The sequence below is a fragment of the Pseudomonas sp. D3-27 genome (assembly GCF_051132165.1).
In the GTDB taxonomy this organism is placed as follows: Bacteria; Pseudomonadota; Gammaproteobacteria; order Pseudomonadales; family Pseudomonadaceae; genus Aquipseudomonas.
Map to the genome: position 1 here is coordinate 966,832 of NZ_CP071667.1, position 57,507 is coordinate 1,024,338.

General features: G+C 59.8%; 46 protein-coding genes, 2 tRNA genes, 3 rRNA genes and 2 pseudogenes (1 of these 53 only partly in view). 29 read left to right on the forward strand and 24 right to left on the reverse strand.

Annotation, left to right across the window (positions count from 1 at the left end):
- Positions 1-212 precede the first annotated feature (212 nt).
- The 12 genes from acs to dksA all read right to left on the reverse strand — a co-directional run bounded on the left by acs (position 213) and on the right by dksA (position 15,675).
- A complete protein-coding gene (gene acs / locus J3P92_RS04510) occupies positions 213-2,150 on the reverse strand; it encodes an acetate--CoA ligase (protein ID WP_434609514.1) in 1,938 nt (645 codons plus the stop codon).
- A gap of 191 nt (positions 2,151-2,341) precedes the next feature.
- A complete protein-coding gene (gene pgi, locus J3P92_RS04515; RefSeq protein WP_420767612.1) occupies positions 2,342-4,006 on the reverse strand; it encodes a glucose-6-phosphate isomerase in 1,665 nt (554 codons plus the stop codon).
- 284 nt (positions 4,007-4,290) lie between these two features.
- Positions 4,291-4,671: an aspartate 1-decarboxylase gene (gene panD, locus J3P92_RS04520; RefSeq protein ID WP_003228271.1), complete on the reverse strand. Its 381-nt coding sequence runs from the start codon at positions 4,669-4,671 to the stop codon at positions 4,291-4,293.
- Between the two features lie 214 nt (positions 4,672-4,885).
- Positions 4,886-5,746 (reverse strand): pantoate--beta-alanine ligase, encoded by an 861-nt coding sequence (panC, locus tag J3P92_RS04525; RefSeq protein WP_434562266.1) that lies wholly within the window; start codon positions 5,744-5,746, stop codon positions 4,886-4,888.
- Positions 5,743-6,543: a 3-methyl-2-oxobutanoate hydroxymethyltransferase gene (panB, locus tag J3P92_RS04530; RefSeq protein WP_420767610.1), complete on the reverse strand. Its 801-nt coding sequence runs from the start codon at positions 6,541-6,543 to the stop codon at positions 5,743-5,745. Before panB ends, panC begins: the two co-directional genes overlap by 4 nt.
- A gap of 328 nt (positions 6,544-6,871) precedes the next feature.
- Positions 6,872-7,357 carry a 2-amino-4-hydroxy-6-hydroxymethyldihydropteridine diphosphokinase gene (gene folK, locus J3P92_RS04535; RefSeq protein ID WP_420767609.1) on the reverse strand — a complete coding sequence of 162 codons (486 nt, stop codon included), beginning with the start codon at positions 7,355-7,357 and terminating at the stop codon, positions 6,872-6,874.
- Positions 7,358-7,360: 3 nt separating this feature from the next.
- A complete protein-coding gene (locus J3P92_RS04540) occupies positions 7,361-8,758 on the reverse strand; it encodes a polynucleotide adenylyltransferase PcnB (protein WP_420767608.1) in 1,398 nt (465 codons plus the stop codon).
- Positions 8,759-9,473: 715 nt separating this feature from the next.
- The gene (locus tag J3P92_RS04545; RefSeq protein ID WP_420767606.1) at positions 9,474-10,907 is read right to left on the reverse strand and encodes a sigma-54-dependent transcriptional regulator; all 1,434 of its coding nucleotides are present in this window, start codon (positions 10,905-10,907) and stop codon (positions 9,474-9,476) included.
- Positions 10,908-10,929: 22 nt separating this feature from the next.
- Complete coding sequence (locus J3P92_RS04550; RefSeq protein ID WP_420767605.1) at positions 10,930-13,884, reverse strand: sensor histidine kinase; 2,955 nt, start codon at positions 13,882-13,884, stop codon at positions 10,930-10,932.
- Positions 13,868-14,044 (reverse strand): hypothetical protein, encoded by a 177-nt coding sequence (locus J3P92_RS04555; protein WP_003176118.1) that lies wholly within the window; start codon positions 14,042-14,044, stop codon positions 13,868-13,870. Before J3P92_RS04555 ends, J3P92_RS04550 begins: the two co-directional genes overlap by 17 nt.
- 77 nt (positions 14,045-14,121) lie before the next feature.
- On the reverse strand, positions 14,122-15,003 hold the full coding sequence (gluQRS, locus tag J3P92_RS04560; protein ID WP_434649998.1) for a tRNA glutamyl-Q(34) synthetase GluQRS: 882 nt from the start codon (positions 15,001-15,003) through the stop codon (positions 14,122-14,124).
- Between the two features lie 228 nt (positions 15,004-15,231).
- The gene (gene dksA, locus J3P92_RS04565) at positions 15,232-15,675 is read right to left on the reverse strand and encodes an RNA polymerase-binding protein DksA (RefSeq protein WP_420767603.1); all 444 of its coding nucleotides are present in this window, start codon (positions 15,673-15,675) and stop codon (positions 15,232-15,234) included.
- A gap of 333 nt (positions 15,676-16,008) precedes the next feature.
- Between dksA and J3P92_RS04570 the strand changes: the two genes are divergently transcribed.
- Both J3P92_RS04570 and sfsA read left to right on the forward strand, forming a co-directional pair.
- The gene (locus J3P92_RS04570; RefSeq protein ID WP_434562272.1) at positions 16,009-17,181 is read left to right on the forward strand and encodes a pyridoxal phosphate-dependent aminotransferase; all 1,173 of its coding nucleotides are present in this window, start codon (positions 16,009-16,011) and stop codon (positions 17,179-17,181) included.
- The gene (gene sfsA, locus J3P92_RS04575) at positions 17,181-17,939 is read left to right on the forward strand and encodes a DNA/RNA nuclease SfsA (RefSeq protein WP_434649999.1); all 759 of its coding nucleotides are present in this window, start codon (positions 17,181-17,183) and stop codon (positions 17,937-17,939) included. Before J3P92_RS04570 ends, sfsA begins: the two co-directional genes overlap by 1 nt.
- Here sfsA and J3P92_RS04580 read toward each other — a convergent pair.
- Entirely contained in the window at positions 17,895-18,212 is a 318-nt protein-coding gene (locus J3P92_RS04580) for a Rieske (2Fe-2S) protein (protein WP_434650001.1), read from the reverse strand. The genes sfsA and J3P92_RS04580 overlap by 45 nt on opposite strands.
- A 169-nt stretch (positions 18,213-18,381) precedes the next feature.
- On the opposite strand from J3P92_RS04580, the gene J3P92_RS04585 reads away from it, so the two are divergent.
- From J3P92_RS04585 to J3P92_RS04600, 4 genes are read left to right on the forward strand one after another with little or no spacing between them, the layout of a single operon-like run.
- The gene (locus J3P92_RS04585) at positions 18,382-19,251 is read left to right on the forward strand and encodes a heme/hemin ABC transporter substrate-binding protein (RefSeq protein WP_434650002.1); all 870 of its coding nucleotides are present in this window, start codon (positions 18,382-18,384) and stop codon (positions 19,249-19,251) included.
- Positions 19,252-19,301: 50 nt separating this feature from the next.
- Complete coding sequence (locus J3P92_RS04590) at positions 19,302-20,285, forward strand: FecCD family ABC transporter permease (RefSeq protein WP_420767662.1); 984 nt, start codon at positions 19,302-19,304, stop codon at positions 20,283-20,285.
- On the forward strand, positions 20,285-21,052 hold the full coding sequence (locus J3P92_RS04595; protein ID WP_434562280.1) for a heme ABC transporter ATP-binding protein: 768 nt from the start codon (positions 20,285-20,287) through the stop codon (positions 21,050-21,052). The genes J3P92_RS04590 and J3P92_RS04595 overlap by 1 nt, the downstream gene beginning before the upstream one ends.
- A 21-nt stretch (positions 21,053-21,073) precedes the next feature.
- Positions 21,074-21,922, forward strand: a complete 849-nt coding sequence (locus J3P92_RS04600) for a ChaN family lipoprotein (RefSeq protein WP_434650003.1) — start codon at positions 21,074-21,076, stop codon at positions 21,920-21,922.
- Between the two features lie 220 nt (positions 21,923-22,142).
- On the opposite strand, the gene J3P92_RS04605 is transcribed toward J3P92_RS04600, so the two are convergent.
- The 3 genes from J3P92_RS04605 to J3P92_RS04615 form a co-directional block, all read right to left on the reverse strand.
- Positions 22,143-22,415, reverse strand: coding sequence for a TfoX/Sxy family protein (locus J3P92_RS04605; protein WP_420767596.1), 273 nt, complete (start codon positions 22,413-22,415; stop codon positions 22,143-22,145).
- Positions 22,416-22,625: 210 nt separating this feature from the next.
- Positions 22,626-22,967, reverse strand: coding sequence for a pentapeptide repeat-containing protein (locus J3P92_RS04610; RefSeq protein WP_420767595.1), 342 nt, complete (start codon positions 22,965-22,967; stop codon positions 22,626-22,628).
- Between the two features lie 90 nt (positions 22,968-23,057).
- A complete protein-coding gene (locus J3P92_RS04615) occupies positions 23,058-24,614 on the reverse strand; it encodes an AAA family ATPase (RefSeq protein ID WP_434650004.1) in 1,557 nt (518 codons plus the stop codon).
- 116 nt (positions 24,615-24,730) lie between these two features.
- On the opposite strand from J3P92_RS04615, the gene mrcB reads away from it, so the two are divergent.
- Genes mrcB through J3P92_RS04630 form a run of 3 tightly spaced genes read left to right on the forward strand, consistent with a single transcriptional unit; the run spans position 24,731 to position 28,114 of the window.
- Positions 24,731-27,049, forward strand: a complete 2,319-nt coding sequence (gene mrcB / locus J3P92_RS04620; RefSeq protein WP_420767593.1) for a penicillin-binding protein 1B — start codon at positions 24,731-24,733, stop codon at positions 27,047-27,049.
- A 16-nt stretch (positions 27,050-27,065) separates the two neighbouring features.
- Complete coding sequence (locus J3P92_RS04625; RefSeq protein WP_420767592.1) at positions 27,066-27,785, forward strand: tetratricopeptide repeat protein; 720 nt, start codon at positions 27,066-27,068, stop codon at positions 27,783-27,785.
- Entirely contained in the window at positions 27,785-28,114 is a 330-nt protein-coding gene (locus J3P92_RS04630; protein WP_420767591.1) for a YqcC family protein, read from the forward strand. Before J3P92_RS04625 ends, J3P92_RS04630 begins: the two co-directional genes overlap by 1 nt.
- Before the next feature lie 6 nt (positions 28,115-28,120).
- On the opposite strand, the gene J3P92_RS04635 is transcribed toward J3P92_RS04630, so the two are convergent.
- Positions 28,121-28,543: a DUF4124 domain-containing protein gene (locus J3P92_RS04635; RefSeq protein WP_420767590.1), complete on the reverse strand. Its 423-nt coding sequence runs from the start codon at positions 28,541-28,543 to the stop codon at positions 28,121-28,123.
- 400 nt (positions 28,544-28,943) lie between these two features.
- Here J3P92_RS04635 and J3P92_RS04640 point away from each other — a divergent pair, with 400 nt between their 5' ends.
- The 14 genes from J3P92_RS04640 to J3P92_RS04705 all read left to right on the forward strand — a co-directional run bounded on the left by J3P92_RS04640 (position 28,944) and on the right by J3P92_RS04705 (position 44,388).
- The gene (locus J3P92_RS04640) at positions 28,944-30,668 is read left to right on the forward strand and encodes an acetolactate synthase 3 large subunit (RefSeq protein ID WP_420767589.1); all 1,725 of its coding nucleotides are present in this window, start codon (positions 28,944-28,946) and stop codon (positions 30,666-30,668) included.
- Between the two features lie 2 nt (positions 30,669-30,670).
- The gene (ilvN, locus tag J3P92_RS04645; protein ID WP_434650005.1) at positions 30,671-31,162 is read left to right on the forward strand and encodes an acetolactate synthase small subunit; all 492 of its coding nucleotides are present in this window, start codon (positions 30,671-30,673) and stop codon (positions 31,160-31,162) included.
- Between the two features lie 45 nt (positions 31,163-31,207).
- The gene (gene ilvC / locus J3P92_RS04650; protein WP_003228216.1) at positions 31,208-32,224 is read left to right on the forward strand and encodes a ketol-acid reductoisomerase; all 1,017 of its coding nucleotides are present in this window, start codon (positions 31,208-31,210) and stop codon (positions 32,222-32,224) included.
- Between the two features lie 145 nt (positions 32,225-32,369).
- Positions 32,370-33,215: a CDP-diacylglycerol--serine O-phosphatidyltransferase gene (gene pssA / locus J3P92_RS04655; RefSeq protein WP_420767588.1), complete on the forward strand. Its 846-nt coding sequence runs from the start codon at positions 32,370-32,372 to the stop codon at positions 33,213-33,215.
- A gap of 74 nt (positions 33,216-33,289) precedes the next feature.
- Complete coding sequence (gene msrP, locus J3P92_RS04660) at positions 33,290-34,303, forward strand: protein-methionine-sulfoxide reductase catalytic subunit MsrP (protein ID WP_434650006.1); 1,014 nt, start codon at positions 33,290-33,292, stop codon at positions 34,301-34,303.
- Positions 34,303-34,926: a protein-methionine-sulfoxide reductase heme-binding subunit MsrQ gene (gene msrQ, locus J3P92_RS04665; RefSeq protein WP_434650007.1), complete on the forward strand. Its 624-nt coding sequence runs from the start codon at positions 34,303-34,305 to the stop codon at positions 34,924-34,926. The genes msrP and msrQ overlap by 1 nt, the downstream gene beginning before the upstream one ends.
- A gap of 550 nt (positions 34,927-35,476) precedes the next feature.
- Positions 35,477-37,015: ribosomal RNA gene (locus J3P92_RS04670) — 16S ribosomal RNA — on the forward strand.
- A 65-nt stretch (positions 37,016-37,080) separates the two neighbouring features.
- Positions 37,081-37,157, forward strand: a tRNA-Ile gene (locus J3P92_RS04675).
- 27 nt (positions 37,158-37,184) lie between these two features.
- A tRNA-Ala gene (locus tag J3P92_RS04680) sits at positions 37,185-37,260 on the forward strand.
- Between the two features lie 250 nt (positions 37,261-37,510).
- Positions 37,511-40,402, forward strand: a 23S ribosomal RNA gene (locus J3P92_RS04685).
- Between the two features lie 154 nt (positions 40,403-40,556).
- Positions 40,557-40,672, forward strand: a 5S ribosomal RNA gene (gene rrf / locus J3P92_RS04690).
- Together the 16S, 23S and 5S rRNA genes with 2 tRNA genes alongside form the textbook arrangement of a ribosomal RNA operon.
- 150 nt (positions 40,673-40,822) lie before the next feature.
- Complete coding sequence (locus tag J3P92_RS04695) at positions 40,823-41,482, forward strand: paraquat-inducible protein A (protein WP_434609550.1); 660 nt, start codon at positions 40,823-40,825, stop codon at positions 41,480-41,482.
- Entirely contained in the window at positions 41,469-42,092 is a 624-nt protein-coding gene (locus J3P92_RS04700) for a paraquat-inducible protein A (protein WP_434650008.1), read from the forward strand. The genes J3P92_RS04695 and J3P92_RS04700 overlap by 14 nt, the downstream gene beginning before the upstream one ends.
- Positions 42,085-44,388 carry an MlaD family protein gene (locus J3P92_RS04705; protein ID WP_434562298.1) on the forward strand — a complete coding sequence of 768 codons (2,304 nt, stop codon included), beginning with the start codon at positions 42,085-42,087 and terminating at the stop codon, positions 44,386-44,388. Before J3P92_RS04700 ends, J3P92_RS04705 begins: the two co-directional genes overlap by 8 nt.
- A 117-nt stretch (positions 44,389-44,505) precedes the next feature.
- On the opposite strand, the gene mksF is transcribed toward J3P92_RS04705, so the two are convergent.
- Genes mksF through mksB form a run of 3 tightly spaced genes read right to left on the reverse strand, consistent with a single transcriptional unit; the run spans position 44,506 to position 49,320 of the window.
- Complete coding sequence (gene mksF / locus J3P92_RS04710; RefSeq protein WP_434650009.1) at positions 44,506-47,346, reverse strand: Mks condensin complex protein MksF; 2,841 nt, start codon at positions 47,344-47,346, stop codon at positions 44,506-44,508.
- Positions 47,343-48,050 carry an Mks condensin complex protein MksE gene (gene mksE / locus J3P92_RS04715; protein ID WP_181289764.1) on the reverse strand — a complete coding sequence of 236 codons (708 nt, stop codon included), beginning with the start codon at positions 48,048-48,050 and terminating at the stop codon, positions 47,343-47,345. Before mksE ends, mksF begins: the two co-directional genes overlap by 4 nt.
- Positions 48,040-49,320, reverse strand: a complete 1,281-nt coding sequence (mksB, locus tag J3P92_RS04720; RefSeq protein WP_434562302.1) for an Mks condensin complex protein MksB — start codon at positions 49,318-49,320, stop codon at positions 48,040-48,042. The genes mksE and mksB overlap by 11 nt, the downstream gene beginning before the upstream one ends.
- A gap of 181 nt (positions 49,321-49,501) precedes the next feature.
- Between mksB and J3P92_RS04725 the strand changes: the two genes are divergently transcribed.
- Complete coding sequence (locus J3P92_RS04725; protein ID WP_434609561.1) at positions 49,502-50,287, forward strand: energy transducer TonB; 786 nt, start codon at positions 49,502-49,504, stop codon at positions 50,285-50,287.
- On the forward strand, positions 50,280-50,732 hold the full coding sequence (rimI, locus tag J3P92_RS04730; RefSeq protein ID WP_420764047.1) for a ribosomal protein S18-alanine N-acetyltransferase: 453 nt from the start codon (positions 50,280-50,282) through the stop codon (positions 50,730-50,732). The genes J3P92_RS04725 and rimI overlap by 8 nt, the downstream gene beginning before the upstream one ends.
- 106 nt (positions 50,733-50,838) lie before the next feature.
- Here the strand turns inward: rimI and J3P92_RS04735 are convergent, their stop codons facing one another.
- Positions 50,839-51,243: a serine kinase/phosphatase gene (locus J3P92_RS04735; protein WP_434650010.1), complete on the reverse strand. Its 405-nt coding sequence runs from the start codon at positions 51,241-51,243 to the stop codon at positions 50,839-50,841.
- A 133-nt stretch (positions 51,244-51,376) separates the two neighbouring features.
- Between J3P92_RS04735 and can the strand changes: the two genes are divergently transcribed.
- A complete protein-coding gene (can, locus tag J3P92_RS04740; RefSeq protein ID WP_039594546.1) occupies positions 51,377-52,021 on the forward strand; it encodes a carbonate dehydratase in 645 nt (214 codons plus the stop codon).
- A gap of 9 nt (positions 52,022-52,030) precedes the next feature.
- Here can and J3P92_RS04745 read toward each other — a convergent pair whose 3' ends face one another.
- The 3 genes from J3P92_RS04745 to J3P92_RS04755 form a co-directional block, all read right to left on the reverse strand.
- Positions 52,031-52,558 carry a lysine methyltransferase gene (locus J3P92_RS04745; RefSeq protein WP_434650011.1) on the reverse strand — a complete coding sequence of 176 codons (528 nt, stop codon included), beginning with the start codon at positions 52,556-52,558 and terminating at the stop codon, positions 52,031-52,033.
- 177 nt (positions 52,559-52,735) lie between these two features.
- Positions 52,736-53,896: a hypothetical protein gene (locus J3P92_RS04750; protein WP_434650012.1), complete on the reverse strand. Its 1,161-nt coding sequence runs from the start codon at positions 53,894-53,896 to the stop codon at positions 52,736-52,738.
- A 110-nt stretch (positions 53,897-54,006) separates the two neighbouring features.
- Positions 54,007-55,425 (reverse strand): short-chain fatty acid transporter, encoded by a 1,419-nt coding sequence (locus tag J3P92_RS04755; protein WP_420764051.1) that lies wholly within the window; start codon positions 55,423-55,425, stop codon positions 54,007-54,009.
- Between the two features lie 374 nt (positions 55,426-55,799).
- On the opposite strand from J3P92_RS04755, the pseudogene J3P92_RS04760 reads away from it, so the two are divergent.
- The 3 genes and pseudogenes from J3P92_RS04760 to J3P92_RS04770 form a co-directional block, all read left to right on the forward strand.
- Positions 55,800-56,372: pseudogene (locus J3P92_RS04760) on the forward strand (PAS domain-containing protein); the annotation flags it as partial.
- 156 nt (positions 56,373-56,528) lie between these two features.
- A pseudogene (locus J3P92_RS04765) lies at positions 56,529-56,960 on the forward strand (methyl-accepting chemotaxis protein); the annotation flags it as partial.
- Positions 56,961-57,090: 130 nt separating this feature from the next.
- A protein-coding gene (locus J3P92_RS04770; protein WP_420764052.1) for a DUF2975 domain-containing protein crosses the window boundary here: on the forward strand, positions 57,091-57,507 show its 5' portion. 102 nt of this gene lie beyond the right edge of the window; only the first 417 of its 519 coding nucleotides appear in the window; the start codon lies at positions 57,091-57,093; its stop codon lies beyond the right edge, outside the window.

Below are 57,507 nucleotides of genomic sequence, written 5' to 3' on the forward strand. Positions count from 1 at the left end.
GGCGCGCCTTAGAGAAATGAGGCGCGGGAGTTTACCAGTTATGGATACTCGGGTATTGTCTGCAGATTTGCGTCAGGCAGCGCTTTTTGTGGCGAGGGAGCTTGCTCCCGCTGGGGTGCGAAGCGCCCCCTTTTTTCAAAGGGGTGATAGCGACTGCGTCTGCTGCGCAGCCGAGCGGGAGCAAGCTCCCTCGTCACGGGGTTTATGTTGCCTCAGCGGTTCAGGCGTTTGTCGATCAAACCCTCCACCACGCTTGGGTCGGCCAGGGTCGAGGTGTCACCCAGGCTGTCGAGCTCGTTGCAGGCGATCTTGCGCAGGATCCTGCGCATGATCTTGCCTGACCGGGTCTTTGGCAGCGCCGGCGCCCACTGGATCAGCTCCGGCTTGGCGAAACTGCCGATTTCCTTGCTGACATGGGCCAGGAGCTCTTGCTTCAACGCGTCGTTGGCCTCGACGCCGTCCATTGGCGTGACAAACGCATAGATGCCCTGGCCCTTGAGGTCGTGGGGATAACCAACGACGGCCGCCTCGGCGATGTTGTCGTGCAACACCAGCGCGCTTTCCACTTCGGCGGTGCCGATGCGGTGGCCCGAGACGTTGATGACGTCGTCGATACGTCCGGTGATCCAGTAGTCGCCGTCTTCGTCGCGGCGGGCGCCGTCGCCGGTGAAGTAATAGCCGGGGTAGGGTTTGAAGTACGTATCGACCATGCGTTGATGGTCACCGTAGACGCTACGAATCTGTGCCGGCCAGCTGGATTTGATCGCCAGCACGCCACTGCCCGGCCCGCTGATCTCCTTGCCGGTCTCATCCAGCAGCACCGGCTGCACGCCGAACATCGGCCGAGTGGCGCAGCCCGGCTTGAGCCTTGGCGCGCTCACCAAGGGGCTGAGCATGATGCCGCCGGTTTCGGTCTGCCACCAGGTATCGACAATCGGGCAGCGCTGCTCGCCGACGACGTTGAAGTACCATTCCCACGCCTCGGGGTTGATTGGCTCACCGACGCTGCCGAGCAAACGCAGGCTCTTGCGAGACGTGTCCTGCAAGGGGGCGGCACCTTCGCGCATCAGGGCGCGCAGGGCGGTCGGCGCGGTGTAGAAGATATTGACCTGGTGTTTGTCGATTACCTGCCAGAACCGCGAACTGCTCGGGTAGCTCGGCACGCCTTCGAAGATCAGCGTGGTGGCGCCGTTGGCCAGCGGGCCGTAGACAATATAGCTGTGGCCGGTGACCCAGCCGACGTCGGCGGTGCACCAGAACACTTCGTTGTCGCGGTAGTCCAGCACGTACTTGAAAGTCATCGCGGCTTGCAGCAGATAGCCGCCGGTGGTGTGCAGCACGCCCTTGGGCTTGCCGGTGCTGCCGGACGTATAGAGGATGAACAGAGGGTCTTCAGCGTCCATCGGCTCGGGCGGGCAATCGTCGCTCACTTCATGAGTGGCCTGGTGATACCAGAGATCACGGCCTTCGACCCAATCCACCTCGCCCTGGGTGCGCTCGACCACCAGCACGGTGCTGACGTTCGGGCAGCTTTGCAGCGCCTTGTCGACATTACGCTTGAGGGGTATGAAGCGCCCACCGCGTACGCCTTCGTCGGCGGTGATGACGGTGCGGCAGTCGGCGTCGAGGATCCGGTCGCGCAGTGAATCCGGCGAGAATCCACCGAACACCACCGAATGCACCGCACCGATGCGGGTGCAGGCGAGCATGGCGTACGCCGCCTCCGGGATCATCGGCATGTAGATACATACCCGGTCGCCTTTCTTCACCCCACGGCTTTTCAACACATTGGCCAGTCGGCAAACATGGTGATGAAGTTTGCTGTAGGTAATTTGTGCCGATTCGGCAGGGTTGTCGCCTTCCCAGATGATCGCTGTCTGATCGCCTCGGGCTTCCAGGTGACGGTCAATGCAGTTGGCGCTGACGTTCAGCTTGGCGCCGGTGAACCAACTGGCTTCGCCACTCCTGAGGTCGTAGCGCTGGACGGTCTGCCACGGCGTCATCCAGTCGAGAAAGCGCGTGGCCTGCTCGGCCCAGAAGGCGCTGGGGTGTTCGATGGATTCCTTGTAGAGCCGCTTGTACTCGTCTTGACTCAGTTGCGCAGCCCGGCGGACGGCATCGGCTTGGGGGTACTGGCTGATATCGAACATGACGGTTCCTTATTCTTGTTTTGCGACAAGATATAAAGATGCGCCCAGTGGCCGTAGGGTTCAAGTCACCCATAAACAACTGTGGGAGCGAGCCTGCTCGCGAATGCGGTGGGTCAGTCAACTTAGGTGTTAACTGATCAACCGCTATCGCGAGCAGGCTCGCTCCCACAAAGGCAATGCAAAACCTGGGATCAGCCGCGATGACGCCCGCGGAAATAATTGATCAGGCCTTGGGTCGAGGCGTCTTCGGCCGCGCTTTCCTCGCTGCCCACCAGACGGTTGTAGACGCCTTTGCCCAGTTCCTTGCCCAACTCCACGCCCCACTGGTCGAAGGCGTTGATGCCCCAGACCACGCTTTGTACGAAGACCTTGTGTTCATACAGCGCGACCAGTGCACCGAGACGGCGCGGGCTGATGCGTTCCACCACCAGGGTGTTGCTCGGACGGTTGCCCGGGATCACCTTGTGGGCGGCCAGTTTCTGTACGTCTGCTTCGCTGACGCCTTTCTCACGTAGCTCGGCCTCGGCTTCGGCGCGGGTCTTGCCGAGCATCAGCGCCTGGCTCTGGGACAAGCAGTTGGCGTACAGCCACTGGTGATGGTCGGAAACCGGGTTGAAGCTGACGATCGGCACGATGAAGTCGGCCGGGATGAATTGGGTGCCCTGGTGCAGCAACTGATGGTAAGCGTGCTGGCCGTTGGCGCCGACGCCGCCCCAGATCACCGGGCCAGTGTCGGTGGACACCGGCGTGCCGTCCTGGCGGACGCTCTTGCCGTTGGACTCCATGTCCAGCTGTTGCAAATGCTTGGTGATGTTGCGCAGGTAGTGGTCGTACGGCAGGATCGCGTGGCTCTGCGCACCCCAGAAGTTGCCGTACCACACGCCCAGCAATGCCAACAGCACCGGCATGTTCTGTTCGAACGGCGCACTCTGGAAATGCTGATCCATGGAATAGGCGCCGGACAGCAATTCCTTGAAGTTCGACATGCCGATGGCCAGGGCGATCGGCAGGCCGATGGCTGACCACAGCGAGTAACGCCCGCCGACCCAATCCCACATCGGGAAGATGTTTTCTTCGCGGATGCCGAAGGCCACGGCCGCGGCGTTGTTGCTCGACACCGCGATGAAGTGGCGATACAGCTCCGCTTCCGAACCGCCTTGGGCCAGGTACCAAGCACGTGCAGCTTGGGCGTTTTTCAGGGTTTCGAGGGTGTTGAAGGATTTCGACGAGACAATGAACAACGTGGTCTCGGCGCGCAGTTTCATCGTCAGCTCGTGGAACTCGCTGCCGTCGATGTTCGCCAGGTAATGGCAGCGAACGCCCTTATGCGTATAGGACAACAACGCTTCGGATACCAGCTGTGGGCCGAGGAAGGAGCCACCGATACCGATGTTCACCACGTCGGTGATCGGCTTCTCGGTGTAACCGCGCCACAGGCCGTCGTGAATGCGGCCCACCAGGTCGGTGATCTGGTTCAGCACTTTATGCACGTCTGGCATCACGTTGACGCCATTGACCAGCAACTTGTCGCCGACCGGGCGACGCAAGGCGGTGTGCAGGGCGGGGCGGTTTTCCGAGGCGTTGACGATTTCTCCTTCGAACAGCGCCTTGATCGCGCCCTGGAGGTCGACTTCGTTCGCCAGGCCCACCAGCAGGTCGCGGGTCTGGGCGTTGATCAGGTTCTTCGAATAGTCGAGAAACAGGCCGCAGCTCGACAAGGTGAATTGGTTGAAACGCTGCGGATCGGCATTGAACGCTTCGCGCATGCTGAAATCCTGCATGGCTTTGCGGTGGTCATTCAGCGCTTGCCAGGCGGGCAGAGCGGTCACGTCTTGAGGAGTTCGGTAATACGCCATCGCTGCGGGTTTCCTTTTTACTTGAACGACCTTTTGTACACGAAAAATTCCGGCGCGGCTCGAAGCGGCCTTCCGGATAACTGCACCGACACGATCACCAGGCGCAGGGCGACTACAGTAAACCTCGCGTTGCGATCTGTCTTGACTTTGTCTGACAGTTTCCCGGTACTTTTTTATACAGCGGGGGATGGAAGGGGCCGACAGACGGAACGCGGTGGATCCTGATGAACCACTGTGGGAGCGAGCTCGCTCCCACACAAGTATGGTGATGCAGAGGGTTTCGGTCAGGCGACCTGAACCGGAATGGCGTTGCTGGTATGGCTCAGTTCGTTGCCCGGTGCCATGTAGAGCATGCGAGGCTTGAAGTTGAGCAGCTCGGCTTCGCTGTAGTGGGCGTAGGCGCAGATGATGACGCGATCGCCCACCTTGGCCTTGTGCGCGGCGGCGCCGTTGACTGAAATCATCCGCGAGCCTTCTTCGCCACGAATCGCGTAGGTGGTGAAGCGCTCGCCGTTATCGACGTTGTAGATCTGGATCTGTTCGTATTCACGGATGCCCGACAGGTCCAGCCATTCACCGTCAATGGCGCAGGAGCCTTCGTAATCGAGCACGGCGTGAGTGACTTCGGCGCGGTGCAACTTGGCCTTGAGCATGATGGCGTGCATGGGTGTTTCCTCTGGTCGGGTCCAAACGGCGGGCAGTTTGCCCGAAGGCTTTGGGAGCGGCAATACGGCTGGAATTTGCAAATGCAGTCTGTTGAATACCACATCCCCCCGTGGGAGCGAGCCTGCTCGAGATAGCGGTGTGCCAGTCAAAGTCGATATCAACTGATCTACCGTTATCGCGAGCAGGCTCGCTCCCACATTCGGACTGAGGTGTTCAGGCGGGCGCGTCGAGATCCAGGTGCAGGTTGTCGATCAACCGTGTGGTGCCCAGGAAAGCAGCGGCCAGGATCACCAGGTCGCGGTCCTCGCTCACGGCCGGACGCAAGGTCTTGGCGTGACGGATTTCCAGGTAGTCGGGGCGCAGGCCCGCGGCTTCGAGTTGCTTGAGCTGTTCATCGATCAACGCCGGATAATCCCGTTGCCCCTGCTGGATAGCTTGAGCGATCTGGCTCAGGACGCGATAGACCACGGGCGCGACGGCGCGCTGCTCGGGGCTGAGGAAGCCGTTGCGCGACGACAGCGCCAGGCCGTCCTCGGCGCGGACGGTTGGCTCACCGATAATCTGGATCGGCATGTTCAGGTCATGGACCAATGCGCGGATCACCGCCAATTGCTGGAAATCTTTCTGGCCGAACACTGCCAGGTCCGGCTGGACCATATTGAACAGTTTGCTCACCACGGTCGCCACACCCTCGAAATGCCCCGGACGGCTGGCTCCGCACAATCCTTCGGACAACTGCGGGACGCTGACCCGGGTCTGCCCGGCCATGCCATCGGGATACATTTCCTCGACACCGGGTGCGAACAGCAAATGACAACCGGCCTGAAGCAGTTTTTCCTGGTCAGCGGCGAGGGTGCGGGGATATTTGTCCAGATCCTCGCCAGCGCCAAATTGCAGCGGGTTGACGAAAATACTTGCCACGACGAAATCGGCTCGTTGCGAGGCTTTGGTCACCAGGGCCATGTGGCCGCTGTGCAGGTTGCCCATGGTCGGCACGAAAGCGATGCGCTTGCCCTCGCCGCGGGCGCGGGCCACTGCGGCGCGGAGTTCGCGTACGGTCTTGACGGTGTTCATGCGGAGAATCCGTGCTCAGCGCCGGGAAAGGACGCAGCCTTCACTTCGGCGACATAGGCCTGCAGGGCTGCCTGGATAGAGGGTTGCCCAGCCATGAAATTTTTCACGAATTTCGGCACGCGACCGGTGATCGACAGCCCGAGCATGTCGTGGAGCACCAGCACCTGGCCGTCGGTGGCGTTGCCGGCGCCGATGCCGATCACCGGGATGCTCACTGCCTGGGTGATTTCCTGGGCCAGTTCGCTGGGCACGCATTCGAGCAACAGCATGGCGGCCCCGGCCTGTTCCAGCGCGATTGCATCGGCACGCATCTGCCGCGCCTGGTTTTCACTGCGACCCTGGACCTTGTAACCCCCCAGGATATTCACCGCCTGGGGGGTGAGGCCCAGGTGTGCGCATACCGGGATACCACGCTCGGCCAGCAAGCGGATCGAATCGGCCAGCCACAACGCGCCTTCGATCTTGACCATGTGCGCGCCGGCCTGCATCAGCAGGGCGCTGTTGGTCATGGTTTGTTCGAGGGTGGCATAGGCCATGAAGGGCAGGTCGGCGAGGATCAGCGCATCGGTGTTACCGCGTTTGACGGCGGCCACATGGTAGGCCATGTCGGCGGTTGTCACCGGCAAGGTGCTGTCATGACCTTGCAGCACCATGCCGAGGGAGTCGCCCACCAGCAACACTTCAACTCCGGCCTCGTTGCAGGCATTGGCGAAGGTGGCGTCATAGCAGGTCAGCATGGTGATCTTCTCACCTTTCTGCTTGAGACCTTGCAGCGTGGTCAGGGTAATAGCTGGCATGAAAAAGTCCTCATTAGGCGCTCCAATACAGGCGCACCTTCTATGCGCGGTGCTTGTAAGGCCTGGATTGCACCCATTAGCGCCGCGTTGGCGGCGACGGGACGCCTATAGTCGTGAGGAGTACCGGGGAAGTCAATTGGATGTGTTACCGCCGGGTGTTACCGGGGTTACTGATGCGTTTCAGCGCAGGGGCGTGTTTCGAATCTGACTGCCGGGTCCCGGATCCTGTGGGAGCGAGCTTGCTCGCGATAGCGCTGTGTCAGTTACAGGTGGGGCAACTGATCCACCGGCATCGCGAGTAAGCTCGCTCCCACAGGGGATGTCTTCGTCAGATAAGAGGCAAGCGTTCCAGGCCGACGAATGGGCACGCCGCAAGCAGGTCCTTGAGACGGCGTCCGTCAGCGAGGCGCAGGTCGGCGGGCGCCAGCTCTGCCAAGGGATAGAGCACGAAGGCCCGGGCCTGCATATGGTAATGAGGAACCTTGAGACGGGGTTCGTCGATCAAGCGATCGCCGAACAGCAGGATATCCAGGTCCAGCGTCCGCGGGCCCCAGCGCTCCAGGCGTTCACGCCCTTGATCGGTTTCGATGGCTTGCAGCGCATCGAGCAGATCCAGCGGTGCGAGGCTGCTCTCCAGCGCCGCCACGGCGTTGGTGTAGCGTGGCTGGCCAGGAAGCAGCGAGTCGCTTTGATAAAACGCCGAGACGCCTGCCAATCGGGTCTCGGGCAGTCGCGCCAGCGCTTCGACGGCGCTGCGCAGTTGTCCTGCGGGTTCGGCCAGGTTGCTGCCCATGCCGATGTAGATGCGTTCCATCGCTTACTCGCCCGAGGCGCTCGGTACACCCGCGCGCTTGCGCTTGGCACCGCTGCTGCGTCGGCGCTTGCGCGGGCCGCCGGTGCCGTCGTCCTTGCCGCTGAGGTCACGGATCATGTCGCGGCGTTCGCTGTCGTTGGCGTCCTGGTAATCGGTCCACCATTCGCCCAGGCCGTCGGTCTGCTCGCCCGCGCTTTCGCGCAGTAGCAGGAAGTCGTAGCCGGCGCGGAAACGCGGGTTGTCCAGCAGCAGGTCGGCACGTTTGCCGCTGCGGCGGGGAAGGCGTTCCTGCATGTCCCAGATTTCGCGAATCGGCATCGTGAAACGTTTTGGAATGGCGATGCGCTGGCACTGTTCGGCAATCAGCTCGTGGGCGGCTTCCTGCATCGCCGGGATCGGCGGCATGCCGCGCTCTTGCAAGCGCAAGACGCGGGCGGGGAGGGCCGGCCAGAGCAAAGCGGCGAACAGGAACGCCGGAGTTACCGGTTTGTTCTGCTTGATGCGCAGGTCGGTGTTGATCAGCGCTTCGCTGATCAGTGTGTGGGTGTAGGTCGGGTTGTATTCCAGCGCCTCGGCACTGGCTGGGAACAGCGGGTCGAACAATTGCAGGTCGACGAGCATCTCGAAGGTGTCTGCGGCGTTGCCTGAAAGGAACAGCTTGAGCACTTCTTCGAACAGGCGAGCCGAAGGAATTTCCCTGAGCATGGGGGCCAGGTCGCGGATAGGCGCGGCGCTGTGTTTCTCGATACCGAAATCCAGTTTGGCGGCGAAACGCACGGCCCGCAGCATTCGCACCGGGTCTTCCTGGTACCGCTGCCTGGGATCGCCGATCAGGCGGATGAGCCGATTGCGGATGTCGTGTACGCCGTTGGCGTAATCGAGGATGCGTTCGCTGACCGGATCGTAATACAAGGCGTTGATGGTGAAGTCGCGGCGTTGCGCGTCTTCTTCCAGCGTGCCGTAGACGTTGTCGCGCAGGATGCGTCCGCTTTCGTTGCGAGAAGACTGGTTGCTGTCTTCGTCTTCGTCATTCTGCGGATGGTTGGCGCGAAAAGTCGCCACTTCAATGATTTCGCGGCCAAAGTGGATATGCACCAGCTTGAAGCGACGCCCGATGATCCGTGCGTTACGGAACTCGGCCCGTATCTGCTCTGGCGTGGCGCTGGTGGCAACGTCGAAATCCTTGGGGGTGATGTTCAACAGCATGTCACGCACGCACCCGCCGACCAGGTAGGCCTGGTAGCCGGCGTTCTGCAGGCGTTCGACGATGTTCACCGCGTAACGGCTGAATTGGGCCTTTTGCAACGAATGCTGGCCGCTATTGAGCACTTCAGGCGTGCTGCGTATGTGTTGCGTACGACGCAAGGGAGAACGGAATGACTGGAACAGCTTCTTCAGCATGGGATGCACTGTTTGAAGGAATATTCGGCCAAAAACCAAGAATGACCGCATGATGGGCGGGGATTCTAGCATTTAGTCGAGGGATGGTGTAGGACGCAGGCGTTTTGTGTTGCAAGCGTTGAGCGACAAGCTTGTAGGATGCGGGAAGGCTGAACGACAGAAACCACAAGGGGAGCCGAAGCTCCCCCAGAATTAGTTGCGTGCTCTTTTTTTATTATTGGTTTTGGGCTTCTTGTTTTTGTTGAGCGCCCATATCACGAGGTCTTCCCTTCGTGACCCTCCCAATCGGGAGCCAAGAGCAAACGGATTGCTTTGGTCGCTGTGTTGCAGTGATCAATCGATCCAACCAGTTCAGGCACCTGTCTTGAGACAGTTTTTATTGTTCTCGGCCTGGTTGTGGGGCATGCCCCAAATACAACGCCTCTCCAAAAGAATCAGTTAGCTGCGCCTCTCGCCGTCTTGTTTTTATTGTGCGTGAGTCGATTCGTCTTATTTTTATTGTCTTGTGCATTGCTTGTTGTTGTTCTTGTACCAAAGCTATAGCAGGGTGCGTGCCAACTTTTGCAAGGCCCAGGAAAGACGGGGGTTCTATGCTTATTCCGGTTTGCTCGGGGCAAAAAAAAGCCGGGATTTCGTTACCGTAAACCCCGGCTTTTGTTACGTGAAAAAGCTGAGGTAACAGTTTTTTCACATCCAGCGATGTTACCTGGGCACCTCAGCTTTCGCTGGTGGCCCCGGTCTTGCGCCGTGGAATACCCAGGCGCTGCCGGCGTTCCCACAGGCATTTGCGGCTCACGCCCAGCTTGCGCGCCAGCTCCGTCTCGGTCATGTGGTCCTGGTGCTCGAGGACGAAGTGCTGGAAGTAGTCTTCCAGCGACAGGTCCTCGGTGGGCTCGTGGCTGGTGTTGTTCGCGCCGTTTTGCTGCGGTGCGAGCCCGATGAACTCCTCATCGTCCAGGTCGCCCACCTCGATATCGATGCCCAGCAGGTCGGCGGAAATTTCCGGGCTCTCGCACAGGATCACCGCGCGCTCCACGGCATTCTCCAGTTCGCGTACGTTACCCGGCCAGGCGTAGTGACGAATGGCCTGCTCGGCGTCCGGGGCAAACTTGAGGTCGGTGCGGTTGACACGCGCACTCTGGCGGGCCAGGAAGGCATTGGCGATTTCATTGACGTCCGCGCCACGCTCGCGCAGCGGCGGCAGCTTGAGCGCGATCACGTGCAGGCGGTAATACAAGTCCTCACGGAACTGGCCGATCTTCGCCAGGCTCTTGAGGTCCCGGTGGGTCGCCGCGATCAGGCGCACATCGACTTTCTGCGATTGCACGGAGCCCACCCGGCGGATTTCGCCTTCCTGGAGCACGCGCAGCAACCGCGCCTGGGCTTCCAGAGGAAGTTCGCCAATTTCATCGAGAAACAACGTGCCGCCGTCCGCTGCTTCAACAAGGCCGGCGCGCCCGGCGCTGGCGCCCGTGAATGCGCCTTTTTCGTGGCCGAACAATTCGGACTCGATCAGGCTTTCCGGGATGGCTGCGCAGTTCACCGAGATCATCGGGGCCTTCGCCCGGCGGGACAGGTTGTGCAGCGCCCTGGCCACCAGTTCCTTGCCGGTGCCGGACTCGCCCTGGATCAGCACATTGGAGTCGGTCGGCGCCACTTTACGGATCTTGCCGTAAAGGTCCTGCATCGGAGGGCAAGAGCCGATGATGCCGATTTCGCCGTTGCTGTTGCTTGCGCCCACCTTACCGGACGCCGCGGCCTTACCGTTCGTCGCTTCCGCTGGCTGGCTGCTCGCCGTCTGTCGATCACGCAGGATCCGGGCCACGGCCTGGAGCATCTCGTCGTGGTCGAATGGCTTGGCGATGTAGTCGACCGCGCCCATTTTCATGGAATCGACCGCCGAGCGCAGGCTGGCGTAGCTGGTCATGATCAGTACGGGCGTGCCCTGGCCCAGCTTGATCAGCTCGGTGCCGGGTGCGCCGGGCAGGCGCAGGTCGCTGACGATCAGGTCAAAGGTTGGAATACTGAAGCGTTCTTGTGCTTCCTGCACGGAACCGGCTTCGCTGACCTGGTACTGGTTGCGTTCCAGCAGGCGGCGCAAGGCGGAGCGGATGATTGTTTCGTCTTCGACGATCAAAATGTGCGGCATTGATTCGATTCTCTCGACGGTCTCAGTTCACAGCGGACGTCGCTTCGACATGACGCGGCAAGGTCACCCGAATACGGGTGCCGCGTTGGCTCTGAACATCGGCCGGGCTGTCGATGGTGATTTGTCCATAATGCTCTTCAACGATGGAATAGACCAGTGCGAGGCCCAGACCGGTGCCTTCGCCAGGATCCTTGGTGGTGAAGAAGGGTTCGAACAATCGGTCCATGATGTTCTGTGGAATACCGCTGCCTTCGTCTTCGACGATCAGGTCGACGGTATGTTCGAAAGCTTCGCTCTTGACCCGTACCGCGCTGCCGGCCGGTGAGGCGTCGCGCGCATTGGAGAGCAGATTGATCAGCACCTGGGCGAGCCGTTGGGGGTCGCCGTCGACCCAGTGTTCGGGGTCGCACAGGTTGAAGAACTGGACTTCGAAGTTGCGCCGGTTGAGCGCCAGCAGGCCGATGGCGTCCTGGGCCACTTCGGCCAGGCACACCGGCTCGTCGTTGTGCTGATGACCGCCGGCGTGGGCGAAACTCATCAACGACTGGACGATGCGCGATACGCGCTTGGTCTGTTCGAGAATCTGGCCGCTGATTTCCGTCAGCTCGCCATCGTCCTCGCGCTCTTCGCGCAGGTTCTGCGCCAGGCAGGCGATGCCGGTGATCGGATTGCCGATTTCATGGGCCACCCCGGCGGCCAAGCGACCGATGCTGGCCAGGCGCTCGGAGTGGACCAGCTTGTCTTCGAGCATCTGCGTGTCGGTCAGGTCTTCCACCAGCAGCACCAGGCCGCTGTTGCCCGGCGCCAAAGGCTCGTCGATCGCTGCCTTGTGCAGGTTCAGCCAGCGGGTCTGTCCGTCCAGGGCCAGGTGTTGTTTGTGCAGATGCTCGTCCGGCAGGTCGATGAAGCCTTGCAGCAAGCCTTTCCACGGCTCGCCCAACGTGCTCAGGCGGGAACCGACCACCCGCTGCGCGGCAATCCCGGTCAGTTCTTCCATGGCCTTGTTCCACATGAGGATCTCCTGGTCCTTGGCCAGGGAGCACACGCCCATCGGCAGTTCCTGCAGGGTCTGGCGATGGTAACGGCGCAAGGCATCCAGCTCGGCGGCCAGGCCGGTGAGGCGCGAGTGGTAATCCTCCAGGCGGCTCTCGATGAAGTGGATGTCTTCGGTGACATAGTTCTCGCCGCCGGCCTTGTAGGGCAGGAACGTTTCGACCATGTCCTGGGCCACGCTGGGGCCCATCAGGCCGGACAGGTTGGCTTCGATCCGATCCCGCAACCGACGCAAGGCGTATGGACGGCGTTCGTCGAATGGCAGGTAAAGGTCGCGCAGGGCCTGTTCGACTTCCTTTTGCGCGGCCTTGGCGCCAAGAGGCTTGGCCAGTTGAGTGGCGAATTCCTGGGGCGAGGCAGCGTGCAGTTCACGGCGCTGGGGCCGGCGCACGTTATCCACAGCGCAGGCTTCGGCGGCACTGGCTTCTTCGCTGCTGGCATTGGTGAACAGCGAGATCAGGGTAAACATCAGCACGTTTGCCGCCAGCGAGGCGATGGCTGCCATGTGCCAACTGGTGTCGTCGAGCACGTAGATCATGTTCAACAGCGGAATATAGAAACCCTGCAGGTTGCCCAGCAGCGGCAGCAGCATGGCGACCAGCCAGACCACGATCCCCGCCAGCAGGCCGGCGATAAAGCCGCGGCGGTTGGCGGTCGGCCAATACAACACTGACAGGACGCCGGGCAGGAATTGCAGGGTCGCAACGAACGCGACGATGCCCAGGTTGGCCAGGTCCTGTCCGTCGCCCAGCATCAGATAGAAACCGTAGCCGGCCATGATGATCGCGACGATCAATGCGCGACGGGTCCATTTCAGCCAGCGATAGATGTTTCCCTCGGCTGGAGGCTGGTAGAGCGGCAGTACCAAGTGGTTGAGAGCCATGCCCGACAGTGCCAGGGTGGTCACGATGATCAGGCCACTGGCCGCTGACAGGCCGCCGACATACGCCAGCAGCGCCAAGGCTTCATTGTTGGCGGCGATGCCGATGCCGAGGGTGAAATACTCCGGGTTGGTGCTGGCGCCCAGTTTCAAGCCGGCCCACAGGATCAGCGGCACGGCCAGACTCATCAACAGCAGGAACAGCGGCAAGCCCCAGCTCGCGCTGACCAGCGAGCGCGGGTTGAGGTTCTCGGTGAAGGTCATGTGGTACATGTGCGGCATGACGATCGCCGAGGCGAAGAACACCAGCAGCAGCGTGCGCCACGGGCCTTCCTGGAGCGGCGTATGCAGCGCGGCGAGGGCGGTCTGGTTCTGCAACAGCCAGATCTCGAGCTGCTGCGGGCCATCGAATACGCCATACAAGGCATAGAGGCCGACGCCGCCGATGGCGACCAGCTTGATCACCGATTCGAAGGCGATCGCGAACACCAGGCCTTCATGTTTTTCCCGCGTGGCGATGTGCCGCGAGCCAAAGAAAATCGTGAACAGGATAATCAGGACGCAGAAGCTCAGCGCCACCCGGTGCTGCACCGGTTCGTGGGTCAGAATGCTGATGGAGTCGGCGACCGCCTGCATTTGAAGCGCCAGCAATGGCAGCACGCCGACCAGCATGAAGATGGTGGTCAGCGCACCGGCCCAGGTGCTGCGGAATCGAAAGGCGAACAGGTCGGCCAACGAAGACAATTGATAGGTGCGGGTGATTTTCAGGATCGGATAAAGCAGCACCGGCGCCAGCAGGAAGGCGCCGGACACCCCGAGGTAACTGGACAGGAAGCCATAGCCGTATTGGTACGCAAGGCCGACCGTGCCATAAAACGCCCACGCACTGGCGTAGACGCCCAGCGAGAGGGTGTAGGTCAGCGGGTGGCGAATGATTGCCCGGGGGATCATGCCTCGTTCACTGATCCAAGCCACGCCGAACAGCACCGCCAGATAGGCGGCGCTGATCAGGATCATCTGGGTCAGGCTAAAGCTCATCGGCATCTTTTTGGCTCTGCAGGATGAAGGTCACGACGATCAGGATCAGCCAGAGCAGATAGGGCCGATACCAGGCACCCGTGGCATCGATCCACCAATCCATGATGGCTGGGGAGAACAGGTAAATCCCCACTACCAGGAGCAGGACCAAGCGATAGATGTACATCCCGGCCTCTCTTTTTTATGCACGTGCCCGAAAACGTGCGGCGATGGTAACGGATAGGCGGCAGGCTGCAAGGGCCGTCACTGTATTTGCGCTTCGGGCAGGGACAGTGTGCGTGGGATCTTTCCCGCATCCCAGTGGCGAATGCCCCAGGCCAGCAACTCCCGTGGGCTGGCATCGACCAACTCCGATGCCGGTTGCTGGCCCAGTGCGCGCAGCGCTCTCAACAGCAGAGGCGTTGCTTGATCGGCCGTCAAGGGTGGTGAACGATAGGATTTGCCGAGTTTGTGCCCGTCCGGCTGGGTAATCAGTGGCACGTGCAGATAGCGCGGTTGTGGCAACCCAAGCAGTTCTTGCAGGTATAGCTGGCGCGGCGTGGAATCCAGCAGGTCGGCGCCTCGGACTATATCGGTGACACCCTGCCAGGCGTCGTCCAGGACCACTGCCAATTGGTAGGCATACAGCCCGTCGCGGCGACGAATCACAAAATCGCCGGCCTCGCGGCCCAGGTGCTGGCGGAATTCGCCTTGGACCCGATCGACGAAATGGTATTCAAGTTCGGGGACGCGCAGGCGGATGGCGGCGTCTTCGGTGTTGTGACCTGCGTTGCAGCACAGTCCCGGATAAATGCCCTGATAGGGTTCCAGTTGCTTGCGCGAACAGGTGCAGGCGTAGGCGAGGCCTTGGTTGAACAAGCGATCGATGACCTGCTGATAGGCGGCGTGGCGGTCGCTCTGGCGCACCATTTCACCATCCCATTCAAACCCGTAGCTCTCCAGCGCCTTGAGAATTGCCGCCTGCGCGCCGGGCTCTTCCCGGGGCGGGTCGAGGTCTTCCATGCGCAACAACCAGCGTCCGCCCACGGCCCGGGCATCGAGGTACGACGCCAGGGCGGCGACCAGCGAGCCGAAATGCAAGTGGCCGCTGGGGGTGGGGGCGAAGCGTCCGGTGTAGTCAGTCATAGAGCGAATTTTACGGGGTCCGGGCGAAAGGAGTGCAAATCTTGATGACGGAGCATAATTTCCTGTGGAAGCGAGCCTGCTCGCGAAAGCGGTGTGGCTGTCACATCAATGTTGGCGGGACGAACGCATTCGCGAGCAGGCTCGCTCCCACAAAAACTGAGGGCATGGGAGCCTCGCAAACAAAAAACGGAGCGTATGAACGCTCCGTTTCGATGACAGCCCCGGCGATTACTTGCCGACCTGTTTTTCCTTGATTTCCGCGAGGGTCTTGCAGTCGACGCACATGTCGGCGGTCGGACGTGCCTCCAGTCGCTTGACGCCAATCTCGACGCCGCAGGACTCGCACCAGCCGTATTCTTCGTCTTCGATCAGTTGCAGCGTCTTGTCGATTTTCTTGATCAGCTTGCGTTCACGGTCGCGAGCGCGCAGTTCAAGGCTGAATTCTTCTTCCTGGCTGGCACGGTCGGCCGGGTCGGGGAAGTTAGCAGCGTCGTCCTTCATATGGTCAACCGTGCGGTCGACTTCCTGCATCAAGTCCTGTTTCCACTTGTTCAGGATCTTGGTGAAGTGCGCGCGCATGGGGGCGCCCATGTACTCTTCGCCCTCTTTCGCGACATACGGCTCAAACCCGCTGAGCGACTGATTTTGATTCTGCTTTGCTTGGGTGGGCATGAATGGACCGCCTCTACTCTTGTAATCCACTACGCAGGATTGCTCCATCACCGACACCTGCCGGCCCTGCGGCTGCAAGCGGGCGAACTTACCAGATCAAATCAGCCTGCGCTACTCCCGGTTGTCGAGCCTGGCGCGGCTGGGGCCCGTAAAACATGATCGGGTCCGGTTCGGTGGTGTTGCAAACCTGCTCAATGCTTGATTTTAGTCAAGTCTGGGTTTAACGCTGGAGTCATTTCCAGCTAGCGCTAGGACCGTTTTAGATTTGCGCTCGTTCCCGCACCCGTTCCCGAGTTGGGTAGAATCGGTTCTTTTTTCGTGAAGGACGGCCCAATGGCCCAGCCCTACAGCGCACGCAGCCGTGCCATCGAACCATTCCATGTCATGGCGCTGCTGGCGCGCGCCAACGAACTGCAGGCCGCCGGGAACGATGTCATTCACCTGGAAATCGGCGAGCCGGACTTCACCACCGCCGAGCCGATCATCCAGGCCGGCCAGGCTGCCCTGGCCGCCGGCAAGACCCGCTACACCGCGGCCCGGGGCATTCCCGAGCTGCGCGAAGCCATCGCCGGTTTCTACGCGCAGCGCTACGGCGTGGAGATCGATCCCCGGCGCGTCCTGGTTACTCCGGGTGGCTCCGGCGCGTTGTTGCTGGCCAGTGCTCTGCTGGTGGACCCTGGTAAACATTGGCTATTGGCCGATCCAGGCTACCCCTGCAACCGTCATTTCCTGCGGCTGATCGAAGGCGCGGCACAATTGGTGCCCGTGGGGCCGGACGTGCGTTATCAGTTGACGCCGGACCTGGTGGATCGCCATTGGGACCAGGACAGCGTCGGTGCCCTGGTGGCTTCCCCGGCCAACCCGACCGGGACGATTCTCAGCCGGGATGAATTGGCGGGATTGTCCAAGGCGATCAAGGCCCACAACGGGCACCTGGTCGTCGACGAGATCTATCACGGCCTGACCTACGGCACCGACGCCGCCAGCGTGCTGGAAGTCGATGACGATGCGTTCGTCCTTAATAGCTTTTCCAAATATTTCGGCATGACCGGCTGGCGGCTGGGCTGGCTGGTGGCGCCTTCGGCGGCCGTCGCTGAGTTGGAAAAGCTCGCGCAAAACCTCTACATCAGTGCGCCAAGCATGGCCCAGTACGCGGCCTTGGCCTGTTTCGAGCCGGCGACCATTGCGATTTTCGAACAACGGCGCGCCGAGTTCGCGCTGCGTCGTGACTTTCTCCTGCCAGCGTTGCGTGAGCTGGGGTTCGGCATCGCAGTGGAGCCCCAAGGGGCGTTCTACCTTTATGCCGATATCAGCGCTTTCGGCGCAGATGCCTTCGCGTTCTGCCAGCACTTCCTAGAAACCGAACACGTGGCGTTCACGCCGGGGCTCGATTTCGGTCGTCATCAGGCCGGTCATCACGTGCGTTTCGCCTACACCCAAAGCCTGCCGCGGCTGCAAGAAGCGGTGGAGCGAATTGAACGCGGACTGCGGAGCTGGCAAGGCTGATGCTCTTTTCCCCTGCCTTGGAAGAAGGACGGTTGATTCGACGTTACAAACGTTTTCTCGCCGATATCGAGACCGTTCATGGCGAACTGTTGACAATTCATTGTCCCAACACCGGCTCGATGCTCAATTGCATGGCCGAGGGCGCGCGCGTCTGGTTCAGTCGCTCCAACGACCCCAAACGCAAGTTGCCGGGCACTTGGGAAATAGGCGAAACCCCTCAGGGGCGCTTGGCCTGTATCAACACCGCGCGGGCCAATGGGTTGATCGAGGAAGCGCTGCGCGCCGGTGTCATCAGTGAGCTGAACGGGTTCATAGGGCTCAAGCGGGAAGTGGCCTATGGCGTCGAGAACAGCCGCATCGATTTTCGGCTCGACTACGCGGATCGCAGCTCGGCCTGGGTCGAGGTGAAAAGCGTCACGCTGGGTTTCGACGGGACGAATGTCGCGGCGTTCCCCGATGCGGTAACCCTGCGTGGCGCCAAGCACCTGCGAGAGCTGGCTTGCCTGGCGCGGGAGGGCGTGCGCGCGGTGCAGTTGTATTGCGTGAACCTGAGCGGCATCGATGCGGTGCGGCCGGCGCACGAAATCGACCCGGTGTACGCCGCGGCGTTGCGCGAGGCCGTGGCCGCCGGGGTGGAAGTGTTGGCATATGGCGCCATGCTGACGCCGGAGCAGATGTGGGTCGATCGTCCGCTGCCGGTGTTGCTTGAGCCACTACAGCTCGACCCAAATGCCTTGATCGTCCTCCCGGCTATCTAGCGCCGCCAGGAATTGCCCCGCGCAAGGGCCGGCGACGCACTCACCGCTTTCGATCAGGAACAGCGCGCCGTGGGTCGCGCACTGGATGAGGCTGGCGCTGGTATCGAGAAACTGGTCGGGTTGCCATTCCAGCGGCACGCCGCGGTGCGGGCAGCGGTTGAGATAGACATACGCCTGGCCTGCGCGCCGCACGGCCAGGACCTTGCGCCCATTCATGTCGAAACCGCGACTGCCGCTTTCAGCCAGCTCAGCGGTGCTACAAAGAAATTTCATGTGAGTCTCTAGGTGTCATAAGGACGGGCTCGTTGAAGGCTATGTTGTCGAGTGCCATGCTTGACGGTCAAATGAAAACAATTATCAAATGGCGCCTCCTTCGCAGGTGGTGTCGAGGATACTTGTCCAAGCCCGACCCTGTGGAAAACTTCTTCGAGGAAGCTGCCCGATGCGCCTGAATGTCCGCGTTGCTGCGCTCTGTATCGTCTTGCTGGCCTGCCAGGGAGCGTTGGCGGCCGATCTTGCGCAGCGCTGGGTGAGCGCCGGCGGCGCCTTGTCCGAGTGGGTCGGCGCGCTGGGTGGTGAATCGAAACTGGTGGGCGTGGACACGACCAGCCAGCATCCCGAATCGCTGCGAGCGTTGCCCAGTATCGGTTATCAGCGGCAGCTATCGGCGGAGGGCGTGCTGAGCTTGCGTCCGCAGATCCTGGTGGGTACCGAAGAAATGGGGCCGCCTCCGGTTTTGGCGCAGATTCGCAACGCCGGGGTGCAGGTCGAACTGTTCTCTGCGGCGCCAAGCCTGGCGGCGCTCCAGGACAATCTGCGTCACCTGGGTCAGTTGTTGGGAGCCGAGTCCAGGGCTAGAGAATTGTTCGAGGATTATCGCCAGAGTCTTTCCCGGCATAGCGTTAGGGTGGATGAAGCCCGGCTCAAGCGAAAGGCGCCTGGTGTATTGCTGTTGGTGGGCAGCGCCGGCGGCAAGCCGCTGGTCGCGGGCAGGGACACCGCCGCTGATTGGCTACTGCAACAGGCCGGCGGCCACAACCTGGCGACCCACAGCGGTTACAAACCGTTCTCCGTTGAAACCCTGGCCAGCCTGAACCCTGAAGTGCTGGTTTTCGCCGATCGTGCCTTGCGCGGTGAAGAGGCGCGCGCGGCGTTGTTCAAGGAAAATCCGATCCTGTCCTCGACGCGCGCCGCCAGGGACGGGCGCGTCATGGAGCTGGACCCAACGTTGCTGGTGGGCGGACTAAGCCCACGTTTGCCGCAAAGCCTGGTGAAGCTGACCAATGCGTTCTATCCGGCCCGGGTGCCATGACGGCGCTAGTCAAGCCGCGCACGTTGTTTGTTGGGCTGGGCCTGCTGTGTCTGCTGGCGACCTGGCTGTCCCTGGCGTTGGGACCGGTGAGCTTGCCCTTATTCGATACCTTGCGGGCCGCCCTGCGCCTGTTGGGTTTGCCGGTGGCCGCCGATGGCCTGGAGCAGGCCGAGCTGATCCTTGGCCAGATTCGTCTGCCGCGCACGTTGCTGGGACTGATGGTGGGGGGAGTGTTGGCGCTGTCTGGCGTGGCGATGCAAGGATTGTTTCGTAACCCGCTGGCCGACCCGGGGTTGGTGGGCGTGTCCAGTGGCGCGGCGTTGGGTGCCGCGTTTGCCATCGTCGCCGGCTCGGCGCTGGGCGGGGTGCCCGAAGCGTTGGGGCCTTACGTGTTGTCGTTGTGTGCGTTTCTCGGCGGGCTTGGAGTCACGGCGCTGGTCTATCGCCTCGGCCGGCGCAACGGCCAGACGCATGTCGCCACCATGCTCTTGGCTGGCATTGCCTTGACCGCGCTCTCCGGCTCCGCGGTCGGCTTGTTCACTTACCTGGCGGACGATGCGACCTTGCGCACCCTGACGTTCTGGAACCTGGGGAGCCTAAACGGTGCCAGCTACGGGCGGTTGTGGCCGTTGTTGCTGGTCAGCGTCGGCGTCGCGATCTGGCTGCCGCGTCGCGCCCGGGCGCTTAACGCCTTGCTTCTCGGCGAATCGGAAGCCGCCCATCTGGGCATCGACGTCGAACGGCTCAAGCGAGAGTTGGTGTTCTGCACCGCCTTGGGCGTCGGGGCTGCCGTCGCGGCGGCGGGCATGATCGGCTTTGTCGGGCTGGTGGTGCCGCACCTGGTACGGTTGATGGCGGGGCCGGACCACCGCGTCCTGTTGCCGGCATCGGTGCTGGCGGGGGCGAGCCTGTTGCTGCTCGCCGATTTGGTCGCGCGTCTGGCGCTGGCCCCGGCTGAGCTGCCGATCGGCATCGTCACGGCCTTCATCGGCGCGCCGTTTTTCCTTTATCTTTTGTTGCGGGGGCGCGCCTGATGTTGCGAGCGCAGAACCTGTACATTCGCCGGGGCCACAAAACCGTATTGGCGGATATTGATCTGCAGCTCACTCCGGGCGAAGTGCTGGGTGTGCTGGGTCCCAATGGGGCGGGCAAAAGTACGCTGCTCGCCGGTTTGTGTGGAGAAATGCGTCCGGCACAGGGAGAGGTCTGGCTCGATGATCGGCCACTGGCCCAGTGGGAAGGCAGCGAGCGCGCCCGTCGCCTGGCGGTATTGCCGCAGACCTCGACCCTGGATTTCGCATTCCGTGTTGAAGAAGTCGTCGGCCTCGGGCGGCTGCCCCACCAGAGCGGCCGGATACGTGACGGGCAAATTGTCGAATTGGCGCTGCGGGCTGCGGACGCCGCACATTTGCAAGGTCGCAATTACCTGAGCTTGTCCGGCGGTGAGCGACAGCGGGTCCATCTGGCCCGGGTACTGGCGCAATTGTGGCCGGGCGAGGCGGGACAGATCCTGCTGCTGGACGAACCCACTTCCATGCTCGATCCGCTGCATCAGCACACCATTCTGCAAGCGGTGCGTGAATTTTCCGGTCGTGGCGCGGCGGTGCTGGTGATCCTGCATGACCTGAACCTGGCGGCGCGTTACTGTGATCGCCTGTTGCTGCTGGCGTCCGGCAGGCCGGTGGCCCTGGATTCGCCCCAGCAAGTGCTGCGCCCGGAGCCCCTCAAGGCGGTGTTTGGCCTGGACGTGCTGGTGCAATCCCATCCGGAGCGCGGCCATCCGTTGATCATTGCCCGCTGAGTCTGGCTGGAGAATACCGATATGCGCTTGATCCTGATGCTGGCATTGGCTGTGTTGACGGCCTGTCAAACTGTCGAGCCCCCTCCGCTTGGTGGACGGATTCGTGATTTGCACACCGGCCAATCGATCACGCCCCAGGTATTGGTCAAGCGTTTGGCGGGTGCCCAGCGAGTCGTGGTTGGAGAGCAACATGACAATCGCGATCACCATGAATTGCAGCGTTGGCTGCTCCAGGCCTTGGCCGAGCGACGGGCCCAAGGCAGCCTGTTACTGGAGATGTTGACGCCCCAGCAACAACCACGGGTCGACGCGGCTCGCCAGTTGTCTGCCTTGCCAAGGGATCTGCCCGGCGCGTTGGACTGGTCGCCAGGTTGGGACTGGAGCCTCTACGGGCCCATGGTCGAGTTCGCCCTGATGCAATCCTATCCCGTGCTGGCGGCCAATCTGGACAGCGCGCAGATCCAACGGATTTATCGTCAAGCGCCTGTGATGCAGGGAGTTCGTTCCAATTCGGATGCTGTGAAGGGCGTGCTGCTGGAGCAGATCCGTGAGTCCCACTGCGGACTCCTGCCAGAGTCGCAAATGCCCGCGATGCTGGCTGTGCAGCAGCAGCGTGACCGGCGCATGGCCGAACGATTGCTTGAGGCTCCCGCGCCGGCGTTGTTGTTCGCGGGCGCCTGGCATGGCCGCAAGGACGTTGGCGTGCCGCTGCATGCGCTGGATCTGGGGGCCCACGATGCGCCGTCGGTGCTGATGTTGGCTGAAGAGGGCAGCAATGTGACACCGGCCATGGCGGATTACGTGTGGTACACCCCGGCAATGCCGCCGCAGGATTACTGCGCGCAAATGCGTTCAGGCGACGCGAAGTGATTCTCCAGGCAAAAAAAGACCCGGCAAAAGCCGGGTCAAATAACCGTGATTAGCCTGATGAGGAGATATCTGAGAGTCCGAACCAAGGGCTTTTCAAATATCGACCAGTCTCGCGACCGGATGTGGTAATCATAGCGATTCTCATTACCAAGTCAAACATTCTTTCCCGATTGCCCGAAGTTTCTTGGCGTGAGCGGGTCGGACGCGAGAAAAAAGGGTTTCAGGCTTTGTGCCGCGCCGAAATGGCATCCAACTGTTTGTTGAGGGCTTCCTTGCGTTCCGGGGGGATATCGTTCCAATGCATGTCCATCAGCGCGCCTTCGATGGCATACAGCAGCACTTTGGAAGCGCGAAACCCGCGAGTGCGTACGGCGCGATAGGCGTCTACCGCGCCGAGCCGGCGCAGATCCGAGGCGCTGTGGATGCCCACGGCGTGCAGCCACTGGGCTGATGTCTTGCCCAGATTCTTCAGGTGTTGCAGTTCATCATTCATCGAGCCTCCTTGCGACGGCCGACTGGTGCAGTGGGCAAGCTTTTCAGGAGTGTAGCGTTCAGCAGGAAAAGCGTGATTCTTTGATCGGAATCGACGCAAAAGCTTCTAATGCATTACGCACGATGGTTGAGGAATGAAGGAAAAGCGCATCGTCCAGCGCAGGCAGGGGCGCTGGAGAGTGATGGTGCCGCAACCACGGGTGCCGTCGTTTCAGCGGGTGCGATAGCGCAGGCGAGTGCCGAAATTCATCGACATCAGGATCTCGTCGGCAGATAGCTCGGGTGGAAAGTAGGTGCCGGAGATCTGCGCATGAGCCAGGCTCGCGCCTTCCAGTGACGACTTGCGAAAATCGATGCCGCGCAAATCGGTGGAACGGAAGTAGGCATCCGTGAAATCCACGTCGTCGGCGTTCAGTTCCCGCAGGTCGAGGCCACGAAAATCGCCGCCGCGCATGTCGATAGGACCTTGAGGTCGTTCGGCGTTAAACCCGGCGACGTCATCTTTGCGCAACAAGGCATAAAGCGGGGTATCGAGAAGCTTTGGGTGGCTCATGGCATATCACCTGATGGTTTTATGACGCCAGTGTAGTGCCACTATTTGGCGGCCGTGAAGCCGGGCGTCGCTTCACGGCCGAAATAGTTTCTACAGGCCCGGCAAGCGCTGGCGGATCTGCGCCACCACGACATCCAGCGTGCCGCTTTCGTTGGTTTGAACCCGTTTGCTGCAAAGGATTTCTGCCGGCGTCAGTGCTTCCCGGCTGGCCTGCTGGGAGGCGATGACGGTCAGGTTGGCATCGGAAGGATCCTTCTGGTCGGCTTGGCGCTGGGCGAGCCGGCTCTCGATCACTGCTTGCGGCGCCTCGCAATCCAGAATCAGGAACGGCGCGCCCGTGCCTTCGGCAACCTTGGCCGCGGCGTCGCGCTGATCATGCTTGAGGTAGGTGGCATCGATCACCACGGGGAAACCGGCGTGGAGGATCGCATCGGCGACCTCATGCAGCCGGGCGTACGTGGCGCTGCTGGCATCGCTGCTATAGATGCCGGCCTGTGGATCGTTCGGCACTTGCTGTTCACCGAACAGGCGCTTGCGTTCCACGTCCGAGCGCAGGCGAATCGCGCCAAGCGCTTCCACCAGGCGCATCGCTACGTGGCTTTTGCCAACGGCGGACACGCCATGGGTGATGGCCAGGAAGCGCGAAGGAATCGTGCTGTAGCTTTCCGCCAGGTTGGCGTAGTTGCGGTATTGACGCAGGGTCGTGGCGCGCTGCACCGGATCGGCTTCGGCGGGCATGCTGAACAGCGCGACCTTGGCGCGGACCAGGGCACGATAGGCCTTGTAGAAGTTCAGCAATTCCAGGCCATCGTAATCGCCGGTCAGCTCCAGGTATTGGCTGACGAAGCGTCGCGCCAGGGACTTGAGGCCGCGGTCTTCAAGGTCCATCGCCAAGAACCCGGTGTCGGCGTAGACATCGGTGAAACGGAATGGCTCGTTGAATTCGATGCAGTCGAAGATCACCACTTTGCCGTCGATCACCGTGGCGTTGCCCAGATGGATGTCGCCGTGGCATTCGCGAATGAAACCGTCGGCCTTGCGTTGGGTAAACAACGGCTTGAGCCGCTCGAAGCTGGTTTCCGCCCAGGCCTGGAGAGCCTCGAGTTGCAGCAGGTCAGCCTTGTCGTTGAGGAATGGACGGATCTGTTCGAAATTCTGCCGCACCGGCGCCATGACGCTGTCTGGTGTGCCCGCCGCATTGTCGGCAGGCACTTTTGGCGTGGTGAGGTGGAACTGGGCGATCTGCGCGGCCATTTCATCGATGTGCGCGGTGGTCAGTTCGCCATTGGCCTGCAGCGTGCTGAGCAGTTCACTTTGGGGGAACTGGCGCATTTTCAAGGCGTATTCGATAGCCGGGCCGTCGCCGCCCAGTTGTGGCGCTTGGGCACTGCCAGTGATCGGCAAGACTTCCAGGTAAAGATCCTGGGTCAGGCGTTGGTTCAGGCGCAGTTCTTCGCCGCAGAAATGCTTGCGTGCGTCGAGGCTGGTGAAGTCGAGGAAGCCGAAATTGACCGGTTTCTTGAATTTGTAAGCGTAGGGGCCGGTGAGCAACACCCAGGAGATGTGGGTTTCGATGACCTGGAACCCTTCGATGGGATGCGGGTAGAGGGCTGGGTTTTGCAGGGCAGCGATCAGTGATTGGCTCACGGGCGATCCTTCAGAGACTGGAAAATTCAAGGCGGTCATTATGGCCGCAAGCGGCGCTAACGCAAACCTTGGCGGACTCATGTTGAACCTCGACAAAGTGCGTATAATCCGCCGCCATGACTCGTACCCGATCCCCCCGCACCCCCAAGAAACCACCCGCCAGCCGCCTGCGGCCCTGGTTGGGCTGGGCCCTTAAACTGAGCCTGGTAGGCCTTGTCGTGCTTGCCGGTTTTGCCGTCTACCTCGATGCTATCGTCCAGGAGAAGTTCTCCGGCAAGCGCTGGACCATCCCGGCCAAGGTCTACGCACGGCCGTTGGAGCTGTTCGTCGGACAAAAGCTGAGCAAGGATGATTTCCTGACTGAGCTCGATGCCTTGGGTTATCGCCGCGAAAGCGTCGCCAATGGTCCCGGGGCGGCGTCGGTGAACGGCAATACCATCGACCTCAACACCCGCGGTTTCCAGTTCTATGAAGGCATGGAGCAGGCGCAACCGGTGCGGGTGCGGTTTTCCGGCGACTATGTAGCCGCGCTGACCGGTGCCAACAATGCCAAGCTGTCCGTGGTGCGTCTTGAGCCGCTGTTGATTGGCGGCCTATACCCCAAGAACCTCGAAGACCGCATCCTGATCAAGATCGACCAGGTGCCACCGTTCCTGCTCGATACGCTGATTGCCGTCGAGGACCGTGATTTCTACCATCACTTCGGCGTCTCGCCCAAGTCGATCGCCCGTGCCGTCTGGGTCAATACTTCTTCGGGGCACATGCGCCAGGGCGGCAGTACCTTGACCCAGCAGTTGGTCAAGAACTTCTACCTGACCAACGAGCGCAGCCTGACCCGCAAGTTGACCGAAGCCATGATGGCGTTGCTGCTGGAGCTGCACTACGACAAGCAGGAGATCCTGGAGGCGTACCTCAACGAGGTCTTCGTCGGGCAAGACGGCCAGCGCGCGGTGCACGGTTTCGGCCTGGCCAGCCAGTTCTTCTTCAGCCAGCCACTGTCCGAACTCAAGCTGCACCAGGTGGCGTTGTTGGTGGGCATGGTCAAGGGGCCGTCTTCCTACAACCCGCGTCGTAATCCGGAGCGTGCGCTTGAGCGGCGCAACCTGGTGCTCGATCTGTTGCAGCAGCAGGGCGTGGCAACGGCAGAACAAGTCGAGGCGGCGAAAAAGATGCCGCTGGGCGTGACCAAGCGTGGCAGCTTGGCGGACAGTTCTTTCCCTGGCTTCATGGACCTGGTCAAGCGTCAACTGCGAGAAGACTACCGCGACGAAGACTTGACCGAAGAAGGCCTGCGGATCTTCACCAGTTTCGACCCGATCCTGCAGATGAAGGCCGAGGCCTCGGTCAATGACACTTTCAAGCGACTGGCGGGGCGCAAGGGTTCCGACGAAGTCGAAGCGGCTATGGTGGTGACCAACCCTGAAACCGGGGAAGTCCAGGCGATGATCGGCAGCCGCCAGGCCAGTTTCGCAGGATTCAACCGGGCGTTGGACGCGGTGCGACCGATCGGCTCGCTGATCAAACCGGCGGTTTATCTCACTGCGTTGGAAAAGCCAAGCCAGTACACGCTCACCAGTTGGCTGTCCGATGAGTCGTTCTCGGTCAAGGGCGCGGACGGGCAGGTCTGGACGCCGCAGAACTATGATCGTCGTCCCCACGGCACGGTGTTCCTGTACCAAGGCCTGGCGCATTCCTACAACCTATCGACGGCCCGCCTCGGGCTGGAAGTCGGCGTGCCGAATGTGCTCAAGACCTTGGCGCGCCTGGGAGTGAACCGCGAATTCCCGGCCTTCCCATCGATGCTGTTGGGCGCCGGTGGCCTGGCTCCGATCGAAGTGGCGGCCATGTACCAGACCCTTGCCAATGGTGGCTTCAACACACCGATGCGCGGGATCCGCAGCGTGTTGACCGCCGATGGCGAGCCGCTCAAGCGTTATCCGTTCCAGATTCAGCAACGCTTCGACCCGGCTTCTATTTATCTGATCCAGAGCGCCATGCAACGAGTCATGCGCGAAGGCACTGGCAGTTCGGTCTATAACGTACTCCCACGGACGTTGACCCTGGCGGGCAAGACCGGTACGAGTAACGATTCGCGCGACAGCTGGTTCGCCGGATTCAGCCAGGACTTGCTGGCGGTTGTCTGGCTTGGCCGTGACGACAATGGCAAGACGCCGTTCACTGGCGCCACCGGTGCGTTGCAGGTCTGGACCAGTTTCATGCGCAAGGCCGATCCGCTGCCTCTGGACATGCCGCAACCCGACAACATCGTCCAGGCCTGGGTCGATTCGCGCACTGGGCAAGGCTCCGATGCCAACTGCCCGGGCGCTGTGCAGATGCCGTATATTCGCGGCAGCGAACCGCCACCCGGTGCAGCCTGTGGTGGTCAGAATCCCGCCGAATCGGTGATGGATTGGGTCAAGGACTGGATGAATTAAGCAAAGAGGGTTTCAAGTGAACAAGTGGTTGATTCCAGCGGTAACCGCCGTGGCTTTGCTCAGTGGCTGTTCCACCGTACAGCGCGGTTCGATTCCGGTCGTCGACTCCGGTACGGCCGTTTCCAATAGCGAGCGAGTCTCGGCCAACGGTGGTTTCCGTCAGACGACGGTCAAACGGCCAGTACAAGGCCAGGCGCAGGCGATTCCCCAAGGGGACACCGGCGTGGTGGTAATGGTGCCGGGAGGTGGCGCCACCACGTCGGCACCGATCAGCAGCACGCCGATCACGCCGGGCCCGATCACGCCTGGACCTATCGAAACCTCGCCGATCAACCAGGGCAGCTACAGCATGCCATCGACGCCGAGCAGTATCCCATCGGCCAGTTCCGGTGGCTTGTCCGCCGATGAGCAACTGGACGGACCGGTATTGGCCCTGTTGACCACGGCGCAACAGCAGCAGGCGGGAGGGGATCTCAACGGCGCTTCCTCGAGCCTCGAGCGAGCCCAGCGTGTTGCGCCGCGTGAGCCGCAGGTTCTTTATCGTCTGGCCCAGGTACGCATGGCCCAGGGCGATGCGCCGCAAGCCGAACAACTGGCTCGTCGCGGCCTGACATTCTCCAGCGGTCGCCCGGCGCTCCAGGCGAGCCTGTGGGAATTGATCGCCCAGGCTCGCGAGAAGCAAGGCGATTCGGCAGGCGCGGCATTGGCCCGCCAGAAAGCCAAGGTTTCGCTCTGATGGATGTTCGGTTTCCCAAGATTGCCGATCAGCTACTGCTGATCGAGCGAGAGCTGCGGGTCCAGGGCTGGTGGAGTGATGTTTCGCCTTCGGCCGAGGCGCTGGCCAGTGTCGAGCCGTTCGCCGTCGACACCCTGGATTTCGAGCAGTGGCTGCAATGGATCTTTCTTCCGCGCATGAAAGCCATCCTGGAAAACGACCTGCCGCTGCCCAACGCCTCGGGTATTCTGGCCATGGCTGAAATGGTCTATGCCCAACGGCCAGGGCAGGGGACCGAGTTGCAGCGACTGCTGGCACAATTCGACCAGCTGATCGCCGCCGTCAGCTGACGGTACTCACTGGCAGTTCTCGTCGATCTGCGCACGGGTTTCATCGATGCGCTGGCGCCGCTCTTCGTCGGTAAGCCGGCGCATTTCGCCTTCCACCTCTTCCCGTACCCTAGGGTTGTTCTGCAGCTGCGCCAGGTTTGTCCGTGCCTGTTCGCAAAACGCCTTGAGTTGAGCTTCCTGTTCAGCAACCTGCTGTTTTACCTGCTGATCGATGGTTTTCTGGTCGCCAATGACTCCTCCTGAAGCTGGCGCCGCAGGTTTGGGGGCGGGCGTCGCGGATTTGCCCACGGTGGTCGCTTGGACGCCCTCGGGCGGCTGGGCGCCGAAATGGGTCACGCCTTGGGCATCGACCCACTTGAAGATCTGGCCGGCCATGCTCATTGGGCTCAGGCCCACCAACAGGCTGGCCGTCAATAACATCATTCGCATGCTGTTTCCTTGTCCTGGGTTGCGCAATCGAAGCTAACAGAGTAGCCGTTTAAAGGTTTTTTCTTGCGTTCTCATGTGCTTACTTCAATAAAGCACATTGACGACTTGACTTGCAGAGGGCGAAACAGAAGAATCCAAAGTCCGCTGTAGAGGGACTGCCAGAAGCAGACCCACTCGGCAGATCATGAGGCGCACATCCGCGCCGACCTGTTACACCCGCAACGCGTTACCTCGCGCTGGGTGGGAAAGGCCCGCAACACTTGGGACGATCCCAATACTTGCTCAGTCAGTGCTGACGTAGTCGGCGACCACCGTCGCTCATGCTCTGCCGAGAAGTAAACCTATTAAGACCCGTCCCTTTCCCATGGGTCGGTATTCTGGCGTTTTAGAGGTGAACAACGTGGAGCTTTTATCTGGCGGTGAGATGCTCGTCCGCTTCTTGCGTGACGAAGGCGTCAAATATATCTACGGGTACCCCGGTGGTGCTCTTCTTCATGTCTATGATGCCCTGTTCAAAGAACCGGAAGTGACCCACATCCTGGTTCGCCACGAACAAGCGGCCACCCACATGGCTGACGGCTATGCCCGCGCCACCGGCAAGGCCGGCGTGGTTCTGGTGACATCCGGCCCCGGCGCCACGAACGCCATTACCGGTATCGCCACGGCCTATATGGACTCGATTCCAATGGTGATCATCTCCGGCCAGGTGCCCAGCACCATGGTCGGCACCGATGCGTTCCAGGAAACCGACATGATCGGTATCTCCCGGCCGATCGTGAAGCACAGCTTCATGATCAAGCACGCTTCGGAAATCCCGGAGGTCATGAAAAAGGCGTTCTACCTGGCCGAGTCCGGTCGTCCGGGCCCTGTCGTGGTCGACGTGCCAAAAGACATGACCAACCCGGCCGAGAAGTTCGAATACATCTATCCGAAGAAAGCCAAGCTGCGCTCCTACAGCCCGGCCGTGCGCGGTCACTCGGGACAAATCCGCAAGGCTGCCGAAATGCTGCTGGCGGCCAAGCGTCCAGTGCTCTATTCCGGCGGTGGCGTGATCCTCGGCGGTGGTTCTGAGCCCCTGACCGAACTGGCCAAGATGCTCAACCTGCCTGTTACGAATACGCTGATGGGGCTCGGCGCCTACCCAGGTACCGACCGCCAGTTCATCGGCATGCTCGGCATGCACGGCAGCTACACCGCCAACCTGGCGATGCACCATGCCGATGTGATCCTGGCCGTGGGCGCGCGCTTCGACGACCGTGTCATCAACGGTCCGGCGAAGTTCTGTCCGAACGCCAAGATCATCCACATCGATATCGATCCGGCGTCCATCTCCAAGACCATCAAGGCAGACGTGCCTATTGTGGGTCCTGTCGAGAGCGTGCTGACCGAGATGGTCGCGATCCTCAAGGAAATTGGCGAGGCTCCTAACAAAGATGCCGTGGCCAGTTGGTGGAAGCAGGTCGATGAATGGCGTGGTGATCGGGGCCTGTTCCCGTACGACAAGGGCGACGGCAGCGTAATCAAGCCGCAGACCGTCATCGAGACGTTGTGCGAAGTGACCAACGGCGACGCCTTCGTGACGTCGGACGTGGGCCAGCACCAGATGTTCGCGGCGCAGTACTACAAGTTCAACAAACCCAACCGCTGGATCAACTCCGGCGGCCTCGGCACCATGGGCTTCGGATTCCCGGCGGCCATGGGCGTCAAGTTGAGCTTCCCGGACAACGATGTTGCCTGTGTGACCGGTGAAGGCAGCATCCAGATGAATATCCAGGAGCTGTCGACCTGCCTGCAATACGGTCTGCCGGTGAAAATCGTCAACCTGAACAACGGTGTACTGGGCATGGTTCGCCAGTGGCAGGACATGAGCTACGGCAGCCGTCACTCGCACTCCTACATGGAGTCGTTGCCGGATTTCGTCAAGCTGGTCGAGGCCTATGGTCACGTCGGCATCCGCATCACTGACCTGAAGGACTTGAAGTCCGGGCTCGAAGAAGCCTTCGCCATGAAGGATCGACTGGTGTTTCTGGACATCCAGGTCGACACCAGCGAGCACGTCTACCCGATGCAGATCAAAGACGGCTCCATGCGCGATATGTGGCTGAGCAAGACGGAGCGTACCTAATCATGCGACACATTATTTCCTTGCTTCTGGAAAACGAACCGGGTGCTCTGTCTCGCGTAGTGGGCCTGTTCTCACAGCGCAACTACAACATCGAAAGCCTGACCGTGGCACCAACGGAGGATCCGACCTTGTCGCGTCTGACGCTGACCACCGTGGGCCACGATGAAGTCATCGAGCAGATCACCAAGAACCTGAACAAGCTGATCGAGGTGATCAAGCTGGTGGACCTGTCGGAAAGCGCTCACATCGAACGCGAACTGATGTTGGTCAAGGTCAAGGCCACCGGTGCCCAGCGCGCCGAGATCAAACGCACTACCGATATTTATCGTGGGCAGATCGTCGATGTCAGCGCCAGCGTCTATACCGTTCAGTTGACCGGTACCAGCGACAAGCTCGACAGCTTCATTCAATCGATCGGCACTGCCTCGATTCTGGAAACCGTACGCAGTGGCGTCACCGGGATTGCCCGTGGCGACAAAGTACTGAGCATCTAAACCAAATTAGCGAATGGCCGGAACGGCCGGATATAGGGGAAATTCATGAAAGTTTTCTACGATAAAGATTGCGACCTGTCGATCATCCAGGGCAAGAAAGTCGCAATCATCGGCTACGGTTCTCAAGGTCACGCCCAGGCGTGCAACCTGAAAGACTCCGGCGTTGACGTGACCGTGGGCCTGCGCAAAGGCTCGGCCACTGTTGCCAAGGCCGAGGCCCATGGCCTGAAAGTCACCGACGTGGCTTCCGCCGTAGCCGCTGCCGACCTGGTCATGATCCTGACCCCGGACGAGTTCCAATCGTCGCTGTACAAGAACGAAATCGAGCCGAACATCAAGAAAGGCGCCACCCTGGCCTTCTCCCACGGCTTCGCGATCCACTATAACCAGGTTGTGCCACGCGCCGACCTCGACGTGATCATGATCGCGCCGAAGGCACCGGGCCACACCGTACGCTCCGAGTTCGTCAAGGGCGGCGGTATCCCTGACCTGATCGCGATTTACCAGGATGCGTCCGGCAACGCCAAGAACGTGGCCCTGTCCTACGCTGCCGGTGTTGGTGGCGGTCGTACCGGCATCATCGAAACCACCTTCAAGGACGAGACTGAAACCGACCTGTTCGGCGAGCAAGCCGTTCTGTGCGGTGGTACCGTTGAGCTGGTGAAAGCCGGTTTCGAAACCCTGGTTGAAGCAGGCTACGCGCCTGAAATGGCCTACTTCGAATGCCTGCACGAACTGAAGCTGATCGTTGACCTCATGTACGAAGGCGGTATTGCCAACATGAACTACTCGATCTCCAACAACGCCGAGTACGGCGAGTACGTGACCGGTCCGGAAGTCATCAACGCCGAGTCCCGTCAGGCCATGCGCAATGCCCTGAAACGTATTCAGGACGGCGAATACGCCAAGATGTTCATCAGCGAAGGTGCTACTGGCTATCCTTCGATGACCGCCAAGCGTCGTAACAACGCCGCTCATGGTATCGAGATCATCGGCGAGCAACTGCGCTCCATGATGCCGTGGATCGGTGCCAACAAGATCGTCGACAAAGCCAAGAACTGAGTCGCGAGCTTGATCGAAAAAAACGCGGCCCAGGCCGCGTTTTTTCGTTTGGGCGTCGGCTTCTGGTATAAAGCTGCATCGTTTGGGGTCGAACCGTCGCCCCGGGCACCTGTCGAATTTTTCACACCGTTGCAAGGTACTGTCCATGAGCGAACGTCCCGACGAGCCGAACCAGGCTCCTGACGCCGAAAGCCTGTTGCCTATCGACGAGCATGTCGAAGAGGGGCATGACGCGGAAGGCCGTAAGGTCCGGCATCGTGGCATCTATCTGCTGCCGAACCTGTTTACCACCGCGAACCTGTTCGCCGGTTTCTATTCCATCATCAGCTCCATGAGTGCCCAGGCGGCATTAAGTGCGGGTGACAGCGCTGGGGCGAGTCGCTACTTCGCTTTTGCCGCGATTGCGATTTTCGTCGCCATGGTGCTCGATGGCCTGGATGGGCGCGTGGCCCGCATGACCAACACCCAGAGTGCATTCGGTGCCGAATACGATTCTCTGTCCGACATGGTTGCGTTCGGTGTCGCCCCTGCGTTGCTGGCATTCGGCTGGGCGCTGGGTGACATGGGCAAGGTCGGCTGGATGGTTGCCTTCATCTATGTAGCCGGTGCCGCGTTACGTCTGGCGCGTTTCAATACCCAGGTCGGCACTGCGGACAAGCGCTACTTCATTGGTCTCGCCAGTCCTGCGGCTGCTGGGGTCGTGGCGGGGGTGGTCTGGGCGTTCAGCGACTACGGGATCCAGGGCTCGAAGATGTCGTTCCTGGTCGCATTGTTGGTCGCGGCGGCCGGAATGCTGATGGTCAGCAACATCAAGTACAACAGCTTCAAGGAGCTGGACCTGAAGGGCCGTGTGCCGTTCGTGGCCATCCTGGCCGTAGTACTGGTGTTTGCGGTGGTGTTCAGCGATCCGCCACGTATCCTGCTGCTGGTCTTCCTCGCCTATGCCGCTTCCGGTCCGGTGCAATATTTGTTGCGTCTTCGCCGCCGCTAAATGTTGCCTTAATCTAATTTCCCCCATACTCCGCAGTCTATTGGTGCATCTCCCCCCAATGCTGCGGAGTCGTCATGCTGATCAAGATCCCCAAGTCGTCCGATTGTCATGAGTCGGACGTCACGCCCGAATCCCTTTATCTATCCCGTCGCCAGATGCTGGGGGCCGCCGTGGCTGGCGTCGCCATAAGCAGTCTGCCGCGCTGGGCCGGCGCCGCTGATGTGGCGCGTTATCCCAATGTGGAGCCTGGAAACGCGCCGTCCTGGTTTGCCGATAAGCTGCCTGCTACCCAATGGGATGCGGTGACCGCCAAGGGGGAGGCGATCACACCCTTCAAGGATGCCACCCACTACAACAACTTTTATGAGTTCGGCACTGACAAAGGCGATCCGGCAGCCAATGCGGGATCGTTGAAAACCGAGCCCTGGACCGTAGTGGTGGATGGCGAGGTGGGCAAGCCGGGGCGCTATGGACTGGAAGATTTCATGAAGCCTTATCAGCTCGAAGAGCGTATCTACCGTTTGCGCTGCGTCGAGGCTTGGTCAATGGTCATCCCTTGGATTGGTTTCCCCATATCCGCGTTACTCAAGCAAGTCGAGCCGACGTCCAAGGCCAAATACATTCGTTTTGAAACCTTGCAGGACCCCAAGACCATGCCAGGCCAGCGTTCAGGTTTTGCATTGATCGACTGGCCCTACGTGGAAGGTTTGCGGTTGGATGAAGCGATGAACCCGCTGGCCATCCTGGCGGTTGGTATGTACGGAAGGGAGCTGCCTAACCAGAATGGCGCTCCTTTACGGTTGGTGGTGCCGTGGAAGTATGGCTTCAAGAGCGTCAAGTCCATCGTGCGCATCAGCCTGGTGGGTGAGCAGCCCAAGACCACTTGGCAAAGCATAGCCTCCGATGAGTACGGCTTTTATGCGAACGTGAATCCCACCGTCGATCATCCCCGTTGGACCCAGGCGCGAGAGCGTCGTTTGCCAAGCGGTCTGTTCAGCCCCAATGTGCGCGATACCTTGATGTTCAACGGATACCAGGAGGAAGTGGCTTCTTTATATGCAGGGATGGATCTGAGGAAAGACTACTGATGCGTTTCCTGGCATGGCGGATAGGCGTTTTCGTCGCAGCGGCGATATGGCCATTGCTTTGGCTTTACGAAGCGTTGATGAATTCGTTGGGACCGGATCCAGGCAAGGTGCTGGTGGATCGACTCGGGTTGGGAACCCTGGTACTGCTATTGATCACATTGAGCATGACGCCGCTGCAGAAGCTGACCGGCTGGGCTGGGTGGATTGCCGTAAGACGACAGTTGGGGTTGTGGTGCTTTGCTTACGTCGTGTTGCATCTGGGGGGATATGCGGCGTTCATCCTGGGGTTCGATTGGTCGCAATTAGGCGTCGAGCTGAGCAAGCGGCCCTACATCATCGTTGGAGCGCTCGGCTTTCTTGGCCTGCTGGCCTTGGCAGTTACGTCCAATCGTTATAGTCAAAGGCGACTTGGAGCCCGCTGGAAAAAGCTGCATCGGCTGGCCTACCTGATCCTCGGGCTTGGTTTGCTGCATATGTTGTGGATCGTGCGAGCGGATCTCAAGGAGTGGTCGATATATGCCTTTATAGGCGGCGTATTGTTGGTGCTGAGGATCGGGCCGGTTGCGCGGCGGATCCCTCGTTTAATCGGCAAGAAGATCCCGTCGGTAATAAAAACGAAATAAAGGGTTGACGGCAAATTCTGGATGTCTATAATTCGCCCCACTTCCGGCGCAGTCGAAACGGAAAACTCCTTGAGTTTCAATGAGTTAACCAAGTTTCGGTAAGTGCTTCGCTTCAGTTCATTGAGGCGCGGAAGGAGTGGGTAGGCCGGTTTGTTGGGCGCTATCGACGGTTCGATCTTCTCGGTCGAAAGCGGTAAAAAAGAGGTGTTGACAGCAGCGAGTAACGCTGTAGAATTCGCCTCCCGCTAACGAGAGATCGAAAGCGCAAGTGGTTGAAGTTGTTAAGGATTTCCAAGCGAAACTTTGAAAGCTTCTTAAAATAACCGCTTGACAGATACACGGGGCGCTGTAGAATGCGCGCCTCGGTTGAGACGGAAGGCTCAACCCGCCGCTCTTTAACAACTGAATCAAGCAATTCGTGTGGGTGCTTGTGGAGTCAGACTGCTAGTCAACAGATTATCAGCATCACAAGTTACTCCGCGAGAAATCAAAGATGTAACCAACGATTGCTGAGCCAAGTTTAGGGTTTTCTCAAAACCCAAAGATGTTTGAACTGAAGAGTTTGATCATGGCTCAGATTGAACGCTGGCGGCAGGCCTAACACATGCAAGTCGAGCGGCAGCACGGGTACTTGTACCTGGTGGCGAGCGGCGGACGGGTGAGTAATACCTAGGAATCTGCCTGGTAGTGGGGGATAACGCTCGGAAACGGACGCTAATACCGCATACGTCCTACGGGAGAAAGCAGGGGACCTTCGGGCCTTGCGCTATCAGATGAGCCTAGGTCGGATTAGCTAGTTGGTGAGGTAATGGCTCACCAAGGCGACGATCCGTAACTGGTCTGAGAGGATGATCAGTCACACTGGAACTGAGACACGGTCCAGACTCCTACGGGAGGCAGCAGTGGGGAATATTGGACAATGGGCGAAAGCCTGATCCAGCCATGCCGCGTGTGTGAAGAAGGTCTTCGGATTGTAAAGCACTTTAAGTTGGGAGGAAGGGCATTAACCTAATACGTTAGTGTTTTGACGTTACCGACAGAATAAGCACCGGCTAACTCTGTGCCAGCAGCCGCGGTAATACAGAGGGTGCAAGCGTTAATCGGAATTACTGGGCGTAAAGCGCGCGTAGGTGGTTCGTTAAGTTGGATGTGAAATCCCCGGGCTCAACCTGGGAACTGCATTCAAAACTGTCGAGCTAGAGTATGGTAGAGGGTGGTGGAATTTCCTGTGTAGCGGTGAAATGCGTAGATATAGGAAGGAACACCAGTGGCGAAGGCGACCACCTGGACTGATACTGACACTGAGGTGCGAAAGCGTGGGGAGCAAACAGGATTAGATACCCTGGTAGTCCACGCCGTAAACGATGTCAACTAGCCGTTGGGAGCCTTGAGCTCTTAGTGGCGCAGCTAACGCATTAAGTTGACCGCCTGGGGAGTACGGCCGCAAGGTTAAAACTCAAATGAATTGACGGGGGCCCGCACAAGCGGTGGAGCATGTGGTTTAATTCGAAGCAACGCGAAGAACCTTACCAGGCCTTGACATCCAATGAACTTTCCAGAGATGGATTGGTGCCTTCGGGAACATTGAGACAGGTGCTGCATGGCTGTCGTCAGCTCGTGTCGTGAGATGTTGGGTTAAGTCCCGTAACGAGCGCAACCCTTGTCCTTAGTTACCAGCACGTTATGGTGGGCACTCTAAGGAGACTGCCGGTGACAAACCGGAGGAAGGTGGGGATGACGTCAAGTCATCATGGCCCTTACGGCCTGGGCTACACACGTGCTACAATGGTCGGTACAGAGGGTTGCCAAGCCGCGAGGTGGAGCTAATCCCACAAAACCGATCGTAGTCCGGATCGCAGTCTGCAACTCGACTGCGTGAAGTCGGAATCGCTAGTAATCGCGAATCAGAATGTCGCGGTGAATACGTTCCCGGGCCTTGTACACACCGCCCGTCACACCATGGGAGTGGGTTGCACCAGAAGTAGCTAGTCTAACCTTCGGGAGGACGGTTACCACGGTGTGATTCATGACTGGGGTGAAGTCGTAACAAGGTAGCCGTAGGGGAACCTGCGGCTGGATCACCTCCTTAATCGACGACAGCAGCGGCTCCATGAGCTCCCACACGAATTGCTTGATTCATTGAAGAAGACGATTGGGTCTGTAGCTCAGTTGGTTAGAGCGCACCCCTGATAAGGGTGAGGTCGGCAGTTCGAATCTGCCCAGACCCACCAATTTCATGGTGTACCCTGTAGCGATACGGGGCCATAGCTCAGCTGGGAGAGCGCCTGCCTTGCACGCAGGAGGTCAGCGGTTCGATCCCGCTTGGCTCCACCATTACAGATTGGTTCCAACGTTTAAAGCTTAGAAATGAGCATTCCATCCGCGGGATGATGAATGTTGATTTCTAGTCTTTTGATTAGATCGTTCTTTAAAAATTTGGGTATGTGATAGAAAGATAGACTGAACGTTACTTTCACTGGTAACGGATCAGGCTAAGGTAAAATTTGTGAGTGGCTCTTAGAGCCAGATCGAATTTTCGGCGAATGTCGTCTTCACAGTATAACCAGATTGCTTGGGGTTATATGGTCAAGTGAAGAAGCGCATACGGTGGATGCCTTGGCAGTCAGAGGCGATGAAAGACGTGGTAGCCTGCGAAAAGCTTCGGGGAGTCGGCAAACAGACTGTGATCCGGAGATGTCTGAATGGGGGAACCCAGCCATCATAAGATGGTTATCTTGTACTGAATACATAGGTGCAAGAAGCGAACCAGGGGAACTGAAACATCTAAGTACCCTGAGGAAAAGAAATCAACCGAGATTCCCTTAGTAGTGGCGAGCGAACGGGGACTAGCCCTTAAGCTTCTTTGATTTTAGCGGAACGCTCTGGAAAGTGCGGCCATAGTGGGTGATAGCCCTGTACGCGAAAGGATCTTAGAAGTGAAATCGAGTAGGACGGAGCACGAGAAACTTTGTCTGAATATGGGGGGACCATCCTCCAAGGCTAAATACTACTGACTGACCGATAGTGAACTAGTACCGTGAGGGAAAGGCGAAAAGAACCCCGGAGAGGGGAGTGAAATAGATCCTGAAACCGTATGCGTACAAGCAGTGGGAGCCCACTTTGTTGGGTGACTGCGTACCTTTTGTATAATGGGTCAGCGACTTATTTTCAGTGGCGAGCTTAACCGAATAGGGGAGGCGTAGCGAAAGCGAGTCTTAATAGGGCGTCTAGTCGCTGGGAATAGACCCGAAACCGGGCGATCTATCCATGGGCAGGTTGAAGGTTAGGTAACACTGACTGGAGGACCGAACCGACTACCGTTGAAAAGTTAGCGGATGACCTGTGGATCGGAGTGAAAGGCTAATCAAGCTCGGAGATAGCTGGTTCTCCTCGAAAGCTATTTAGGTAGCGCCTCATGTATCACTGTAGGGGGTAGAGCACTGTTTCGGCTAGGGGGTCATCCCGACTTACCAAACCGATGCAAACTCCGAATACCTACAAGTGCCGAGCATGGGAGACACACGGCGGGTGCTAACGTCCGTCGTGAAAAGGGAAACAACCCAGACCGTCAGCTAAGGTCCCAAAGTTATGGTTAAGTGGGAAACGATGTGGGAAGGCTTAGACAGCTAGGAGGTTGGCTTAGAAGCAGCCACCCTTTAAAGAAAGCGTAATAGCTCACTAGTCGAGTCGGCCTGCGCGGAAGATGTAACGGGGCTCAAACCATACACCGAAGCTACGGGTATCACGTAAGTGATGCGGTAGAGGAGCGTTCTGTAAGCCTGTGAAGGTGAGTTGAGAAGCTTGCTGGAGGTATCAGAAGTGCGAATGCTGACATGAGTAACGACAATGGGTGTGAAAAACACCCACGCCGAAAGACCAAGGTTTCCTGCGCAACGTTAATCGACGCAGGGTTAGTCGGTCCCTAAGGCGAGGCTGAAAAGCGTAGTCGATGGAAAACAGGTTAATATTCCTGTACTTCTGGTTATTGCGATGGAGGGACGGAGAAGGCTAGGCCAGCTTGGCGTTGGTTGTCCAAGTTTAAGGTGGTAGGCTGAGATCTTAGGTAAATCCGGGATCTTAAGGCCGAGAGCTGATGACGAGTTGCCCTTTGGGTGACGAAGTGGTTGATGCCATGCTTCCAAGAAAAGCTTCTAAGCTTCAGGTAACCAGGAACCGTACCCCAAACCGACACAGGTGGTTGGGTAGAGAATACCAAGGCGCTTGAGAGAACTCGGGTGAAGGAACTAGGCAAAATGGCACCGTAACTTCGGGAGAAGGTGCGCCGGTGAGGGTGAAGCACTTGCTGCGTAAGCCCACGCCGGTCGAAGATACCAGGCCGCTGCGACTGTTTATTAAAAACACAGCACTCTGCAAACACGAAAGTGGACGTATAGGGTGTGACGCCTGCCCGGTGCCGGAAGGTTAATTGATGGGGTTAGCTAACGCGAAGCTCTTGATCGAAGCCCCGGTAAACGGCGGCCGTAACTATAACGGTCCTAAGGTAGCGAAATTCCTTGTCGGGTAAGTTCCGACCTGCACGAATGGCGTAACGATGGCGGCGCTGTCTCCACCCGAGACTCAGTGAAATTGAAATCGCTGTGAAGATGCAGTGTATCCGCGGCTAGACGGAAAGACCCCGTGAACCTTTACTATAGCTTTGCACTGGACTTTGAATTTGCTTGTGTAGGATAGGTGGGAGGCTTTGAAGCGTGGACGCCAGTCTGCGTGGAGCCATCCTTGAAATACCACCCTGGCAACTTTGAGGTTCTAACTCAGGTCCGTTATCCGGATCGAGGACAGTGTATGGTGGGTAGTTTGACTGGGGCGGTCTCCTCCTAAAGAGTAACGGAGGAGTACGAAGGTGCGCTCAGACCGGTCGGAAATCGGTCGTAGAGTATAAAGGCAAAAGCGCGCTTGACTGCGAGACAGACACGTCGAGCAGGTACGAAAGTAGGTCTTAGTGATCCGGTGGTTCTGTATGGAAGGGCCATCGCTCAACGGATAAAAGGTACTCCGGGGATAACAGGCTGATACCGCCCAAGAGTTCATATCGACGGCGGTGTTTGGCACCTCGATGTCGGCTCATCACATCCTGGGGCTGAAGCCGGTCCCAAGGGTATGGCTGTTCGCCATTTAAAGTGGTACGCGAGCTGGGTTTAGAACGTCGTGAGACAGTTCGGTCCCTATCTGCCGTGGACGTTTGAGATTTGAGAGGGGCTGCTCCTAGTACGAGAGGACCGGAGTGGACGAACCTCTGGTGTTCCGGTTGTCACGCCAGTGGCATTGCCGGGTAGCTATGTTCGGAAAAGATAACCGCTGAAAGCATCTAAGCGGGAAACTTGCCTCAAGATGAGATCTCACTGGAGCCTTGAGCTCCCTGAAGGGCCGTCGAAGACTACGACGTTGATAGGCAGGGTGTGTAAGCGCTGTGAGGCGTTGAGCTAACCTGTACTAATTGCCCGTGAGGCTTGACCATATAACACCCAAGCAATTTGTAGACTCGAAAGAGGCCAGATTGCGGTGTTGTGAAGACGAAACGAACCGAAAGTTCGAGATACTCACAAGCAACACGCTATCACATACCCATTTGCTGGAACGTGACCGTAAGGCACGCGCTGGCTACCGAATTTCTTGACGACCATAGAGCATTGGAACCACCTGATCCCATCCCGAACTCAGAAGTGAAACGATGCATCGCCGATGGTAGTGTGGGGTTTCCCCATGTGAGAGTAGGTCATCGTCAAGATTAAATTCCGAAACCCCTACCTGCTGACGCAGGTAGGGGTTTTGTTTTTGCTCGTCATAAAAATCCGCGACGGCTCATGTTAAATTTGCACAGTTATTTTTGAGCCGCAGCACTAGAATAGCCGCACCTTAGTTGAGCCCAGAGCTGTTTATGCCCGATCCGTCAGACATTGATAGGTTGTCAGATCTACCCCTGGACGATCTGGTAGCGTGTCATGAGTGTGACCTGTTGATGCGCAAGCCTCAGTTGGCCGATGGCGAGAAAGCCGAATGCCCGCGCTGTGGATACGAGCTCTACGCCCACCGGCACAATGTGATTGATCGCAGCCTTGCCCTGGTTGTCGCCGCTCTGCTGTTGTATGTACCCGCGAACTTTTTACCCATCATGCAGCTCAATCTGCTCGGACAATCCGCCCAAGACACCGTCTGGAGTGGCGTGGTCGGTCTGTTCGGCACCGGAATGCAAGGTGTATCGGTGGTGGTATTTCTATGCAGCATGGGCATTCCGTTGCTCAAGTTGCTTTGCCAATTGGCTGTACTGCTGACCATCCGCTGGAACGTTGGAAGAAGTTACGGCTTGTTGTGGTATCGCATTTATCATCATCTAAGGGATTGGGGGATGCTCGAGGTTTATCTCATGGGCGTACTGGTTGCCATCGTCAAACTTGCGGACATGGCGGCGATTACCGTGGGGTTGGGCCTGGTGTGCTTTATCAGCTTGTTACTGGTTCAGGTCTGGCTGGAAGTGGTGATGTCACCGCACCAGATCTGGCACGCGTTGTCAGGGGAAGACGTCCATGCGAGCAATTGATGCGGGCATTTTGGTTTGCACTGAATGTCATGAATTGAATCGGCAGGACGACGCCACCCAGAAGCAAGTCTGCACTCGTTGTGGCGCTCGTATTCACCCTCGGCGTCCCAACAGCTTGATGCGGACCTGGGCATTGCTGATCACGGCAGCGATTATCTATATCCCTGCCAACGTACTGCCAATCATGACCATCAACTCGCTCGGCCAGGGCGCGCCCAGCACCATCATGGCGGGTGTTATCGAGCTGGTTCAACACGGCATGATTCCCATTGCAGCGGTGGTATTCATTGCCAGTATCGTAGTCCCCACCTTCAAGTTGGTCGGTATCGCATTGCTGCTGTTTTCCGTGCAACGTCACCAACCCATGTCGGCGCGCCAGCGCATCCTGATGTATCGCTTCATTGAGTTTATCGGCCGCTGGTCGATGCTGGATATTTTTGTAATCGCCATTCTGGTGGCGGTGGTGAATTTCGGCCGGCTTGCCAGTGTCGAAGCCGGTCTTGGCGCCATCGCGTTTGCCAGCGTGGTGATCCTGACAATGATTGCCGCAGTAACCTTCGATCCCCGACTGATTTGGGATAACACGGAGTCGGATGACGACCATGACTGATTTGCCTACTGCTAAAACCCGACCGGCTTCAAATTGGTCGGCCATCTGGGTCCTGCCGTTGATTGCCTTGATTATTGGCGGCTGGCTTGGCTGGCGTGCTTATAACGAGACCGGTATTGAGATCAACGTGCGTTTTGAAAGCGGTGAGGGCATCCAGGTCAACAAGACAGAGGTCGTCTACAAAGGCATGACGGTCGGTAAGGTGAAGGACCTCACGCTTGATGATGAAGGGAATTCGAAGGGGGTCATTGCGACCATCGAGATGAACAAGGAAGTCGAGCAATATCTCAAGACCGGCACACGTTTCTGGCTGGTCAAACCAAGTGTGAGCCTGGCAGGGATTACCGGGTTGGAGACGTTGGTTTCCGGTAATTACGTCGCCATCAGCCCGGGGGAAGGCGAGTCGACTCGCAAGTTCAAGGCCTTGGCCGAAGAGCCCCCGCTGTCTGACGCCAAGCCTGGCCTGCACTTGACGATCAAGGCCGATCGACTGGGGTCGCTAGACCGTGGCAGTCCGGTTTTCTACAAACAGATCCAAGTTGGCCAGGTGAAAAGTTACTCACTGTCCGAAGATCAACGCGCAGTAGAGATCAAGGTCTTTATCGAGCCGACTTATGCCAGCCTGGTCCGCAAGCACACGCGCTTCTGGAATGCCAGCGGCATCAGCATCGATGCCAATTTGTCAGGCGTCAAAGTACGCAGCGAGTCGCTGGCCAGTATCGTGGCAGGCGGCATCGCGTTTGCCACTCCGGAAAACCGCAAGGACAGCCCTCCGACGGATCCAAGCCTGCCATTTCGCCTGTATGAAGATTTCGAGGCAGCCGCCGCCGGGATTCGCGTCAAGGTCAAGCTCAGTGATTTCGAGGGATTGCAGGCTGGCCGTACGCCAGTGATGTACAAGGGCATCCAGGTCGGCAGCCTGAAGACGTTGAAAGTCGATCCGGACCTGTCCAGCGCCAGCGCCGAGTTGACGCTCGATCCGTTGGCGGAAGATTACCTGGTCGCCGGCGCTCAGTTCTGGGTCGTCAAACCATCGATTTCCCTGGCGGGCATCACGGGCCTGGAGGCGTTGGTGAAGGGTAACTACATCGCCGTGCGCCCTGGCGACAAAGGCGGAGCGCCGCAGCGCGAGTTCGAGGCCAGGGCGAAGGCGCCGCCGTTGGACCTTCGTTCACCCGGGCTGCATCTGGTCTTGCTGACCGAAAATCTCGGGTCGCTGGAGGTCGGTAGCCCGATCCTCTACAAACAGGTCAAGGTCGGATCGGTGCAGAGCTACCAGTTTTCCCGCAAGAAGAAGCAACTGATCATCGGAGTGCATATCGAGAAGGAATACGAAGGGTTGGTCAACGGCTCCACGCGGTTCTGGAACGCTAGCGGCGTTACCCTCACGGGCGGCTTGACCGGCGGGATACAGGTCAAGAGCGAGTCCCTGCAAAGCTTGATGGCCGGGGGGATCGCTTTCGAAACTCCTGAGCCGAACGTGCCGCTGAAACGGCGCATCCCCCGGTTCCGTTTGCACGAAGATCGTGAAACCGCGCAGCAACGAGGCACTGTCGTGACGATCAAGGTCGATCGTGCCGACGGTTTGCGCAGCGGCACGCCGATCCGGTTCAAGGGGTTGGATGTGGGCAAGATCGAGGACGTCGACCTGAGCGCCGATATGCAGTCGGTGCTGGTCACCGCACGTATCACCGAAGTGCCCGAGCGTATCGCCCGCACAGGGACTCAGTTCTGGGTGGTCAAGCCTGAATTGGGACTGATGAAGACATCGAATCTGGAAACCCTGGTGACCGGCCAGTACATCGAAGTGCAGCCCGCGACGAAGAACCTGGGGCCGCAGAAAAACTTCGTGGCCTTGGCCGAACCACCCGAAAGTGTTGTTCCCGAAGCTGGCTTGAGCCTGGTGTTGAGTGCCGCCCGACGTGGTTCGTTGAAGATTGGCGTGCCGGTGACCTACCGCGAAGTGACTGTGGGTAAAGTCACAGGCTACGAGTTGGGCCAGACGGCGGACCGGGTGCTGATTCACATCCTGATCGAGCCTAAATACGCGCCACTGGTGCGCAGCGGTACACGTTTCTGGAACAGCAGCGGCTTCGGCCTGGACTTCGGCCTGTTCAAGGGCGCGACGGTGCGAACCGAGTCGCTTGAAACCTTGATCCAGGGCGGTATCGCATTCGCAACGCCAGACGGCGAGCGGATGGGCAACCCGGCACGCCCGGAGCAAACCTTCCCGCTGTTCGACAAGTTTGAAGATGAATGGCTGACCTGGGCGCCGAAGATCAGTCTCGCCAAGTAAGCTTATCGGATGCAACACCAGTGGCGAGGGAGCAAACTCCCTCGCCACTGAGTATGCGATAACAAAAAAGGCCGCGATCCATTGGATCGCGGCCTTTTTCACATCCAGATGATCACCTCAAACCGAATCCAGCTCCGGTTCATCGGCTTGGACGTTCATCGTGGCCTTCATGGCATCATGGCGACGAATGTATTTCCAGTCCGCCTCATCGATGTAGATGCCGTTCGGGCCGCTGCCGCCCTCCAGGTCGATGGCGACACTGGCGCAGACCTGTGGCTTCACGCTCGCCAGGATCGGCACGAAGCCCAATTGCAGACTGGTTTCCAGCAGTGCGGCCTGGTTCTTCTCGTCGATGTCCGCCGCTTCGTCCAGGTAGTACGGCAGGCGCACGCGGCCGGCCTGTTCACGGTCCATCAGGTGCAGCAACAAGTACATGTTGGTCAGCGCCTTGATGGTCATGGTAGTGCCGTTGGACGCCGCGCCGTCGATGTCGGTGTGGATCACCGGCTGGCCATTGACCTTGGTGATCTCGAATGCCAGTTCGAACAGGTCCTTGAGGCCGAGCTGGTTGTGGTTCGCCGCCACCAGCCGTGCCAGGTACTCCTTGGCTTCTTCGTTCTTGTTGTCCTGCTCGGCGCTCTGGCTGAGGTCGAACACCGACAGCGTCTCGCCTTCCTCGTACTGGCCGGCGCTGTGGATGATCTGGTCGATGTGCTTGAGCGCTTCCTTGTTCGGCGCCAGGACGATACGGAAGCTCTGCAGGTTGGACACCTGACGCTTGTTGATCTCGCGGTTGAACAGCGCCAGTTGGTGCTCGAGGCTGTCGTAGTCGCTGCGGATGTTGCGCAGGGTTCGGGCAATGTCTGTGACGGCCGCACGGCGCGCCTTGCCCAGGGTCAGGGCCTCGTCGGTGCGGTGGGCATAGGCGTTGATCAGCAGTTGCAGGCGCCGCTCCATGTCGTCTTCGCTGTCGAACTTGGCCACGCCCTTGAGGCGTACCTGGGCATACAAGGCCTCGATCTGACCGTCAACCCGCAGCAGCCCTTGCCAGCTGTCCTGGTAGTCGTTGAGCAGTGGCAGCAGGTTGTCCATGGAATCGTCGACCGGGTCCATGAATGGCGTACCGAACGGCAGGTCCGCCGGCAGCAACTGGCGACGGCGCAGGGCGTCGTCGAGGGTGCGCTGCTTGGCTTCCATGTCGGCGATCTGCCGGCCCACCAGTTGCAACTTGGCGGACAACTGCTGGACGCGCTCGGTGAAGGCATCGCTGGAGCGCTTGAGCTCATCCTGGGCGGCTTCCATCTGCGCCAGTTGCTCGAGCTTCTCGCCCTCTTCGGCACTCAAGGTCTGGGTGCGACGGAAGTCTTCCAGGGCTTTCTGTGCATCCAGCACTTGTTGGTACAGCGCCTCGGTCTGGGTCTTGCTTGCGGCGCGGTCGGCGGCCACGGCTTGCTGGGTCTTGAGCTGCTTGAGTTCTTTTTCCAGACGCTCTTTCTGATCCCGCAGTGCGGCACGGTCGGCCAGGGCTTGCAGGGCCGGCGGCTCGATGTGGGACAGGTCGATGGACAGGCCCGGCACTTCGAACCGCTCGCCCTTGAACCCGTCGAGGATCAGCTCCATGGACTTGACCCACTCGCCGTTCTCATCCAGCGCGATGCCATGTTCGCCCAACGGCAGGCTGAACAGGGCGCTGTTGAACAAGCGCATCAGGCGTTCCACGTCCTGCTGGGAGAACTCTTCGCGCAGGCGGGCGTAGCTGTTGTTATCGGCGTGGTCGAGTTGCTGCTTGACCGACTTGAGGCGTTTTTCCAGGTCCCGCAGGCGCTCTTCCAGGTCTTCGGCGCTGAATTGACGGGACTGGGCCAGGGCGCCGGCCAGTTCGTCGTGAGCGTCCTTGGCGGCGAGCAGTTGCTGCTCCAGGACCTTGGCGTCATCCACCAGGGCAAAGCGATGCTTGAGCACCGACAGCTCGCCTAGCCAACGCTGGATGCCGCTGATTTCCCGCTCCAGGCGCATCAGCTCCTGAGTGCCGCCGCGTTGGTCGTTCTGCAGCGAATCCTGCTCGTTGCGGTAATGCTCGGCTTGGATGGTCAGCTCTTCCTTGCGTGCACTGGCGTAATCCGACCAGGTGCCCAGAAGCGAGTCGAGCAGCGGCGAGAGGCGATGCAGTTTGCCCCGCAGGACATCGCGCTGCTTCACGCCATTGGCCAAGGCTTCCACCAGCGGACCGGCCGCCACGAGTGAGTTGTAGTCCTGCTCCATGCGTCGTACGTCGCGGAAGGCTTCTTCGCACGCCGCGATGTAGTCCACGCTGCCGGAGCGCAGGCTGTGCTCGAACGCATCGAGGAAAAGTTGTTTGAGCTTGGCCGCGGTGATTTCACGCATGTGCAGCAGGTTGATGAACAACGCGCGGAAGGTCTTGAGGCTTTGCTCGCTGGTGGAGCGAAGCGGAATCAGCGTCAGGTCCAGCGGAATCGAAGTGTGGCCGCCCACCAGCAGGCGACGCAGTTCATCCGGCTTGAGTTCGTAGGCTTTCAGGCCCTCGCGCTCCAGGTTGGTGAACAGTTCTTTCTGCCGCAGGCAGGTGTCGTTTTTCTGGTAATGAGCCAGGTCCAGTTTGCCGGCATAGGCAAAGAACTGGTGGCCGAAACCGCCGCCAGGGCCGCGCCCTACCACGCCAATCACGTGTGGGCCGTGGGGCAGGGCGACTTCCACCAGAATGTAGCTGGTGTCGGAGGCAAAGTAGAAGCGCCGGGATTGTTCCAGGCTGTACTTGCCGAAACTCATGTCCGACATGCGCGCCAGGATCGGAAACTGGAGGGCGTTGATCGAGGCGGATTTACCCAGGTTGTTCGCGCCGTACACCGACAGCGGTTCCTCCAGGGGGAACAGGCCGAGGCTGTAGCCGGCGGTGTTCAAAAGGGCAAAGCGGCGGATGCCGTAGCGTTCCTTGCTCATGCGTCGGTCTCCTGTTCTTCGGCAATGGCGCGGGCCAGTGCGTCTTCTTCGCTTTCTTCTTCACCGTCGAATTCACTGAGGTCCAGCGGGTCATCGGTCTGAAGCAGTTTTTCGTCGCTGTCTTCGTCGATCAGCACCGGCGCTGGCAGCGGCAACACGCTGTGCAGGCTGGCGGCCAGGTCGCGGTCCTGCTGGACCGACAGGCAGACGTCGAGGAAGCGATGCATTGGCGGCAGGAAGCGGTACACGCCGTTCTCTTCGCTGGCGAAACCCAGTTGGGTCATGCGGCGCATGATTTTTTCTTCCAACTCTTCCTGGGTCTGCACTTCGGCCTGGATGAACAGGTCGCGGTATTTCTCCAGCAGCGAAGGCAGCTCATCACGGCCCAGGCTGCCACCGTCGAGCACGGCGATCGGGTCGCGGCCCTGGTCGGCCAGGTGCTCGACGAGGATGAAGGTAAACAGGGCCAGGCGCTGGGCGGTCTTGTTCACTGCCGCGGCGGCCAGGTCCGGCACGAAGTAATAGAACCCGCGGGTATCGCACACCAGCTCGAAGCCCAGGGCCTTGAACAGCGTGCGGTATTGATCCTGGAAGTTCGATAATTGGGCGTACAGCTCCGGGTCGCGGCGGCTGACGTGATAACCCTTGAACAGCTCGCGGAAGATCGGCGCCAGCTGGGACAGTTCGGATAGATCAAGATGCATGGGGGATGCTCGCAGAATCCTCGGCGGCGGTGTCGCCGGCCGAGAGCAGGGCGAAGGAGCGCAGGCTGACCTGATGCTCGTGAGTATGGTAGTCGCGGCGTTCCAGACGCTCGCGCTTGAAGCGTTTTTCCCGCGACAGACGCGAGAACCAGTACAGCAATTCGTCGGTGGCGCCGTCCGGTTCCTGCTCCAGCAGCCACGTCATCAGGTCCGGCATCGGCAGGGCGTCTTCGCAACGCTCGACCATCTCGCGCACGGTGCGTGGCGCACGCGGCGCATCGCCGCCCTTGTGGGTCTTGTGAGACTTGGGGAACCGCGCCGGTTTTGGTTCGAAGCGGGCCAGTGCATACACGTAGGCTTCGACCTGGCTGGCGCTGCCCAGGAAGGTGCTTTGCGGTCGGGTGAACAGCGGCATCGCCGCTTGCGGCACGGCATCGAGACCTTTACGGCGAATGGCGGCCAGGGCCAGGGCTGCGCCACGGGTCACGGCGTTGTGGCGGCGGGCCTCCTCGCGCAGCGGCAGCAGCAGCTCACGCGCATGGCGCAGGGTCAGCTGGGCGCTGGTCTGCATCTCCAGGATTCGCGCGTGAGTGCGCAGCAGCATGTCGTCGTCCACCAGGTGACCGAGGCGCTGCTGTTCGGTGAGCATGCGCAGCAATACATTCTCGACCTTGCGCACACCTTGCTCGAACGCGCCGTCGGCGTTCACCAACTGGATCATCGGCTCGACGTATTCGTCCCAGGTCGCCAGCACTTCGGCGTAGCGCTGGCGCAGCGGGATCTGCCGGTCGCTGGTCTTGGCCCGTTCGGCGACGGCGACCAGCGCCTGTTCGTCGTTGGCGAGCTTCTTGAGAACGTCGCGCACGCGCATGTCCAGTAGGCGCAACTGGCGGGCGAGGTCGTTGCCGTCGCGCACATCGAAGGCGTCCTGGATATAGCCGGCCAGACGCTCGAGGTGGCGCAGGTAGGCTTCGATTTCCAGGCACAGGCCCAAGCGGTGTTCGCGGCGCAGGTAGGCGAGGAAATCGTGGATCTGGGCGTTGAGCTCGAAGCGGTTCGGGCTTTTCGCTACCGGTACGAGGATGTCCAGGCGGATCCACACGTCCAGCAGATGGGTGATGTCCTGGGGCGTGCTGTCCAATTGTTGGGCGGCCAGCTGTGAACGCAATTCGTTGAGGCTCAGGGTGCCCTGGTCGAAATGCTCACACAAAGGTTCCAGCAATGCCCAGTGTTCAGCGAGGGCGCGCAAGACGCGCTTGGGTTCGATCATCGCAATGGCCGTCGGGTTGGCAATTAAAAGCGGCGATTGTACTGCATCGGGCCGGTTGCGATTCACCCCCGAGACGGACTGTCGTCGCGTATTGATCAACTAATCCACCGACAGGGAAGCGGTCCGCGCCGAAGGGCGGTAGAATCGCTGCCACTTTCAGTTATCCCCAAGTGGCCGACCTTTGCTTATCGAGTCCCGTCGCCGCGCTTATCTGACCGCCATGCAGGTGGTCAATTGGCTGCCGCGTACCGAATTGCCCTTTGCCGCGCCATCGCGGCCTGAGCTGTTGGAAACGCCGGAGCCGGTGGAAATCGCGCCGCCTCACGCAGCGCCCGTAGCCAAGGCTGCCGCCGAACCGGTTGCGCCTGCCGCTGAACGGCCGAAAATCGAAGTCCCGCGTCCGAGCCTGGCCTCGACCCGTACGAATGCCAAACCGGTAGAAGAGGCCGACGTAGCGCCGGCCCCGATCAAGGTCGCCCATGTTCCGCCGCCGCGCTTCGCCCTGCAATTGCTGCGGGCCGGGCGTTGCCTGTTGCTGGTGGAGTTACCCACAGGCGAGCCGTTTCAAAGCCGCGATCCCGCTTACCTGTTGCTCAAGGACATGCTGCGCGCCGCTGGCCTGCCGGACAGCCCACAGATCATTGGCGAACCGGTGCGCTGGCCGTTGTTGTCGCGGGGCACGATGGATCAGGGGCCCGAGGCGGCTCGGGATTTCGTCCAGGGATTCGTCTCGGCGCGGCTCGAAGACGAACCGTGTGTGTGCTTGTGGCTGGTTGGCCTGCCCGCGGTGAAATTCGCTGGCGAGGCGGACTTCGACGCGTTCTACCGTGAATTGCAGGTCGAAGGCCTGGGCTCTGCCTGGGCGTTGCCGGGGCTTGAATCGTTAATGGAAACGCCACAGCGCAAGGCTGAAGTCTGGCAAGCCATGCGCCGGCTGATGGCGCGCTGGAAAGAATCGAATGAGTGACGCTGTATCGTTCCGCCCGATGACCGAGGCGGACCTCGACGCTGTGCTGAAGATTGAATACGCGGCCTATAGCCACCCGTGGACCCGCGGGATATTTCTTGATGGGCTGGGCAAATACCAGATCTGGCTGATGTTCGAAGGCCAGCAGCAAGTCGGCCATGGGGTGGTGCAGATCATCCTGGATGAGGCGCACCTGCTTAACATCACCGTCAAACCGGAAAACCAAGGGCGGGGCTTGGGCCTGCGGCTGTTGGAACACCTCATGTCGATTGCCTACAAGGCCGAGGCGCGTGAGTGCTTCCTGGAAGTGCGCGACAGCAATCGCACGGCGTTCCGACTGTATGAGCGCTATGGCTTCAACGAGGTTGGGCGGCGCCGCGACTATTACCCTGCCGTGGGTGGGCGCGAGGATGCGGTGGTCATGGTGTGTACGCTGGTGGATTGAATCGACTGGTCTGCGGTCATCGCGAGCAGGCCCGCTCCCACAGGGACAATGGGCGTTCCCAGAACCTGAGAGCACAAAACCACTGTGGGAGCGGTGGCGTTACCGGTCAGCGCTTGCCGTCGAGCGGATCGATATCGGCCATTTCCGCTTCGTCCAACCCGTCGCCTCCACCTATATCGTCTTCTCCAACGACGCTCAGGTCCCAATCGGCCTGTTCATCCTCGCCGGCCTCGTGGGCATCCCGGGCACCGTCTTCGCGGATCAAGGTTTCGGGGCTCATGTCATCATCGGTCGGCTGGCGGTCTTCCATCGAGGCCCCTGTCATGCCCGCTTCACGCACGCGTTCATCCGGCATCAGTTGCTCGCGTTCTTCCTCCGGCAATTCATCGCCGATCCTGGCGTCGTATTCATCGTCATCGAATTCCAGCTCACGCATCGAGCCCATGCGGTCTTCGTTGTCGTCGATGGGTTCCGGTTGCACCGCATCGTAGGGACGTCGTGAATCATTCATGGCAATTCCTCATACTGTGGGCCTTACTAAGAGTCGACCGATTGTGGGGCCAGGAATTCCAATGCATCGCCGACGTGACCTCGACCGGCGGTCGTCTGTCACAGTTGGGCACTCTCTATCGAGGCTGGACAGCATGAATGAATTACAAGATCTGATTGATAACAACGCGCGCTGGGCCGATGCGATCAAGCAGGAGGATCCTGACTTCTTCGCCAAGCTGGCTCGTCAGCAGACCCCTGAATACCTGTGGATCGGCTGCTCCGATGCGCGGGTACCGGCCAACGAAATCGTTGGCATGTTGCCGGGTGATCTGTTCGTGCACCGCAATGTCGCCAACGTCGTACTGCACACTGACCTGAATTGCCTTTCGGTCATCCAATACGCAGTCGACGTGCTTAAGGTCAAGCACATCCTGGTGACGGGTCACTACGGCTGCGGCGGCGTGCGTGCTTCGATGCAAGACCGCCAACTGGGCCTGATCGACGGCTGGCTGCGCTCGATTCGCGATCTGTATTACGAGCATCGCGATGCCTTGGCCAAGCTCCCCACCGAAGAAGAACGCGTGGACCGTTTGTGCGAGCTCAACGTGATCCAGCAAGTGGCGAACGTGGGCCACACCAGCATCGTGCAGAACGCCTGGCACCGTGGGCAGAAGTTGTCGATTCATGGCTGCATCTACGGCATCAAGGACGGCCGCTGGAAAAGCCTGGACACCACGATCAGCGGCTTCGAGCAACTGCCGCCGCAGTATCGGCTACGTCCGGTCGACGCGCCCTGAGGGCAACCTCTAGTCGCGATGACAACGGCGCCGCCAGTGCCGCAAAAATTCCATCCCTCGCTCATTCGGCGATTCGTCATAGCCAGTAATCCAGCCGTGGCAGTTGGATGAACCGCACCGGCAGGCGAATTGCCGATACAGCTTGCGTTCAGTACTGGCGTAGTCCATCGCCAGGCGGTCGCCTTCACGGATATCCGTCAGGGACCACAGCCACAATTCGCTCATGTCCAGGAAGACATTGGGATTGCAGGAGTGCAGCAGCAATCCGGCGAAGTGTGGGTCGTACATGTGGACATCCGGCAGAAGCTGCAATGTGTGCAGGCGTCGGCGGCTGATCAGCAGCCCCGATACCCTGCACATCCGCGTCATGGGGGCGGATGGCTTGCGGGCGATGATCCCATTGCCGCGACCGGCGTTGGTCTGGCGCACTTCAAAATCGCGCACCGAGGGATAGCCCTGGCGAGGGCTGAATTGTTTTCCCGGATAGATGCAGTCCCGGGTCTTTGAATCGACGCAATTGTCGATGAATTCGATCATGACCGTCCTTGTCGGTGCTGGACACTCGACTTTTCAGCGCTGGCCTCCAGCCGGCGGCGGTTAAAAACTCCAATAGCTTCCTCCAAGCCGTGATGCGTATCTACTGTCGACTCTGACAGGTGCCATAAGCGCTTTCCCGTGTGAGCGCAGGCTTACACAGGAAAGGCTCGTCAGGGTTTATACGGCTTCGGCGGGTAATGGCATGGGCACTTTCAACTGCTGCAGTTGCGATTTGACCGGTGGTGTTTCGCACTTCTTGTCTGCGTCCACCTCGCTCAGCTTGCGAACCGAGGTATAGAACAGCTCGCAAGTCTGCTCTTTTTGCGTGACCTGCCACGTCTGGGTGCATTGGCTCAGCAATGCGCTCGGGTCGGTACCTGGCTTGCTGCCCATTCCGGCCTGCCAGCATGCAGCGCTCAGGTCCTGGCCCATGATTTTCAAGCCCGCGGCATCGGCCTTGGCCTGGTCGCCGTCATAACTGTCCGGATCGGCTGCGTACCAGATGTAGCTGGGGTGGTTGGAGCCCAGCACCGGAACCTTGGCCCCCGGCGCAGGCTCGATGGTCGCCAGGCCGAGTACCGCCACGGTCTGGCCGTATTGGGTCTTGATCCAGTCCCGGACGGGCGCTCCGAAAGCCACCATCGGCAGCGACGCCCCGCTGGCGTTCCGAGTGACTTCCTTGACCATGGTGGTCTGGTAATCGTTGAAATAGCTGTACAGGCCGGCGAGTGTACTGCCCGCATTGGACGGCGCCGCAATGGGCGCGATGTCGATGATGGTCTGGTAAGCAGGCGTGTCCCCGGCGGCGATGCCGTTGGCGGTCAGCAGCGTGGCCCAGCGGTCGGTGGTGGCCGACTCCAGATAATCCTGGGCCTGGGTCAGCGAATAATCCGGCGGGAAGTGCAGCAGCTCGACGCTCTTGCGGTTCTCCAGCGCCATGCCCAGGGGCAGGAACAGGTACCAGTTGTAGGCCCATTTTTTATCGTTGTTGAGTTTCGTGGCGCCGTTATAGGCGAGGTCGCCGGCGTTGAGCAAGGCGGCCAACGGTTGGCCATAACTCTTCGGCACGCCACTGATGTTGGCGTAGACGGTGCCGTTGTCGCTTTTGACCTCGACTTTGGCCGCGTCGTAGCCGTCGCGCTGGACGCTTTGCGTCAAATAATGCTCGACGGTCTGCTCGAGTGTCCAGTTGCGAAAACAGATGACATTGCAGTTGTTGGGGTAAGCGAAGAGGCGGGTGACGCGTTCGGTGCTGCCAAGGTTGACACCGATGTCGGCGGCTTGGGCGGTGGCGCTCAAGGCCAAGGCGGCGAGAGGAAGTACGGCGAGTTTGAACATGCTCAGATCCTTTTCAGCGTGGGCCCTTGGAAACAGGGTGTATCCATACTGAAACAGACGGAGCCGAAGAAGAAGTGGGCCGATGGAAAAATCGGCCCTTTTTTATGGCTTTATGGCATTACTGGCGGCAGGTAGGTCAGCGTGGTCCCCAGGGCCCACAGCAGCACCAATACCAGCGGCGTGTGAACCAGCAACTGCACGAAAGAGAATCCGATCAAGTCCCGCGCTTTCAACCCCAGAACGCCCAGCAACGGCAGCATGTAGAACGGGTTGATCAGGTTCGGCAGTGCTTCGGCGGCGTTATAGATCTGCACGGCCCAGCCCAAGTGGTAGTTCAGGTCGTTGGCCACCTGCATGACATAGGGCGCTTCGATGATCCACTTACCGCCGCCGGAAGGAATGAAAAAGCCCAGCACCGCCGAGTAGACGCCCATCAACAGGGCGTAGGTGTCATGGGAGGCGATTTGTACGAAAAAGGTCGAGATATGGTGTGCCAGCGTCTGCGCATCGCTGCCCTTGACGGTGGTCAACAGTGCGGCAATCGATCCGTACAACGGGAACTGGATCAGCACGCCGGTGGTGGTTGGCACGGCGCGGGCCACGGCATCGAGAAAACTGCGTGGCCGCCAGTGGAGCAAGGCGCCCAACATAATGAACAGAAAGTTATAGGTGTTGAGCCCGGAAATGGCGCTGATGGCCGGCTTGGTCGAAAACTCATGGAACAGCCAACCAGCGGCGAGCAGCACCAATGCAATGGTCAACAGCGGGCTGTGCTCCAGCCATTCCCCGGGGCGGGTGCGCGGTTGCAGCGCCGGCATGCTGAAACTGGGGTCGATCCCGCAGGCGGCGGCGTCACGCGCGCTGTTGGGGCCCGGCGCGGTGGCATACGCGATGATCACCGAGATCACGATCAGCGCCAGCAGCATCACACCGGACTGCCAGAGGAAAATCGTCTGGGTAAAAGGGATGACGCCGGTAATCGACAGGATCGATGGCGGCAGGCTGGCCGGGTTGGCTTGCAATTGCGCGGCCGAAGAAGACAACCCCAGCGCCCACACCGCGCCCAGGCCCAGGTAAGCGGCAGCGCCAGCGGCGCGATAATCCATCTTCAAGTCCGCGCGCCGGGCGAGGGCACGCACCAGCAGGCCGCCGAACACCAGCGACAGCCCCCAGTTGAGCAGCGATGCGACCATGGAAATCACGGCCACCCACGCCACCGCGGAGCGGCCATTGCTGGGAATGCGCGCCAGGCGGTCGATCAGCTTGACGGCTGGAGGCGAGCTGGCCACTACATAACCGCCAATCACCACGAACGCCATTTGCATGGTGAAGGGAATCAGGCTCCAGAACCCATCGCCGAAAGCCATGGCTGCGGCAGTGGGCGTGGCGCCAATGAGCTGCGTCGCCAGCGCGACCACCAGCACCGCCAGCGCGGCAAAGACCCAGGAGTCGGGGAACCAGCGCTCGGCAAAACTGGAACAGCGCAGCGCGAAGCGGGCGGAACGGCTGTCTTCAATGTCAGTGGTCACGGCAATCACCTCGGGTTTTTATGATTATCGGTATCTGGAGCGACGAAGCATCGGCGGTCGGGCGCCAATATTGGAACATTCCAATGACCGTGGGAGACGGACCGGCGTTCGGAGTACGACGTGATTTTTTTCAGACCGAACACCGGCGCTCTTCAGAAAAAAATCCTTGGGCCGATGGCAAGGAACAGCAGTAATTCTCCTGCCTGCCGGAGCTTGCCATGTTCAACAATCGCTTGAAGCAGGAGCTGCTCGCTCTTCGCCAAGAATTCTCCAGTCTCATGCAGATAAAAGAGAGCCTTGATCGCGAAATGCTCGGTTTGACCCTCGATGCTGAGGGGAGGATACAGTCGGTCAACCAGAACTTTCTCGATGACATGCGTTACAAGAGCCAAGACCTGATTGGCCGTTCTGTCGAGGAACTGGTACCGGCTTACCTGAAGTCCAATGAATTCCAGGCGCGCTTCAAGACCGCGCTGACCCGTGGCGAGCATTTTTCCGGCGCCGTGCGCCTGATGCGGGGCGACGGCAAAGAGGCCTGGCTGCGCTCGATCCTCCAGCCCATACGCAATGCCGAGGGGCGAATTCGTTCTTTTTCGATGTACTCCAACGACCTCACTCGCACCATCGAAAACTCCCGCGAGCATGAGAACCTGATAAGTGCCCTGGTGCATTCGACGGCGGTAATCGAGTTCGACCTGGGTGGCCATGTATTGACGGCCAATGACCGTTTCCTCAATGCGATGGGTTACAGCCTCGCGCAGATCAAGGGCAAGCATCACCGTACGTTTTGCGAGCCTGAGCAATACAACAGCGCGACCTACCAGCATTTCTGGAAGCGTTTGAACAGCGGCGAGTTCGTTGCCGGGCGCTTCAAGCGTATCGACAGCAGCGGTCGCGAGGTGTGGCTGGAAGCTTCCTATAATCCGGTGGTCGATGCCAACGATCGCCTGTACAAGATCGTCAAGTTCGCCACCAACATCACCGACCAGGTCAAGCAGGAAAAAGCCGTTGCCGCGGCCGCCAACATCGCCTACAGCACTTCCCTGCAAACCGATAACAGCGCCCAGCGCGGCACCACCGTCGTGACCCAGGCCGTGGACGTGATGCGCGACCTGGCCCGGCATATGCAGACCGCTGGCCAGGGTATCGAGGCACTGAACGAACAGTCGCTGGTCATCGGAACCATCGTCAAGACCATCAGCGGCATCGCCGAACAGACCAACCTGCTGGCGCTCAACGCCGCAATCGAGGCTGCCCGGGCCGGTGAACAAGGGCGCGGATTTGCGGTGGTGGCCGATGAGGTCCGGCAACTGGCGTCGCGTACCAGCCAGGCAACCGATGAGATCGTCGGCGTCGTTCGCCAGAACCAGGACATGGCTCGCAATGCCGTGGCGCTGATGACCGACGGCCAACACCAGGCTGAACAGGGCCTGGCCTTGGCGGCCGAGGCGGGAACGGTAATCGTCGAAATTCAGGACGGCGCGAAGAAAGTCGTGGACGCGGTGAGCCAGTTTGCCAATCAGTTATCAACATAAGGGCGGTTTATTGTTGTTTTTTACAAATTAATTATCGTATTCCGATAATTTTAGGGCTATGTTCTGGGCTCCTTTCGTTCTGTTGGAGCCTCACATGGGTTCGAATCGCCTAGCTGTTTATAGTCAACGCATGGCTGCCATCACGCTGATATTCATTGCGGCCATGATGGTCATCAATGCCCTGGTCTGGGTGTTTCCTGATATCGAGTCGCAGTACGGCCTGGGCTTTGCGTTGACTCAGCGTCAGTTGTCCAGCCTGTCAGGGGAGGCGACCTTGTTGACTGGTTGGCAGAGCCTCGGCGCGATCTTCTTATCGAGTATCCCTCTGCTGGCGCTGACAGTCGGGCTGGTCAATCTGCGACAGCTCTTCAAGCGCTATGCGCAGGGGCAGTATTTCTCCGGCGAAGCCGCCATTGCACTGGGCAAGGCCGGCCGCGCGGTGGCATTGTGGGTGCTGCTGGATTTCCTGTGCGAACCTTTGTTGAGCCTGCTGCTCACGATCAATGCGCCCGTTGGCCAGCGATTGCTGAGCTTGAGCATCACCGCG

Excerpts from the sequence above, each read along its gene's own strand:
- J3P92_RS04705 (WP_434562298.1), top strand. The coding sequence starts at position 42,085 with ATGACTGATTTGCCTACTGCTAAAACCCGACCGGCTTCAAATTGGTCG.
- mksB (WP_434562302.1), bottom strand. The coding sequence starts at position 49,320 with ATGATCGAACCCAAGCGCGTCTTGCGCGCCCTCGCTGAACACTGGGCA.
- J3P92_RS04695 (WP_434609550.1), top strand. The coding sequence starts at position 40,823 with ATGCCCGATCCGTCAGACATTGATAGGTTGTCAGATCTACCCCTGGAC.
- can (WP_039594546.1), top strand. The coding sequence starts at position 51,377 with ATGAATGAATTACAAGATCTGATTGATAACAACGCGCGCTGGGCCGAT.
- folK (WP_420767609.1), bottom strand. The coding sequence starts at position 7,357 with ATGGAACGCATCTACATCGGCATGGGCAGCAACCTGGCCGAACCCGCA.
- panB (WP_420767610.1), bottom strand. The coding sequence starts at position 6,543 with ATGCCAGCTATTACCCTGACCACGCTGCAAGGTCTCAAGCAGAAAGGT.
- gluQRS (WP_434649998.1), bottom strand. The coding sequence starts at position 15,003 with ATGACTGACTACACCGGACGCTTCGCCCCCACCCCCAGCGGCCACTTG.
- ilvN (WP_434650005.1), top strand. The coding sequence starts at position 30,671 with ATGCGACACATTATTTCCTTGCTTCTGGAAAACGAACCGGGTGCTCTG.
- mrcB (WP_420767593.1), top strand. The coding sequence starts at position 24,731 with ATGACTCGTACCCGATCCCCCCGCACCCCCAAGAAACCACCCGCCAGC.
- panC (WP_434562266.1), bottom strand. The coding sequence starts at position 5,746 with ATGAACACCGTCAAGACCGTACGCGAACTCCGCGCCGCAGTGGCCCGC.
- J3P92_RS04735 (WP_434650010.1), bottom strand. The coding sequence starts at position 51,243 with ATGAATGATTCACGACGTCCCTACGATGCGGTGCAACCGGAACCCATC.
- J3P92_RS04550 (WP_420767605.1), bottom strand. The coding sequence starts at position 13,884 with ATGCCGATGAGCTTTAGCCTGACCCAGATGATCCTGATCAGCGCCGCC.
- msrQ (WP_434650007.1), top strand. The coding sequence starts at position 34,303 with ATGCGTTTCCTGGCATGGCGGATAGGCGTTTTCGTCGCAGCGGCGATA.
- J3P92_RS04605 (WP_420767596.1), bottom strand. The coding sequence starts at position 22,415 with ATGAATGATGAACTGCAACACCTGAAGAATCTGGGCAAGACATCAGCC.
- J3P92_RS04700 (WP_434650008.1), top strand. The coding sequence starts at position 41,469 with ATGCGAGCAATTGATGCGGGCATTTTGGTTTGCACTGAATGTCATGAA.
- J3P92_RS04750 (WP_434650012.1), bottom strand. The coding sequence starts at position 53,896 with ATGTTCAAACTCGCCGTACTTCCTCTCGCCGCCTTGGCCTTGAGCGCC.
- msrP (WP_434650006.1), top strand. The coding sequence starts at position 33,290 with ATGCTGATCAAGATCCCCAAGTCGTCCGATTGTCATGAGTCGGACGTC.
- sfsA (WP_434649999.1), top strand. The coding sequence starts at position 17,181 with ATGCTCTTTTCCCCTGCCTTGGAAGAAGGACGGTTGATTCGACGTTAC.
- J3P92_RS04600 (WP_434650003.1), top strand. The coding sequence starts at position 21,074 with ATGCGCTTGATCCTGATGCTGGCATTGGCTGTGTTGACGGCCTGTCAA.
- mksF (WP_434650009.1), bottom strand. The coding sequence starts at position 47,346 with ATGAGCAAGGAACGCTACGGCATCCGCCGCTTTGCCCTTTTGAACACC.
- pssA (WP_420767588.1), top strand. The coding sequence starts at position 32,370 with ATGAGCGAACGTCCCGACGAGCCGAACCAGGCTCCTGACGCCGAAAGC.
- J3P92_RS04745 (WP_434650011.1), bottom strand. The coding sequence starts at position 52,558 with ATGATCGAATTCATCGACAATTGCGTCGATTCAAAGACCCGGGACTGC.
- mksE (WP_181289764.1), bottom strand. The coding sequence starts at position 48,050 with ATGCATCTTGATCTATCCGAACTGTCCCAGCTGGCGCCGATCTTCCGC.
- J3P92_RS04610 (WP_420767595.1), bottom strand. The coding sequence starts at position 22,967 with ATGAGCCACCCAAAGCTTCTCGATACCCCGCTTTATGCCTTGTTGCGC.
- acs (WP_434609514.1), bottom strand. The coding sequence starts at position 2,150 with ATGTTCGATATCAGCCAGTACCCCCAAGCCGATGCCGTCCGCCGGGCT.
- ilvC (WP_003228216.1), top strand. The coding sequence starts at position 31,208 with ATGAAAGTTTTCTACGATAAAGATTGCGACCTGTCGATCATCCAGGGC.
- panD (WP_003228271.1), bottom strand. The coding sequence starts at position 4,671 with ATGCACGCCATCATGCTCAAGGCCAAGTTGCACCGCGCCGAAGTCACT.
- J3P92_RS04635 (WP_420767590.1), bottom strand. The coding sequence starts at position 28,543 with ATGCGAATGATGTTATTGACGGCCAGCCTGTTGGTGGGCCTGAGCCCA.
- J3P92_RS04630 (WP_420767591.1), top strand. The coding sequence starts at position 27,785 with ATGGATGTTCGGTTTCCCAAGATTGCCGATCAGCTACTGCTGATCGAG.
- dksA (WP_420767603.1), bottom strand. The coding sequence starts at position 15,675 with ATGCCCACCCAAGCAAAGCAGAATCAAAATCAGTCGCTCAGCGGGTTT.
- J3P92_RS04585 (WP_434650002.1), top strand. The coding sequence starts at position 18,382 with ATGCGCCTGAATGTCCGCGTTGCTGCGCTCTGTATCGTCTTGCTGGCC.
- J3P92_RS04540 (WP_420767608.1), bottom strand. The coding sequence starts at position 8,758 with ATGCTGAAGAAGCTGTTCCAGTCATTCCGTTCTCCCTTGCGTCGTACG.
- J3P92_RS04545 (WP_420767606.1), bottom strand. The coding sequence starts at position 10,907 with ATGCCGCACATTTTGATCGTCGAAGACGAAACAATCATCCGCTCCGCC.
- pgi (WP_420767612.1), bottom strand. The coding sequence starts at position 4,006 with ATGGCGTATTACCGAACTCCTCAAGACGTGACCGCTCTGCCCGCCTGG.
- J3P92_RS04555 (WP_003176118.1), bottom strand. The coding sequence starts at position 14,044 with ATGTACATCTATCGCTTGGTCCTGCTCCTGGTAGTGGGGATTTACCTG.
- J3P92_RS04580 (WP_434650001.1), bottom strand. The coding sequence starts at position 18,212 with ATGAAATTTCTTTGTAGCACCGCTGAGCTGGCTGAAAGCGGCAGTCGC.
- rimI (WP_420764047.1), top strand. The coding sequence starts at position 50,280 with ATGAGTGACGCTGTATCGTTCCGCCCGATGACCGAGGCGGACCTCGAC.
- J3P92_RS04570 (WP_434562272.1), top strand. The coding sequence starts at position 16,009 with ATGGCCCAGCCCTACAGCGCACGCAGCCGTGCCATCGAACCATTCCAT.
- J3P92_RS04595 (WP_434562280.1), top strand. The coding sequence starts at position 20,285 with ATGTTGCGAGCGCAGAACCTGTACATTCGCCGGGGCCACAAAACCGTA.